This is a genomic window from Pseudomonas akapageensis, from assembly GCF_011355085.1.
GTDB classification, from domain to species: Bacteria; Pseudomonadota; Gammaproteobacteria; order Pseudomonadales; family Pseudomonadaceae; genus Aquipseudomonas; species Aquipseudomonas akapageensis.
Genome location: NZ_VXCP01000004.1, coordinates 1 through 53,938, shown reverse-complemented (window position 1 = coordinate 53,938; position 53,938 = coordinate 1). Strand labels below are relative to the sequence as shown.

Sequence of the window (53,938 nt, the reverse complement as noted above, 5' to 3'; positions counted from 1 at the left end):
GTAGTGCGCATGCCCACGTTGACTTCCCCGTCCGCCGGGGTAAAGCGCAGCGCATTGTCCAGCAGATTGGAGAGCGCGCGGCGCAGCATGTTGCGGTCGCCGGCAAGTTGCGCCTGCCCGGTACGACGCATACGCACCTGGGCGTCTTCGGCCAGGGGCGTGAAGAACTCCAGCAGGGCATCGGTTTCCTCATCCAGCGCCAGCGGCTCGCGGTTGGGCACCAGCAGGCCATGGTCGGCCTTGGCCAGGTAGAGCATGTCATTGACCAGTTGCGCCATCCATTGCAGCTCTTCCAGATTGCTGTGCAGGGCTTCGCGGTATTCCTCCAGAGTGCGCGGGCGGGTCAGGGTGACTTGGGTGTGGGTCAGCAGGTTCGACAGCGGCGTGCGCAGTTCATGGGCGATGTCGGCAGAGAACGCCGACAGGCGCTGGAAGGCGTCGTCCAGGCGCCCGAGCATGGCGTTGAACGCCTGGGCCAGTTCGGCCAGCTCGATCGGCATTTGCGCCCGGGGCAGGCGCGTGGTCAGGGAGCGGGCGGAAACGCTGGACGCCACCTCGCTCATGCGCCGCAGCGGGCGCAGGCCACTGCGTGCAGCCCAGGCGCCGAGCAGGGCGGTGGCCAGGGCCGAGAGCCCGACGGTCAGCCAGATCAGGTGCTGCATGCGCTGCAGGAAATGCTGGTGGTGGGTGATGTCGAGCAAGAGGGTCAATTGTGCCGAAGACGCGTTGTCCGGCGTAAGTTTTGTATTGAAACTGCGGTAGTCGGTGCCGTCGCTATGCAGAGTGCTGATGCCGCTGCCGGCGGGGGTGGCGGGCAGGTTGGGGTGGCTGTCGAACCAGGGCTGACCCTCGTGGCTGCTGATGCGCAGGGCCAGGTCGGGTTGATGGCGGAGTTCCGCTTGCAGGGCGGGCAAGCGCGCATCAAGGGCGGCACGATTGTCTACGCCTGCCAGCAGTTGGCGCAGCACAGGCAGTTTGCTGGTCAGCAGTTGCTGATCCAGTTCAATGAAGTGGGTTTCGCTGGCGCGGCTGAACAGCACGCCGGCAATCAACGACACCACGGCGGTGCAGGCGGCGAACAGCAGGGCCAGGCGACTGCCCAGTGACAGGCGGCGCATCAGTCGCAACGCTCTTCGAGCACATAGCCCATGCCGCGCACGGTGTGGATCAGCTTGTTGTCGTGGTTGTCGTCGAGTTTCAGGCGCAGGCGCCGAATCGCCACCTCGATGACATTGGTGTCGCTGTCGAAATTCATGTCCCAGACCTGGGAGGCGATCAACGACTTGGGCAGCACCTCGCCCTGGCGCCGCAGCAGCAGTTCGAGCAAGGCAAATTCCTTGGCGGTCAGGTCAATGCGCTGGCCATTACGCTCGGCCCGGCGCCGAATCAGATCCAGGCGCAAATCACCCAGGCTCAATGCACTTTCCTGGGGCGGACTGCTGCCCCGGCGCAGCAGGCCGCGGACCCGTGCCAGCAGTTCGGAAAAGGCAAAGGGTTTGACCAGGTAATCGTCGGCGCCCAGTTCCAGGCCGTGTACGCGGTCGTGGACGGCATCCCGTGCCGTGAGAAACAGCACCGGCATCTCAAGGCCGGCACTGCGCACCGCCTGCAGGATCTGCCAGCCATCGCGGCCAGGCAACATGACGTCCAGGATGAGCAGGGCGTAGTCGCCGGTCAGCGCCAGGTGCTGGCCGGTGGTGCCATCTGCGACCAGTTCGGCATTGAAGCCGGCTTCGCTCAGGCCCTGGCGCAAGTAGTGGCCGGTTTTCGGTTGGTCTTCGACAATCAGCAATTTCATGGAGAACTCACAGCAATGGCTCCCAGGCGTTATACCCTGTGAGCGCAGGCACAGGCGTAAACTGACAAAGATGTAATCTTATTGTCAGCCGACTGCCAGCGGCGATTACCTACAGTGTCGCACAGCCTGATTATCGCCTGATGGAGTGTACGAGTATGAATCGCCTGTTAATCGCCGCCGGACTCATGGCCCTGAGCCTGCCGCTGCTGGCCTCGCCCGAGGAGCACTACAGCTTCGGTCACCCGGCACCTGCCGCCCAGGCCACTCGCACGGTGCAAGTCACTCTTGGTGACACTTATTTCGAGCCCAAATCGCTGGAGGTCAAGGCGGGGGAGACCGTACGCTTCGTGCTGACCAACAAGGGCCAAATGGCCCATGAGTTCAACCTCGGGGATGCGGCCATGCACGCCCGGCACCAGAAGGAAATGCAGGAAATGCAGGAAATGCAGGGCATGCAGCCAGGTGGTATGGATCACGCTGCCATGGGGCACGGCATGGGCCATGACGAGCCCAACACCGTACTGGTCCAACCGGGTAAAACCGCCGAACTGACCTGGACCTTCGCCCAGGCCGACGGCATCGAATTCGCCTGCAACGTGCCCGGCCACTATCAGGCCAGCATGGTCGGCACCCTGAAAATCGACAAATGACGCAATGGGTCCCAAGCGCGGCGCAAACCCGATAAACTAGACCGGTTTACTCAGCCAGGTTTCCGCCATGCATCCCGCAGCCGAACATTCGCCGTTGGGCAAGTCCAGCGAATACATCTCCACCTATACGCCATCGTTGCTGTTCCCGATCCCGCGTGCAGCCAAATGGGCCGAATTGGGCCTGACCGCCGATACGCTGCCCTACAAGGGCGTGGACTTCTGGAACTGCTTCGAGCTGTCCTGGCTGCTGCCGTCGGGCAAGCCGGTCGTGGCCATCGGTGAGTTCAGCATTCCTGCCGAGTCGCCCAACATCATCGAATCCAAGTCGTTCAAGCTCTATCTCAATTCGCTGAACCAGACGCCGTTCGAGTCGGTGCAAGCGGTAGAGGCATGCTTGATCAAAGACCTCTCGGCAGCCGCGGGCAAGCCGGTAGGCGTTCGCGTGCGGACCCTGGCCGAAGTCGAGGCCGAAGGCGTGCACGCCTTGCCGGGCGTTTGCATCGATGAACTGGATGTGAACATCAGCAACTACGAGCAACCGCAACCGCAGTTGTTGCGTTGCGATGCCGAGCGGGTGATCGAAGAAAGCCTGCACAGCCACCTGCTCAAATCCAACTGCCCGGTTACCGGCCAGCCGGACTGGGGCAGTGTCGCGGTGCACTACCGTGGCGCAGCGCTGGACCATGCCAGCTTCCTGGCCTACCTGGTCAGCTTCCGTCAGCACGCCGACTTCCACGAGCAGTGCGTGGAGCGCATCTTCCTGGACCTGCAACGCCTGCTCGAGCCGCAGTCATTGACCGTCTATGCACGCTACGTGCGCCGGGGCGGGCTGGATATCAATCCGTATCGCAGTACTGAAGTGGTGACGGAGCAGAATTTGCGGCTGGTGCGTCAGTAAAGGCCCGCTAACCACTATCTCGCAGGCGAATGGCGGCCCTGTAGCCGCTGCCGCCAGGCTGCGCTCGCGCGCGAAGCGGGCGCACGGATCGGAGAATGATGGAGGTCCTGCGGACCTCAGCGCAGCCTGACGGCAGCGGCTACATCAGCCTGCGTTCTTTCGTGATAAAGGTCATCCGCAGTTTGAGCCCTCGCCTGAACGGCAGGGGCTTTTTTCCGGGTTTCAGATACCCATATTGCCAAGGGCCTGAACGATATTGCGCAACGTCCCGGCCAGCAGCGGATGTTCAAGTTCCAGGCGTTCGACGGCCAGATTGACGCCGTCGGCCAGATTGGTGTCCTTGGTTGCGGTTTCCAGCTCGAGCTCCGCTTCAATCTGCGTCATCAAATCCTGCAGGTTATCGCGCTCCTCTTGGGAGAGCGGTGGATTTTTCTCCAATTGCTCGCGCAAGGTGTTCAATTGCTCTTGCAGTTCGCGGGCAGGCATGGCGATCTCCCTCAGATAATAGGCACAGCCATGGACCCTGGCAGTGCGCAAAAGGTCCATCACTGCACTTTAGAGTAATCCACTCGGGCGCTGCCTGCATGATCCTGATCAACATCGCTGTTTCAGGGTTTTTCACCCTTGGAGCGGCGCAGGCTGATGTCGGACAGGCAGGCCTCGAGCTCCATCAGGTGGTCGATCACCGAATGCACGCCCAGGTTGAACAATTGCAGGGTTGTCCTGGCGCGTTTGTGTTCCTGTTCCTGGGTTGTCAACGCGCTGTTGCGCAGCGTTGTGCATGACGCAAGGCCAACGGTCCAGAGCCCGGCATTCAGGCCGGCCTGGAGAAGACGCGGCTCGCCGCTGACCAGCACGCAGCCATCCAGTCGTTCGACCTTGAGGGTCATCAGGGCTTGCCAGCAGGCGTCGGGCGCCGGCCAGCGCGCGCGATCGCGACTATGATTGATGGCGGTCATCCAGTCGGGCAGGGGAGTTGCCAGATGGCGGCAAAGTGCATCGGGCAGCTCGTCCAGCCAGGCGCAAGGCACGCCTTGCTGGCGCAGTGCGTCCAGGGCCTCCAGGGCGCCGGGTGTTACCAGAGCAGGACCCGCAGCGTTGGCATGGTAGTCGGCGGCAGCATCGACAAGGCAGCCGCGCAGGCCGAACAACAAGGCGGTAAAAGGGGCAGGTTGTGGCATGGCGACATCCCTGAAATAACCAGTCAAGCTACATCCAGTCAATGACAATCCCATGACGCTATGAAGCCGCGAGAGTAACGTGTCTTACGACAATGGTTCAGCTAGGCTGCATATAAAGGCTCGACGTCTTATACTTGTCGCTCATAGGTCCGGCCTAGCGCCCGCCAGAGAGATTTTGAGGAGAAAATATATGCGTATGATCGGTTCAGGACTGATCGATCGATTGGCCCGCGCCTGTCTGTGCGCCAGTTTCGTGCTGGTGCCTGTCGTTACCCAGGCCGCCACCGAGGAAGACCCTTGGGAAGGCGTCAACCGCGCTATTTTCAGCTTCAACGACACGCTCGACACCTACGCGCTCAAGCCGGTAGCCCAGGGCTATCAGTACATCACGCCGCAGTTTCTCGAAGACGGCATCCACAACATGTTCAATAACATCGGGGATGTGCGCAACCTGGCCAACAACGTCCTGCAGCTCAAGCCCCAGGCGGCCGGTGTCGACACCGCACGCTTGATCTTCAACACCACATTCGGCGTGCTCGGCTTTTTCGACGTAGGCACCAAGATGGGGTTGCAGCGTAATGATGAAGACCTGGGCCAGACCCTCGGCTACTGGGGTGTGAGCAGTGGCCCGTACGTGATGCTGCCGTTCCTGGGCCCAAGCACCGTGCGTGACGCCGTCGCCATATACCCGGACAGCTACACCGGACCTTATCCTTACATCGATCATGTTCCGACCCGCAACACGGCACGCGCCGTCAATATCATCGACACACGCGCCAGCCTGCTCTCGACCGAGAAGCTGATCCAGGGCGACAAATACAACTTCATTCGCAGTGCCTACCTGCAGAACCGCGAGTTCAAGGTGAAAGACGGGCAGGTCGAAGACGACTTCTGATCGGCGTTTGAATCCGGGAAAGGCGGCCCGCGGGCCGTCTTTTTTGTATCAGGCTGTTTTAGCCGTAGTCCTGGTCAGTTTGCCTGTAGGAACGGTCCTTCAATTGTGTTGAGCCAAGGGGCGTTTTTATAACTCCCGGTGATTTGCGCGGCAAAGACCTCAGGCGACCATCGGTACACGCTTGAAACGCCCGGCGGATGGGAGTACCGTCAGCGCCTCAACAGGGCACCTCTGAAAGTTGCAGTGCAGGATTAATTGTCCTACACCTCATAGACAGGGAGGCTAGAAGTGAATCCAGTAAGTGTGCAAGGCTTCGCCCAGCCACCTACACCAACCTATTTCTGGCGCCGTTTGCCCACATGCACAAAACCAGTGCCACGCTGCTGATAATCGATGATGACGATGTAGTGCGCGCAAGCCTTGCCGCCTACCTTGAAGACAGTGGCTTCAGCGTCCTGCAGGCTTGCAATGGCTTGCAGGGGCTCGAGGTATTCGAGCAGCAGCAGCCCGATCTTGTAATCTGCGACCTGCGCATGCCTCAAATGGGCGGCCTCGAGCTGATTCGCCAGGTCACCGAGCGCGCTCCGGATCTGCCGGTCATAGTCGTATCCGGTGCGGGCGTGATGAACGACGCAGTCGAGGCCTTGCGCCTGGGCGCTGCCGACTACCTGATCAAGCCCTTGGAAGACCTCGCAGTGCTCGAGCACTCGGTGCACCGGGCACTTGATCGAGCGCGCCTTGTCCAGGAAAACCAGCGCTACCGACAGAAGCTCGAAGCCGCCAACCACGAGCTCGAGGCCAGCCTGCACTTGTTGCAGGAAGACCAGAACGCCGGGCGCCAGGTGCAGATGAACATGCTGCCGCAAAGCCCCTGGCTTGCGGACGACTTGCAGTTCGACCACGAAATCATCCCGTCGCTGTACCTGTCGGGTGACTTCGTCGACTATTTCCGGGTCGATGACCGGCGAATCGGCTTCTACCTGGCCGACGTGTCCGGACATGGCGCTTCATCGGCATTCGTCACCGTATTGCTGAAGTTCATGACCACGCGCCTGCTGTTCGAGTCCAAGCGCAACGGCACCATGCCGGAATTCAAGCCTTCGGAAGTGCTCGGTCACATAAACCGCGGTTTGATCAACTGCAAGCTCGGTAAACATGTGACAATGGTGGGCGGTGTGATTGACGAAGAAACCGGGTTATTGACCTACAGCATCGGCGGGCATTTACCGCTGCCCGTGCTGTACACGCCAGGCCAGAGCCGTTATCTGGAAGGGCGCGGGCTGCCGGTCGGCCTGTTCAATGAAGCCACGTACCAGGATCATGTGCTCGAAATGCCACCGCGCTTCAGCCTGACCCTGTTATCTGATGGCATATTGGACCTTTTGCCCGGTGAAACACTCAAAGATAAAGAAGCGGCCTTGCCTGAGATAGTCAAGTCCGCAGGCGGCAGCCTGGATGGGCTGCGGCAACGTTTTGGATTGGCTACGCTTGGGGAGATGCCGGATGATATCGCCCTATTGGTGTTAAGCAGGAATCTTGAATGAGTACCGGTAGAATCCAGTTCGCCGAACAGAACGGCACCTTCGTTCTGAAATTTGTCGGTGAAGTGCGCCTTACCCTGTGTTCGGCGCTGGATGCGACTATTGAAAAGATCTTCACGGCGCTGAATTTTTCGGCGATCGTCATCGATCTGACCGAAACCAACAGCATCGACAGCACCACTCTGGGCCTGTTGGCCAAGCTGTCGATCCTGTCCCGGCAAAAAGTCGGGCTGCTGCCTACTGTCGTGACCACCCACGAGGACATCACGCGTCTGCTGCAATCGATGGGCTTCGAGCAGGTGTTCAACATCGTTGACCGCCCCATCCCGTGCCCCGAATGCCTGACCGACCTGCCATCGCAGGATCAGTCCGAAGACGTGGTCAAGGCCAAGGTGCTGGAAGCACACAAAATCCTCATGGGCCTGAACGACTCCAATCGTGAAGCCTTCCATGACCTGGTTAACGCCCTGGAGCGGACCTGACCGCAGCCTGAAACTCAGGCAATAAAAAGGGCGACTCCTCACGGGGTCGCCCTTTTTGCGTTCGCGTTTCCTCGTTCCCACGCTCCGCGTGGGAATGCCTCCAGTGACGCTCCGCGTCGCACTTGGCCGATCGACGCTGGAGCGTCTGGCACGGCATTCCCACGCAGAGCGTGGGAATGAGGCGCAAGAGGTAGAAGATTCGCAATACCGAGAAAAAAAGGCGACCCCCACGAGGAATCGCCCTTTTTGCATTCGCGTTAAACGTAAGGCCTCAAGCCTTGGCTTTGAGCAGCGCCTCAAGCTTCTCCTGGTCCCGAGCAAACTGGCGAATACCTTCAGCCAGCTTCTCGGTAGCCATGGCATCTTCGTTCGACGCCCAGCGGAACTGGCTCTCATTCAGGCTCTGGCGCGGCTCGCCGCCATTGCCGGTGGTCAGCTTGCGCACCAGCTTGCCTTCATCCTTGGCCAACTGGTCGAGCAGGTCAGGGCTGATGGTCAGACGATCACAACCGGCCAGCTCTTCAATCTGACCGAGATTACGGAAGCTGGCACCCATGACCACAGTCTTGAAATCATTGGCTTTGTAATAGTTGTAGATGCGCGTGACCGACTGCACGCCAGGGTCTTCCGCGCCCACATAGTCAGTGCCGGTGGCTTTCTTGTACCAGTCGTAGATCCGGCCCACGAACGGCGAAATCAGAAACACCCCAGCGTCCGCGCAGGCCACGGCCTGGGCAAAGGAAAACAGCAGGGTCAGGTTGGTCTGGATACCTTCACGCTCGAGCTTCTCTGCTGCACGAATACCTTCCCAGGTCGACGCCAGCTTGATCAGCACGCGCTCACGACCGATACCGGCCTTTTCATACAAATCAATCAGCTGATTGGCCTTGGCCAGCGACGCATTTTCATCAAACGACAAACGCGCATCCACCTCGGTGGAAATACGCCCGGGAATCACTTTGACAATGCTGCTGCCCACAGCCACCGCGAAACGGTCACAAGCCAGACCCACATCACCCTTGCTGTCACGGATGGCGTCATTGAGCAGCTCGGCATAAGCCGGCATGGCCGCAGCCTTGAGCAGCAGGGAAGGGTTGGTGGTGGCGTCGACCGGCTTGAGACGGGAAATGGCATCGATGTCGCCGGAGTCGGCAACTACAGTGGTGTACTGTTTCAGTTGTTCGAGCTTGGAAGTCATGTGCGTGCTCTATCCTGTGCGGTTTAGACGACATTACCCGAGCGCTGCCCACCGCTCAAGGGCTCTGGCGGCAGCTTCGGGCAAGAAGGGGATAAGTGTTTGATAACCAATCCCCGCACAGGTTCAACAGCAGGTCCGTCAACGGCCCTCGAGCAACTGCCCCGCCTGGTCCAGCAACGCCAGCGGGTCCTTGCTCTTGTGGATATCCACCGACAACAATTGGCGAAATTTCCGCGCTCCAGGGAAACCCTGACCCAGCCCCAGAATATGCCGGGTGATATGGTGCATCGAACCCCCAGCCGCCACATGCCCGGCAACATAAGGCCGCAACCGCGCCAACGCCTCGCTGCGGGAAATCACCGGCGCCGTGCTGCCAAACAACTGCTGGTCCACATCGGCGAGCAGATAAGGGTTGTGATAAGCCTCACGCCCCAGCATCACCCCATCGAAAGTCCGCAAGTGCGCATGGCATTCCTCCATGGTCTTGATCCCGCCATTGAGCACGATCTCAAGATCCGGGAAATCAGCCTTCAACTGCGCCGCCACCTCATAGCGCAACGGCGGAATATCCCGGTTCTCCTTCGGCGAAAGCCCCTCGAGAATCGCGATCCGCGCATGCACGGTAAAACTGCGGCAACCCGCCTCCCGCACCTGCCCGACGAAATCGCACAACTCGGCATAACTGTCCCGCCCGTTGATGCCAATGCGGTGCTTGACCGTCACCGGAATCGACACCGCATCCCGCATCGCCTTCACACAATCAGCCACCAACGCCGGATGCCCCATCAGGCAAGCGCCGATCATATTGTTCTGCACCCGATCGCTCGGGCAGCCGACGTTGAGGTTGACCTCGTCATAGCCGGCTTCCTGGGCCATCTTCGCGCAGGCCGCCAGATCGGCCGGGACACTGCCGCCCAGTTGCAACGCTAACGGGTGCTCGGTTTCGTCATGGCGCAGAAAGCGCTCGTGATCGCCATTGAGCAGGGCGCCGGTGGTGACCATCTCGGTGTAGAGCAGGGCACGGCTGGAGAGCAGGCGCAGAAAGTAGCGGCAGTGGCGGTCGGTCCAGTCCATCATGGGCGCAACAGAAAACCTCCTAGATACCGGATCTGCTGGGGATGCTAGGTTTTCTGCAGGTTTCATAGGCATTTAGCTACTTCTCATTTGCTACGGTTTACTACGGTTTTTGCTTAATTTTGAGATGGTCTTGCTACAATGTAGCAACGCAAACCACTCGTGTAGCAAAACCCATGGGATCAATCACCGTTCGCAAGCGCAAGGATGGCTCTGCAGCGTACACCGCACAGATCCGCATCATGCAAAAGGGTGTGACAGTTTATCAGGAAAGCCAGACCTTCGACCGCAAGACCACGGCCCAGGCTTGGCTCAAGCGACGTGAGACGGAGCTGGCCGAGCCTGGTGCGATTGCCAAAGCCAATCGAAGAGGCGTGACGGTCAAGGAGATGATCGATCGCTACCTGGAGGACTACGAAAAGCTTCGGCCGCTGGGCAAGACCAAGCGCGCCACCCTAAAGGCTATAAGCGAAACCTGGTTGGGCAAGCTTGAAGACAAGCACATTACCAGTCAGAAGCTGGTCGAGTACGCACATGATCGCATGCTGAGCGATGGCATTCAGCCGCAGACGGTCGGGAATGACCTGGCGCATCTCGGTGCGGTGCTGTCTGTTGCTCGCCCGGCCTGGGGTTATGACATTGATCCGATGGCCATGCCGGATGCGCGCAAGGTGTTGCGTAAGATGGGTGGTGTGTCTAGGAGTAGGGAGCGCGACCGTCGGCCGACACTGTCCGAACTCGATGCAATCCTCGAGTACTTCTGTGCCATGCGTGATCGGCGCAAGCAACAGATTGATATGGTGCGGCTGACCGCATTTGCACTTTTCTCCACGCGGCGCCAGGAAGAGATTACACGTATTCGTTGGGACGCAATAGATGAAGAGCGTCAGGCGGTGTTGATCACTGACATGAAGAATCCTGGGCAGAAGTATGGCAATGATGTGTGGTGTCATGTGCCCGACGAAGCTTGGCGGATCATGCAGTCGATGCCAAGAGTGGCTGAACAGGTATTTCCGTATAACGCCCGGTCAGTGTCGGCATCGTTCACCAGGGCTGCTGCATTCCTCGAGATTGAAGATCTCCACTTTCATGATCTTCGCCACGACGGGGTCAGTCGGCTATTCGAAATGGGGTGGGATATTCCGAGAGTTGCCTCTGTGTCAGGTCATCGAGATTGGAATTCGATGCGTCGATACACGCACTTGAAGGGAAATGGCGATCCTTACGAGGGTTGGCCGTGGCTGGAACAGATAATTTCGGGGCCCACGATAGAAGGGTAAAAGAGAGCATAACTCAATGCGTATTTACCTATCGCTTGTATGTTGCTAGGCGGAGCTTGCTAGAGTGGCGACTAGATTGGATCGGTTCGCTACAGATTAAAGGCCAATACGAATCTGCTAGGTGATGAATGGAGTCTTATATAAAATGAAGTTAGAAAAAATCTGGCCGGGTAACCTTCCGGGTTATTGCAATATACCGTCAGGCGAGCAATGGATTCGACTAGAAAAGCTAAATTTATTTATTGGTCCTAACAATAGTGGGAAGAGCAGGCTGCTTAGGTTCTTGTTTTCCGCGCCGCAAAATAAAATGCAGTTGGGAGTGGGTGAGGCGTTTCAAGAAGCATCAGGTAAGCTTGGAAATATTTTTGATATAATAAAAAGCGGATCCAGAATACTTGACTTTGATTGTCATGAGTTTATGGCGATTTATAATGGTGATTGTAAGGATAGTGGGGCGCTGGTCGGGTCAATTGACAGCCTGCTAAAGCTTTTGAGTGATGCCTCTAATCACAATATGCACGTTATGGGTGGTCACAATTCTCACCTGTTTAATGATATAAGGCATCATGCTCAGGCGCGTTATCCTGGGAGCGCAATGGAGGCGTTTTCAAGTTTACGAAATCAAGTTAATGCGTTAAAAAAACATTACATTCCTATACTGAGGGGTATGAGGCCTCTCGGGGATGGGACGGACCTTTTTTATGAGAGGACTGTCAAAGATTACTTTCCCTTAGCAAAAGAAAGTGAACTTGAAATAATTACTGGTTTTGATTTGTATAAGTTGCTGGCGCAGTTTTTGCTAGGGCAGCCTAGTGAGCGAGAGAGGGTTAGGAGTTATGAAAAAATATTAGGCGATGAGTTTTTTGGAGGTGCTGAAGTTACTCTTATCCCTCAGTATGGTAAGGATACCGTTGCTGTTAAAATTGGTGATGACGAACAGTTTTCGATATATGATCTTGGGGATGGTCTTCAGCAGGTTATTATTATAACTTCGGCTGCCTATTTGGAGCGGGAGCGCTCGATTTTTTTTGTAGAAGAACCTGAATCTTGCCTACATCCTGGGCTTCTGAGAAAGCTGGCTCTGTTTCTATTGAACCATACAGGTCATCAATATATCGCCACCACGCACTCAAACCATTTGCTTGACTTGGCTGAAAGCCATAAAGATGTGCTGATCCATCGAGTGACCAAAAAAAATACCTCAGATGGAAATAGTTTCAATATTCAAGAGTGTACCAAAGATCGTGAAATTCTAGCGGATCTAGGCGTGCGAGCCTCATCAATCTATCTTGCCAACTCGACCATTTGGATTGAGGGAATTACGGATCGCCTTTACCTGAAGGTGATTATGCGAAAATATCTTGATTCTATTTCGGATGGGTCGAGAAAGATAATGCTCGAGGGTTTTTTAGAGAATTATCATTATGCATTTGTTGAGTATCAAGGCGGTACGTTGGGACATTGGGGCTTTGATGACGATGATGACACCACGGAAAGGCTGAATGCATCACGTCTATGTTCAGATGCTTTTCTGATTGCCGATGGAGATATTCTAAGTAAATCCCAGCGGGCTAAGAATCTGGCAGAGGAATTGAAAGATCGCTTTCATTTGCTCCCTGGCAAAGAAATTGAAAATTTGTTGCCGATTTCTGTAGTTTTTGAGGCTGCTAAAAGAATATTTGAAAGGAAAAAATCTAACACAACAGCAGGGCTTAATATTGACGATCTCTCTAAAATACTAACTGTAAATCTAGCTAAGTCAAGCCATGGTATTGGATATCATCTAGACAAAGCTTTCGGGCTTAAGGGGAAAGGGAAGCTGGAAAGAAGGGTTTTTGCTGATGAGAGCGGCACAATCAAGGATAAAGTTAAATTTTGTAAGCAAGCGATTGAAGTTATGGCAGAAATTGAATGGGAACTAACTTCGGACATGGTTAGCCTCTGTGAAAATATTTATTCTCATGTCGCACTAAAAAATCAATAGATTATAATCAGTACCAATAAATGTATTGGTACTGATTTTTTTTGATAGAAATTTACTACGCCCGTCGTAGCCCTCGCCCCATGAGTTTGGCATGTTCCGACTTGGCTGTGAGGTGTTGGGCATCAAGGTAGGTGGCCAAGTCGTTCAGATGTACGCCTCTTGCCGATTTTTGGCTGCTTTCCAACCGCACCAGCGGCAAGTCGATATCACCGGCAGCCACTTTCAATTTCATTTTTTCTGGGGTGAGGTGGCTAAAGTAGTCGCTGCAAACGCGTTCGAGTGGGATGATTACCATGCCGTTATATTGGGCCATCAGTAGAAACTGCGTATTCATTGGTCCAACTCCCCTATATGCGGGCCGTAATCGATCGTTGTGCACTGCCTGTGAATCGTGACTTGGGCTTGCATGTGCTGTGATCCTCGTAGTGCCCGCCGCCGTGATCTTTGGTGAGAGGCTTGCGGCGGGGCTTATGACTGATCGTTAGGCCAGGACGAAGGTGCCGATGGTCAGGTCGGTGGCGACGCCAACTTCGTGGGCAACCACGGATTTGAATTCCTGGGCCAGGTCTTCGTGCAATTGCGCTTCGCCAATCCAGCGCAGGCGCAGGATGGGTTGATCGCCGCCGGTGAGCACGGCAACGCGTAGGACGATGGTTTGTGCCTGCAGGCCTTCGTACGGGATGACGGTGAACAGCAGTTCGGCGGGAAGACCGTCGGCCGATTTGGCTTCGATCTGGTCCATGGCAGAGCGGGAAGCACTCATGTCTCCAACGATGTGTTCGCTCTTGCGGGCCTGTTCGATAGTGATTGAGCGGATCGCCCCCGCGGCCCGGCGCAGATCGATGTTGGTGCCGTCTGCGGTGATGGCTTTGAGGTTCGGCGCCCAGTCTTCGATGAAGTCGCTGAGGTCCTTTTGCGAGTGCTTCACAGACGCTGCACGCTCCATGGCGATGAAGGCGGCGGTCTTCTTCAAGGTGAGCGTGGCGCTAAAGTCGCCGTGGCCGGGAGTGTCCATGTCGCCCAGATTGAAGAGCACAGTGCAGATCATGCTGTCGCTATCGATGAACCCCGAGCTTTCGCCACTGGCATGCGTGAGCACGTAGCCGCTGAAGTCTTTCAGTGAGTTCGTGGCCAGCGCGCCCCGGAAACGGCTGCGAGTTTGCTGGAATTTTTCCAGGCTATGTACTTTGGCGGTGTCCGGCAGCGCGATCGTTGGTGTGTGCGTGCTCAAGGCCTTTGCATTGGCCAGTACGGCGGTGTCCTGAATCAGCTGAATTGCTTTGGCTTCCATTGGATCGTTTTCCTTCTTGGTGAGAGGTATGGAATCGGTGGTTTACGATTTCGCGTGTACGGGGGCGGCTTTGCGATCGAACAACTGGTCTGCCGCTGGCGTTTCAGGGAAAAGGGTTAGACGTCCGCCTTCGCCCACGTACATCGGGGTGTCGAGGGTTGTGTCTTCGCTGCGACTGCCGCGCTTTGTTGGCACCTTGTAAGCGAGCTTGTGGTTGACGGTGACCTGGTGGCTGTCGGCGATCTGTTTCAGGTTGAAGGTCAGGGTGACGGTGCCTGCTTTGCCGTTGTCGACGACGCCAGCGGCGACTTCGGAAAGTGCATAGCCGATCTGGTTGGCGAAGACGCCGGCGTTTAGTTCGCTGATGAATTCAGCGGTATCGGTGGGTTTCATGTGCTGTGCCTCTTTGAGTTGTTGCCCCTGGTTGGCCGGGGCCGCCGTGTTCATGCGGCTTGTTGGGCTTGGGCGTCCAGATAGGCCGCTAGGTCGTGCAGGTAGACCACGGGCTTTGCCCTGGCTGAGCCGTGCAACTTGGTGAGCTTGAGTGGAATGCGTCCTGCCCTGATCTCGTTCTGCAAATACCGATCCGTGCGGATGTGCGGGAAGTACTGCTCACGCACAGCCGTCAGGGTCGGGCAGGGGGTAGCAAACTGGCGGCGTAGTTGGTCAAGGGTGTTGCTCATGTGCTCTCCCCGCGCCCCACGGGTGGGGCAGCAGCTTCATGCTGCGGCGTCCTTGTTGTGTGTCGTCACAGTGATGCCGAGTTGCTTGGCGAGCCAGGCAACACCGCTTTCCTTCACCATGACCACGGCGTAGTGGCTATAGGTGTTGATGTTGGCGTTCCAGCGGCTGCGGGGCTCGACGAACAGATAGCCTTGATCACGGTGTTTGCTGGCCAGTTCGCCAGCCTGGTTGAGAATGCCGAGCTCGCGCAGCTTGTTGCGAAAGGTCCGTGGCTTAAGGCCGAGCAGGGCAGCCGTTGCGTCCAGGGTTCGGTTCATGACGCGGTCCTTCAGGCTTGTGCCGGTGCAAGACTTCCGCTTTCCAGCCGACCGTTTGCGATGTCTTGTAGAAAATCGCGTAGGTGCAGATGGTTCGCTCGATCCTTGCGGCGCAGGGTGAGTTGTCCGGTATGGCTGCCGAGTTCGGCGCTGACCACCGCGGTTTCATCGGTGAGCTCAACGTCAAAGGTCGCTTGGATCGTTTGTTCTGGGCGATGCAGTTCGCACACGGCCGAGCCGCCTACCTGCAGCATGTGGTGGAGAAGTTCTTGTTTAGCGAAAGGGACGATATAGCCGCTCATGCCGCGTCACCCCCGAACGGACCGACGTCTTCAGCATGAGCGACGCGGGTTGGATTTACGGCCAGTGCGCGGCTATTGAGGTTGGTGATGACTAGCAGGCCAGTGCGCTGCTGGATGGCTGCGACCGCTGCTGGGCTGCTGCAAGCTGCGGGGTGTAGGTACACCGGGCAACGAGTGGTGTGCTGTGTTGAATTCATGGCTCGTACTCTTTGGTGAGAGGGGTACGAGGCGAAAATTAGCAATAGCTAAATAATTTGGCAATAGCAATTGCTAAATTAATTTGCTGCAGATGAAAAAAAACCCGCGATCTGCGCGGGCTTTTGTTGCTGGGGCTGGCTAAAGGAGGACTGAGTACCAAAAGACCTTTCCGATTATGGTTATCTCCTTCGAGGCCATCTCAGACACTGAGTACTCTTCATCGGGATGCTCGTCTCGATTGAAGCTCCGCATTCGGATGCCACCGCCAGGTAAGCGGTATAGGGTTTTTATGCGCAAGTGGCCATCGTGGTTTATCGCATACATCTTCCCGTCGATGACCGATGTTGAAGCTTGATCAACGCCGACGGTGCTCCCATTGGGCAGCACGGGCTCCATGCTGTTCCCGCTGACTGTGACGCAAACTGCTTCGCTTGGCTGAACGTTTTGCCGGCGGAGAGTCATCTTCCCAAAGCGCAATTTTTGCTTATGCGATTGCTGGACCGCAGTCCGGCCTTGGCCTGCAGACAATTCCACTTCCTTAAGGAACGGCACATAAACCTCATCGTCATCCAGCGGGGTATCGTCATCCCAAACCGAGATAGGCCCCAGATATTCCGCATTGGCTTCGATAGGCCTTGCGTCTCGGTTTGGCGTTTCGTTCTGTGCGGGCGACCTTCTTGCATCGGGTCCCAAGGATGGTGAGACGAGTGTTCCCGGGGAGAGACCGATTTTTTGTTCGAGATTGGCCGCAGCCTTCTCGCCCAAAGACCGGTGCCCATTGAGGAGTTGGGACAGGTACGAGGCATCCAGGTTGTGTAGATCTGCAAACTCTTTCTGGGTTTTTCCACCCATCAAGGCCCGCAAGGCGTCGATTCGCATGTTCTTTATATCCATTTACGAATGATCGCCTTCCGTTAGCATTCAGTAAATTACAGTTTGCTATTGCTGCAATCATTAGCAATTGCTAATCTTCTGATCCAGAAGGAGGTGCATATGACATTGCACGAATATTTGAAGGCTCTGGATAAGGCTGCTCTCGAGGAATTTGCTAGGCGCTGTAGCACCTCGGCAGGGCAGTTGAAACAGGTTGCCTATAACAACCGACGGGCCAGTGCGGCGTTGGCAGTAAGCATCGAGAGAGAGTCAAAGGGCGCAGTCATATGCGAGTAGCTTCGTCCTGATATCGACTGGGCATATCTACGCGGGCCCAAAGCAGTTTAAGGATGCCGGGCTGGGGCCTCTCACCAAAGATCCCCCAGCCCAGCTACGACGATACACAGCACATGTACATCGGTCGTAGTCGTAGGATAGGGCGTGCTCGATCCAATGGCTACACCGTAAACGGGGGTTTTACGGTTATGAGTCGAACAGATCTATTACCGGATGCTGGTCCGGTCCTTTCTCTACGCCAGGCGCTCTATCGCGCAGGGCGTGACTACAAGGGCGGTATTACCACCCTTGCTTACGACATGGTCATGGACAACGACGCTCTTCAGAAGAAGCTGAAGCTTGATGAAGAGCGTCGTTGGCTGTCGCCTGATGAGCTTGAAGAGGTTATTCGGCTTACTGCCAATCCGTTGCTGCTGGATGCATTGATGCGTCCTGCAGGTGTGGTTTGGTACAAGCCAGAGCCGGTACCGGCGACGAAAGAGGCACTGAAAGCAGTGGGCAAGTTGCTTGCCGAAACAGGCGAATTTGTTTCGAGCATGCACGCCGGGGCTGCTGACAGCATCTGGGAGCCGCATGAGGTCGCCACGCTGGACAAGCACGGCGTCGATGTTATCCGCGCCGTGCTTGGCATCATGGCCGGCGCCCGGGAAGCGATGGAGGGCCGCGACCATGGCTGACATTGCTGACCTGGCCAATGAGCAGGCCGAGTACTTACTGGAAGTTGCCCTGGGGCGCCATCGGCCATTGGCCGCGGCGTCCAGCGCTGAATTCTGCACGGATTGCGACGAACCTATCCCGTTGCTTCGTCAGCAGAAGGTCCTGGGTTGCCAGACCTGCGTGAGCTGTCAGGAGCTGCGGGAGCGGCGCAGATGACCGATCACATCCCTCTGCAACTTGCTGACCTTCCCAATCTTCTGCGTTACATCTCTGCCGACCAGCGTGATACCTGGATCGAGGTCGGCATGGGCATCAAAGCCGAGTTCGGTGCCGATGGCTACGGACCCTGGAACATCTGGAGTCAAAGCGGGAAGGGCTACGACGGCAAGGCCGCATTGTCGGTCTGGAAGTCGTTCAAGAAGTCCGGTACCGGCATCGGTACCGTTATCAGACTGGCTTCGGACGCAGGCTGGCAGCCTGACAAGACTGAGATGACACCGGAAGACAAGAAGCGCTTTGCTGCCGAACAGGAGGCCAGGCGTGCACAACGCCAGGCCGAAGTTGAAGCTGATGAAGCCCTGCTCGAGCAGATGCGCCTCCTGGTTGCCGACGCCTGCCTCAAGGTCTGGACCGAGCACTGCCAGCCAGAAGGCCTGAGCGCCTACCTGCAGCGCAAGCAGGTCGGGGCCTTTGGTGTTGGGTTCTTCAAGTCCACAGTCATTCTCTCGATCGACGACGCCAACAAGCGTTGCCAGGTGTGGTCCGGCAGCGATTCGATGCAGTTCTTCAACAGCCTGCCCAAGCCGCGGCCGTCCTCGCTGAGCTTTCTGGTGTTCAGGCCGGGCTCGATTGCAGTGCCTCTGGTGGATGCCGACGGCAAGCTCTGGAGCCTGCAGGCCATCAATGGGCAGGGCACCAAGCTGTTTCCGAAATACGGCCGCAAGTCGGGGTGCTTTCATGTGCTCGGCCCGGCTGCTGACCCGATTGTGGTCGGGACCGCCGAAGGGTATGCGACGGCAGCCAGCGTACATATGGCCACGGGGTGGCCGGTGGCGATGGCCGTCGACTCGGGCAACCTGGTGAAGGTGGCGAGTACCATGCGTGCAGCCTATCCGGGCGTGCCCATTGTTGTGGCAGGTGACGATGACCCGGATGCACCTGGTAACCCGGGGCGCACCAAGGCTGAAGCTGCCGCACTCGAAGTTGGTGGCAACGCTGTGTTTCCGAACTTTGGGGAGGCTGCTTGATGTCCAGGGATTGGAATGATTTGCACATCGAGCAAGGTCTCGATGTGGTGCGAGGCCAGCTGGAGACTGCGGCGCAATCGGCGGTACCGGAATCATATGCTGACCTTCCCCATACCCCATCCGTGGAGGCGCCCGCCGAAACTGGCGCGGCTCCGGCTCCAGAGGGGGGCGGGGGGAGTGGCTGGACGGCGGAACGAATCTTTCAACGGTTTGCCCTGGTTGAGGGCAAGTCGGCCGTGTTCGATATGTTCCGGCGCGTCATCATCAAGAAGGCTGCTTTCGAACTGCTGGTGACCAAGCCGCTGGCCAAGGACTGGTTTGACTCGACCAATAAGAAGGTCATTGCGGATGACATGGCCGAGCGCCAGGCCAGCAAGGCGAAGGCGGAAGCGAAGTTCAAGCAGGTAAGCACCGAAGGCATGAGCCCGACGGATCGCTACATCTACATCGATGGCACGAAGGATTGCTGGGACATCCAGCGACGCCGGCGTGTGCCCGAGGGGGCGCTGAAGATGGCGATGGGCGATGCGTACGGTTTGTGGCTGAACAGCCCGGAGCGTCGCACAGTGGACATGGAACATATCGTGTTCGACCCGCGCATGACGAAGGACCCCGAGGTATATATCAACACCTTCGAAGGGCTGCCGATGGTGCCCGATCCTGATCGCGGTAAGTGCAGGACGCTGCAATCGCTGATCATGTTCCTGTGCAACAACGACAAAGCCGCGGCGGACTGGTTGACCAAATGGCTGGCCTATCCGCTGCAGAACGTCGGGGCCAAGATGGATACCGCCGTGTTGTTCCACTCGACGATGGAGGGCAGCGGCAAGAGTCTGCTGTTCAGCGACATCATGGGCGCGATCTATGGCGAGTACTCCGCCACCGTCGGCCAGGCCCAGCTGGAGACGAACTGGACCGTGTGGCAGTCGAACAAGCTGTATGGCGTGTTCGAAGAAGTTGTCAGCCGTGACCAGCGTTACAACCAGGTCGGCAAGATCAAGCACATGATCACCGGCAAGACGGTGCGCATGGAGTCGAAGTTCGTGAACGGCTGGGAAGAGGCCAACCACATGAACGCGGTGTTCCTCTCCAATGAAATCATGCCTTGGCCGATCAGTGACAACGACCGGCGCATGTTGGTGATGTGGCCTCGAGAAACGCTGGGCACAGAAGCACAGAAGGAAGTGAAGAGTGAACTCGCCGAAGGCGGTATCGCGGCGTTCTACGACTACCTACTGAGCTATGACACCGGTGACTTCGATGAGCGTACACGGCCACCGAGCACCGAGGCCCGTCAACGACTTGTCGACCTAAGTATGGCCAGCTGGCAAACGTTCTTACGCGAATGGCGCCTTGGCGTGCTCGGGGCACCGTTCACGGTCTGCGTGAGCAGTGATCTGTATGCCTTGTTCCTGGAGTGGTGCCAGCGCAACAAGGAACACACGCTCAGCCACACGAAGTTCAGCGGGTTCATCTCGACCGAGGTGGACAAGCAGCAGCGCGTGCCCTGGATGGAAGGGGCCCGGCGTGCGTTCGGGACGTTCTTCTTTCCCTGGTCGAGTATCGATCCAGCACCTTCCCCGCCCCCATCCCTGAGCGCAGCGGCGCTCGGAAAAGCTGTGGCCACGTGGAGGGCCCAAGCCAAAAGCGCTGGCTGGAGCGTTGATAGCTGGGAGCACGTGAAATTCGCCGACAAGGGGAGTGCGGCCGCATGACGACCTTCAGTGTGTCAGGTGTGTTTTCGCTGTTGCGGGTTGGTTTTCTCGACCTGACACAGGCGCAGGCCGCTGAATCCTGGGCTCTGCGGGCCTGTGTGTCAGGTGTGTCAGGTTTAGTGCGTGCGCAGGCGTATGCGTGCGGTTCTTCACGCTGATTGCTGCAACTTTTCATTTTTCTATGCGTAAGAGAAAACCCAACACACCTGACACACCTAACACAGATAGAGATAGATGATTGTTTTTAAAGGATTTTAGGTGTGTCAGGTGTGTGTTGGGTTTGGGCTTTTATGTGTCAGGTGCGATTTAAGCGGGGAGGGATGGGGATGATCGACGATATCGAGAGCTTGATGCGGCATTGGGGCGAGCAGCAGGCCCGACTCGGCCATGAGGCCAGCCTGGGCAGCCAAATGGGCGCCATCATGGACTGGAAGGGCAGCGCACCGCGTGGAACTCCTGGCACTCGTCCTCTACTGGGAGGCGGTACTGGGATGGATTACGCTGCGGCAGAGATTGATGCAGCCATTGCTGAGTTAGAGCGCCGTGACGAGCGCGGGCAGAAACTAGCGCTGCTGGCCAGACTCCGCTATCGCCACAGCGTGCCGGTGCGTGAACAGATGCGAGAAATTGGCTTGGCCGAAGGGGCTGACCGCACCTATCGCAATTGGGTGCAGGCACTGCACCAGCAAGTGATGGTGATCTTGATGGCGCGCATGGGCACCGTTCGTGGCTATACCGTTCGTCGGGGCACTTTGCCTCAAAGTTGCGTCAAAGTTGCGTCAATGTCGCGTCGAAGCGAATGACCGAAAATGGCCTCTTTTCGGTTTTTCCGGTAGGGGGTAAAAAGTCACCACGATATGAAATTTGCGCCTTGGCGCTACCCGAGCACGTGCTGTGCATGCAACAACCGGCTCCCCTTCGCCGGTCACCCAACCCCGCTTCGGCGGGGTTTTTCATTCTTGCTGCTGGCCCTGGTGTGGGCCGACACATTTGCCCGAGGCTCTCGGGCTTTTTTATTCCGGCGCCCAGGAGGCAACGCATGTCGACCGAACAGGAGGTGCAGCAGTCGCTGGCCGATCTTCCTCATTGGCTGCTGATTCTGGTGGCCCTTGCGGGATTGACCGGCGAGATGTGGCGAGCGGATGCGGCCGGGATGGCGATCGCGGTATTGATCAAGCGTGTGTTGCTGCGCTTCGGCGCTTCGGCGGTATTTGGGTTGGCGACGGTGATGCTCGCCACCGCCCTGGGCTGCAGCCTGATGACAGCAGCTGCGATCGGCAGCGTCGTGGCCTGCCTCGGCGCCGATGTAGCTAGTGGGTTGTACGCTCGTTGGCTGGCGAAGAAGGCCGGGCTCAGCGAAGTGCCATCGGGCAGTCAGCATGAACAGTGATCGGCGTGGCAGTAGTGCTGCGCGGGGTTATGGTTTCCGCTGGCAGCAATCGCGAGCCGCACACCTGCGACTCTTCCCCTTCTGCAGCATGTGCTCGACCGATCAACGCCCAGTGGCGGCGATCATCGTCGACCATAAGACGGCGCCCAAGCTCAAGGATGCGAAAGACAGTGGCGACGCTGCACGCATCAAGGCCGCGTGGAAGCTGTTCTGGGATCCCAACAACTGGCAGTCGCTGTGCAAGTTCTGCCACGACTCGACCAAGCAGCGGATGGAGAAGAGCGGGCGTGTCATCGGCTGCACGGCCGACGGGTTGCCCCTCGATCCGAACCACCACTGGAACCGCCCCTGAGCACGCCGGCAGGGGTAGGGGGGGTGAAAAACTTCTCCGCTTTTTTCTCCTAGACCGCATGCCCCCCTTTGTTCGCAACGCCGTGAAAAATGAGGGAGGGGGGGTTCGACGGTCCGGGGTTCATTTTTGATGTGTTGGAGGTGTGGCCATGGCTGGAAATGCCAATTCAGGCCGGCCCAGTCAGCCGGCTGTGCTCAAGTTGCTCAACGGCAACCGCGGCAAACAAAGCTTTGGCGAGCTGATGGAAGAAGTGAAGGACTCCGGCGTCCCGATTGCTGCCCCAGCGATGCCAACGTGCCTCAGCGATGAGGCTGTCGCTGAGTGGGAGCGTGTGCTCCCGGACCTGATGATGCTCGGCTTGGTCAGCACCCTGGACGGGATGATTCTGGCGACCTACTGCGAGGCCGTTGCCGACTGGCAGCGCTTTCGCCGGCGGATCGCTGAACTCAACGCCAAGGCCGACAGTTCAGACGCCGGTGATGTTCAAACCTTTGCCACCGGTGCCAAGCAGATTTCCGTCTGGCGGCAGCTGGCCAACGATGCAGAAAAACGGGCGAACAGCGCTGGTGCTCAGTTCGGTTTCTCTCCCATGGCGCGCCGCAATTTGAAGACGGCAGCACCACAGGGAGAGCTGTTCCCCAATGAACAACGAGACGCCGCAAACAAGTACTTCAGCTGACGATCGGGTCAGCGGCTTTGCCATCGCCGTACTGTCGGGTGAAATCGTCGCCGGGCCGGATGTTCGCGGCGCCTGCAAGCGTCACTTGCTGGATCGGTTACACGGGCACGAGCGTGGCTTGATCTGGGTGCAGGACCTAGCCGACCGGGCCATCGGCTTCTTCGAAGATGTGTTGTGCCTCAACGGCGGCGACTATGAGGGGAAGCCATTCTTCCTCGCACCCTGGCAAGCATTTGTGGTGGGCAGCCTGTTCGGCTGGATCACCCAGGACGGCTACCGACGCTTTCGCCTGTCCTACATTGAGACCGGCAAGGGCTCGGGCAAGAGTCCACTGGTAGCCGGCATCGGTTTGTATGGCCTGGTCGCCGATGGCGAGCAGCGCGCTGAAATTTACGCCGCCGCGACCAAGCGTGACCAGGCAATGATCCTGTTCCGCGATGCCGTGTCGATGGTCGACATGTCGCCATCGTTGACCAAGCGCCTGCTGCAATCGGGGCGGGATGAAAAAGTGTGGAACCTTTATTACCCCAACACCCGGTCGTTTTTTCGGCCGATCAGTGCGGACGAAGGCCAGTCCGGCCCACGGCCACACATCGGTTTGCTGGACGAGCTGCACGAACACAAGACTGCCACCACCGTAAACATGATGCGGGCCGGTACCAAAAACCGGCGCAAGGCGATGGTGGTGATGATCACCAACAGCGGTTCGGACAAGAAAACGGTCTGTGGTCAGTATCACGAACAGGGCGTACGCATCTGTGCAGGCCAGGAGCAAGACGACAGCTTCTTCGCGTTCATCTGCTCGCTCGACGAGGGAGACGATCCCTTCAAGGATGAATCGTGCTGGCCCAAGGTGAATCCCTCACTGGACTTCATTGCCGAGGGGCAGAACGACGGCATCCCAGGCCGCAAGTACTTGCGCGAGCAAGTGCAGTCAGCGCGGGGGTTGCCGGCGCTGGAGTCGGTGGTTAAACGTCTCAACTTCTGCATGTGGACCCAGGCGGAATCGCCATGGATTTCGTGGGAGGTCTGGAGCCAGGCGTCCGAGCGGGTGCCGATGCGCCTGCTGCGTGATCGCCCCTGTGTCGCAGGCTTGGACCTGGCGAGCACGACCGACCTCACCGCCTTTGTGTTGCTGTTCTGGCCGGTACCGCACGACCCGCACTGGCGGTTGTTGCCGTATTTCTGGATTCCCGACCACGACCTGGAGGAGCGCGAGAAGCGCGACAAGGTGCCGTACGGGTTGTGGATCAAGGCCAAAGAGCTGGAAACCACGCCCGGCCGGGCAATCAGCAAGCTGCATGTACTGCGGCGCTTGCAGGCCATCTGCGGCTACTTCGATGTCACTCGTATCGCTTATGACCGTTGGCGCATCGAGGACTTGCTGCAGTTGATGAGCGAGCACGACATCACGCTGCCGGAGATGGTCGGCTTCGGTCAGGGCTTCAAGGATATGGGCCCGGCTGTTGATGAGTTCGAGCGGCGGTTGTTGGGTCTGGTGCCGGAGCAGGCAGTCATCGACCTTGATCCGTCCGAGTACGAAGTGTTGGAGCCGGAGGCAGCCGAAGTCGAAACGCTACGCCACGACGGCAACCCGGTGATGACCTGGTGCGCAGGCAATGCCGTGATCGTGGCCGACCCGGCCAACAACAGGAAGGCCGACAAGGCCAAGGCTACCGGTCGTATCGACGGCATAGTTGCCGCCATCATGGCCACGGGTATCAGCGGCAAGTCCGCTGGGATCAGTGGCAAATCAATCTACGACGAAGGGGTCGGCATATGAAATTGATGATCCTGTCCTGGGTCGCGGGAGGGCTGGGGTTCGGTCTGCTGATCGCAGGTGTGGCCCTGGTTCACGTTCCCGCTGCCTGTATGGTGGCGGGCGTCGGCTTGCTCGGCTGGTCCTGGCTGGTCGACCGTGCTGCTGCAGCATTGCAAGCCAACGCCAAAGGGGGCTGAGCATGTTCTTTTCAAACGTGCGCGGCGCCGGCCAAAGCACTCTCACCGACACGGGCGGTGGTTTCTGGCGTGGCTTGCTCGGCGGTGGGCGTAACAGTTCAGGCGTGAGCGTTACGCCCGAGTCAGCGTTGGCCCTACCCATTCTGCAGAACTGCATTACCTTGCTGGCAGAGAGCGTGGCCCAGCTGCCGCTGGAGTTGTACCAGCGGCAGGAAAAGGGACAGCGCGAGTCCGCCATCAATCACCCGTTGTATGACGTATTGCGCTATCAGCCCAACGGATTTCAGACGCCGTACGAATACCGCGAGGGCTTACAGGGCGCGGTCGGGTTGCGTGGCAACGGATTCAGCTTCATTGAGCGGCGCGACGACGGCAACGTCACCGCGCTTTGGCCGTTGCACAACGACAGGGTCCAGGTGCTCAAGGGCGCCGACATGCTGCCGTATTACCGCATCGGCACCGGCGAAGCCCTGCCCATGCGCATGGTTCACCATGTGCGCTGGTTTGGTACCTGCTATTACGTGGGGCAGTCGCCGATCGAGCTGCATGCCGAATCCATCGGCCTGGCCCAGGCGGTACGTCAATACACCGGCAAGAGCTTTGCCAACGGTGTCAGTGTCTCCGGGGTGATCGAGCGGCCACGCGAAGCCCCGGCCATCAAGGACAAGGCCAGCATCGACAACATCGTCGATCAGTGGGGCCAGAAGTTCGGCGGCATGGACAACGCCAAGAAGGTCGCGCTGCTGCAGGAGGGGATGACGTTCAAGCCGGTGTCGATGAACAACGTCGATGCCGAAATCCTGGGCATTCTCAAGCACACGGGCACCGACGTGGCGCGGATCTACAAGATCCCGCTGCCAATGGTGAACGACCTGGAGAAATCGAACTACAACACGCTGGAGCAGCTGCTGATCCAGTTCGTGGTGTTCGCGCTGTTGCCCTGGGTCAAGCGCCATGAGCAATCCATGATGCGTGACTTCCTGTTGCCGGCGGATCGGAAGAACTACTTCATTGAGTTCAACCTGTCGGGATTGCTGCGCGGCGATCAGAAAAGCCGCTACGAGGCCTACGCGATCGGCCGGCAGTGGGGGTGGTTGTCGATCAATGATGTCCGGCGCCTGGAGAACATGCCGCCGATCAAGAACGGTGAAATTTACCTGCAGCCATTGAACATGGCCGACACCAGCAAAGGCCTGCCCGATGCCAACAACCCCGCGGTGCGGGCGCAGTTGGAATTCCAGCAAGAAGAAATCACGAGGATCCTCAGTCAATGAAGAACTATCTGCGAGCCTCCAGCCTGCTGTTCAATCAGCCGCTGCTGGTCACGCCTGACATGCTCGACCTCGGTGTGCGCTGGGCCAACCAGGCAATGAGCCTGAACATCGTCAACATCGGTGCGCCAGGCAATGCCAAGTTGTGGGCGGACGATGGCACGGACTACGTCGCCCAGCGCGAAGAGCAGCGCCGTACGGCGATCGCTTCCACCGGCATCGAGGTTATCCCGGTCAGCGGGGTGCTGGTTAGCCGCGGCAGTCATATCGGTCTGTGCGAAACCATGACCAGCTATGAAAGCCTGCGCGCCCAGTTACGCAATGCGGTGGCGGATCCGATGGTCGAGCGGGTGGTGCTCGATATCGACAGCCCAGGGGGTTCGGCCGTGGGTGCATTCGAGCTGGCGGCTGACATCCGCGCCATGGCCCAGCAAAAGCCGATCACCGGCATCGTCAACTTCATGGCATACAGCGGCGGATATTTGCTCGGCTCGGCCTGCAGCGAGTTGGTGGTGAGCCAGACCAGCGGTGTTGGATCCATCGGTGTGATTGCCAGCCACATGGACCGCTCCAAGATGGAAGAGGGCATGGGGGTCAAGGTCACCACGGTATATGCCGGGGCGCACAAGAACGACCTCAGCCCGCACGAGCCTATCAGTGAGCAGTCCATGAAGTACCTCAACGAAGTCGTGCAGGAGAGCTACCAGCTGTTCGTCAATGCCGTGGCCAAATACCGCGGGCTGTCCGTACAGCAGGTGATGGCAACCGAGGCCGGTTTGTATCGAGGCCAGGCCGGAATTGCCGCCGGTCTGGCGGATCGCCTGCAAAGCCCCCAGCAGGCGGTTGATGACCTGTCCCATGCCGTAGCAATGAATCGGGCCAACCGTCAAACCGGGCGCATCAGTGTTCGAGCCAAGGCGCTCAATATCCAATCCATGATCTGACCGCGTTCGCGGCAGTCGTCGAAGCCCGCCCTGTGCGGGTTTTTTTATGCCCAGGAGGCACCATGTCCCTTGTACTTCAAATGCGTAGCGAACGCGCTCAGCTCGTGGCTCAGGTCCAGGCATTGGCCCAGATCGAGGCGGGTGGCGGCAACCTGAGCGCCGAACAATTGGCCCAGTTCACCCAGCTGGAAACCCAGATCAACACCCTGACCGAAAAAATCGGCCGTGCTGAAGCGGCTGAGCGTTTGGCCGCAGCCTCTGCCGTGCCGGTGAATGAGTCTGCTCAGGGCAACAACAGCCCGCCGACACGTATCACCACCCACAGCGAGCCGACCAAGCCAGGTGTGGCGATGGCGCAGATGGTGCGTTTGTTGGTGCAGGCGCAAGGCAATCAGCACCAGGCTGCTGAGATGGCAAAGGCCGGCGGTTATGGTGTGGATGTGCATATGGCCCTGTCCACCGTCACCCCAGGCGCGGGTGGCGTGCTGGTGCCTGAAAACTTCAGTACCAGCGTCATCGAGTCCCTGCGTCCGAAGTCGGTGGTTCGGAAGATGGGCGCAGTCAGTCTGCCACTGAATAACGGCAACCTGACCATGCCGCGAGTACTCGGCAACACCCAGGTCACATACTTGGGTACCGAGGAAGATATCTCCATCACCGAAATGCAGTTCGGTGACCTCAAGCTTTCTGCAAAGAAGGCGGCTGCAATTGTTCCAATTTCCAACGATCTGCTGGCCTATACCGGTGTCAATCCGCGCATCGATGCTCAGGTCAGCAGCGACTTGGCGGTAAGCATGGGACTCTCTGAAGACCTGCACTTTATCCGTGGCCCGGGTACCGGTTCGCTGCCCAAAGGGCTGCGTTACTGGGCGCCTGCCGGGAACGTGCTGGGCGCGCCGGCTGGTGCAACTCTAGCCATCGTTGATCTTTATCTGGGCAGCATGATGCTTCGCCTGGAGACAGCGAATGTGGACCTCGCTGGCTGTGGCTGGATCATGGCGCCGCGCACCTTGCGCTGGCTGCAATCGCTGCGTGACGGCAATGGCAACAAGGCCTATCCGGAAATTGATCTGGGGTTGCTGAAGGGATACTCGGTAGCACTGACCACTCAGGTCCCGACCAACCTGGGGGCGGGTGGCAATGAGTCCGAGATTTACTTTGTCAACTTCGCCGATTGCTACATCGGTGAAGACACCAACCTGGCCATCGCGATCAGTACTGAAGCGTCCTACAAAGATGGTGCCGGAAACACTGTCAGCGCGTTCCAGCGCGACCAGACATTGATTCGAGTGATCAGCAAGCATGACTTCGGTCCGCGTCACGTTGAGTCGATTTCGGTGGGCACCGGCATCACGTGGGGCGCCGGCATGTAAACCCCAGGCCCTGCTGTTGGCAGGGCCAACCATTTTGAAAAGGTACCATCATGAGCGATTTGATAATCGTCACCTTCAGGAAGGAATGGCGTGGCTATGCCATTGGGGAAACCGCAGGCTTTGACGGTGATGCGGCCGAGGTCCTGATCGAAAGCGGTCGGGCCACGCTGTATGCAGCCCCGAAACCCGTTGAAAAAACCGGCCGTGCCTCATCCGGCAGAAAAGGTGCAGGAGAGAGAGTGCCGGACGCTCCCGACAAGCAGGAAGTAGCCGCTGCTGTCGATCCAATTGAACCAATCGATCCGGTAGATGCAATTGCTCCGGTCGAGCAGGTTGATCCGATCGACCCAGACGAGAAGCCCTAAATCATGGCCCGCCGAATCGCCTATACCGGACCACCGGTAATGACCATGGCGCAGGTTGCTTTTCAGTGCCGGATCGAGCCGGAAGACATGCAGCCCGAGTTAGTTGAGCAAATTATCATCCCGGGGGTGACTGCATTCTGTGAAGCAAAAACGGGGGCGGCGATTCGGCAGGCCAGTTATGTCGAGGATTGGCCCGAGCACTACCTGACGGGCCATGCCCTGGACATTGGTCAGGCGACCGAAGTGTCGTCGCTGGCTGTGGTTCAGCCCGATGGCAGTCTGCTTGATCAAACAGGCCCTTTCGATTTGCGACAGGGCAGCCGGGAAAGCTTTCTGCACTTCGGGGCTGGTCGCCCTGCAGGTGTGTTGCGCATTCGCTACCAAGCGGGCGTGGACTTGGCAGCCTACCCGAGTGTGCTCAGTTGGCTATTGATGTCGGCGGCAACTGCTTACCAGCAGCGCGAGACGTTGGTGGTCGGGCAGATGCTCACTGAGTTGCCGTCATCTTTCCTCGATCATCTGTTGGCTGACATCACCGTTCCGCCGAGGTTTTGACTATGGCCACAGTTGGTAACGTTGCAAGGATGCGTGAGCCCGGCGCCGGCGAGCTGAACCGCCGCATCAAGTTGCGATTACGCAGTGATCTGCCGGCCGCTGACTTTGGGCTGGACTCCGTATTCACCGAAGAAAAGTGGCGTTGGGCCAAGATCGAACCGGTCGGCACGGCGATCTACGTGGCGGGTCTGCAGATTGATGCCAAAGTCACCCATCGGGTAATTCTGCACTTCCTGGACGGTCTCAGTGAATCCCACGAAGTACTGCATGGGGTAAAAATCTACCGCGTGCGCCGCGTTGCTGACATGAACGGTAGCCGACGCTTTTCGGTGCTTGAGGTAGAGGAGTTGGGGCCGGAGCAGTCGGCAGGAGGCTTGTATGGCTAACTCAGCGTCCCTTAACGGCTATCTGCACATCGAGGGCTTTGATCAGTTCGGCCAAGACATTTTCGACCGCAAGAAGATCAAGGCCGGTATGCGCAAGGCCGGCAAGCTGGTTGCGCAGCGGGCGCAACTGAACCTGGCGCTGGCGCGGGGCCAGGGTGATTACCCGGTCAACCGCACGGGCACCACGCTGGAGTCGATCAAATTCAAGGTTTCGCGTGCGGGCTTCCTGGTCAAAGTGGCTCCCCGCAAGACCAGCTCTATGAAGGACTTCTACCCGGCCTATCTGCACTACGGTGTAAAGCAGGGGCGACGGTTGCAGCCCCTGGCCCCGGGCAAGGGGAAGGGCAAGGCGAATCGCAGGGCAAAGGGCGTGCGTGCCGCTGCCTTGGCTGAGCGAGCGGCGGGTGCCTGGCGGATTACTCCGCGGGCCAACTACATGGAAGACGCCTTGCAGGACAGCAAATCGCAGGTGCAAGCCATTCTGTCTGCTGCTTTCGCAGCAGCGCTGGACTGACCCGTTCCATCATCTGTTTGGAAACCCCATGAAAATCACCCCGGTTATCGCGCACCTGCGCGAGTACTGCCCGAGCCTGCATGATCGGGTTTCGGGTGGCATCGATCTGGATGCCGTTGCTGAGTCGGTCCTGCTGCACAACCCATCGGCCTATGTCATTGCCGTCGACGATGAGGCCGACGACAACGATCTGCAGACCGGCGTCCGCCAGGACATCAAGGATCGCTTCAACGTTGTCCTGGCGATGGACACCAAGGACGAACGTGGCCAGCAAGCGGCTGATCTGGTCCATGAGTTTCGCAAGGAGTTGTGGAAGGCGCTGGTGGGCTGGAAACCGGCGCCCGAATACGAGCCAATTGTCTATGGCGGCGGCGGGCTGGTGCTGATCAACCGTGCCAGGGTGGTCTATCGCTTCAGCTTCTCTGCGGGCTTCCAGCTCGGGCGCAATGACAGCCACGACCCCGCCGAAACCTGGCACGAATACGAACTCGACGGCCTGCCACCCTTCGCCGGCGCAACCATCCGCATGGACTGCATTGATCCTGCCGACCCCAACCTGCAACCCCCCGGCCCGGACGGGCGTATCGAAGCGACTTTCTCAGGAGACGTAACACCATGACCAACCGCATCACTGTGGTGCCGGCCCCTGGCCGCGCCGTGCCCGACCCCGAGACGGGCGACTTGTTGCCCGTCGAAGGACGGGAAGTCATCGACAACGTCTGGTGGCGGCGCCGCCTCGACGATGGCGACATCACTATCCAGGCGGTGAAAGCGCCAAAGAAGGGGGAGGCTGAATAATGTCCATTGGCTTCAGCAACATTCCGGCAGATATGCGGGTTCCACTGTTCTACGCGGAAATGGACAACTCGGCGGCCAACAGCGCGTCGTCGTCCATGCGCCGGTTGATCGTCGGCCAAGTCAACGATGCCGCTTCGGCTGCGGAGATCGGCTCGCTGGTGCTGGTGCCCAGCCTGGCACTGGCCAAGAACATCGGCGGTCAGGGCTCCATGCTCGCCGCCATGTACGACGCTTGGCGCAAGGTCGATCCGGTGGGTGAGGTGTGGTGCCTGCCACTGAAAGCTTCCACCGGTACTGCCGCGACGGCCACGGTGACCATCACAGGCACGGCCACCGAGGCCGGTCTGCTCAATCTGTACGTCGGCGGGGTGCGGGTCCAGGCCAACGTGATCAACACGTCGACCCCGACCCAGGCGGCAACGGCACTGGCCGCGCAGATCAACGCCGCGGTGGCTCTGCCGGTAACGGCGGTGGCGGCTGCCGGCGTGGTCACCCTGACCTGCAAGTGGAAGGGCGACAGCGGCAACGACATCGCCCTGCAGCAAAACCGGCTAGGCAAGGCCAACGGCGAGTTCACGCCAGCGGGCTTGACCGTGGTGGCGACGGCGATGACCGGCGGTGTCGGTACGCCCGACCAGGTGGCTGCGCTGGCGGCACTGGGTGATGAGCCGTTCGAGTTCATGTGCGTGCCCTGGTCGGATACCACCACGCTCGATGCCTGGCAATTGGCGATGAGCGACAGCGCGGGGCGCTGGTCCTGGTCCAAGCAGCTGTTCGGTCATGTTTACTCGGCCAAGCGCGGCACCCTGGGCACGCTAGTCGCGGCAGGGCAAGCGCGCAACGACCAGCACATGACCATCCAATCGGTGGAGCCAGGTGTGCCGCAGCCTGTGTGGGTACAGGCTGCGTCGTGGACGGCGCGCACTGCTGTGTTCATTTCGGCGGATGCCAGCCGGCCCACGCAGAGCGGTAGCATGCCAGGGCTAGATCCGGCACCGCCAAGTGGGCGCTTCACTTTGACCGAGCGTCAGTCGTTGCTCAGCTACGGCATGGCCACGGCGTACTACGAAGGTGGCTACCTGCGCATTCAGCGCTCGATCACCACCTACCAGAAAAACGCCTTCGGCCAGGCGGATAACTCCTACCTGGACAGCGAAACGATGCACCAGTCGGCCTTCATCATTCGCCGACTGCAGGGCGTGATCACCAGCAAGTATGGCCGGCACAAGCTGGCCAGTGACGGGACCCGCTTCGGCGCCGGTCAGCCGATCGTCACGCCGAGCACGATTCGCGGCGAGCTGATCGCGCAGTACGCCAAGCTCGAGCAGGAAGGCCACGTGGAAAACGCCGAATTGTTCGCCGAGCACCTGATCGTTGAGCGTGACGGCAACGACCCGAGCCGGGTCAACGTGCTGTTCCCGCCGGACTACATCAACGGCTTGCGCGTGTTCGCGTTGCTCAACCAGTTCCGCCTGCAGTACGACGCTGCGGCTTGAAGCAGCCGACGCACATCCGAGCCCGCCCAGAGCGGGCTTTTTCATTCTGGAGAACATGACCATGGGTCAAAAAGTTGCGGGCACCTGCTACGTCAAGGTGGACGGCGCCCAGTTGACCATCACCGGTGGCTGCGAAGCGCCGCTGTCGGACAAAAAGCGGGAGACGGTGGTGCCGGGCTACTACAAGGAAGAGGACCTCGCGCCGTACCTGAAGGTCTCGGCGGTGCACACCTCGGATTTCCCGTTGAAGGCGCTGGTCAGCGGCACCGATATGACCGTCACCTGCGAATTCAAGAACGGCAAGGTGTACGTCCTTTCCGGCGCGTACCTGGTCGACGAGCCCAGCTCCAAGGGCGACGACGGCACCATTGAACTGCAATTTGACGGCAACAAGGGGACCTGGCAATGAAGCTATCTACACCCATCGAGGCTCATGACGAGTTGATCGCTGAGCTGAAACTGCGCCGGCCCACGGTCCAGGAAGTCCGGGCCATTAAGGCGTTGCCCTACAAGATCGACAAAGACGAGGCTGTCTCGCTGGATATGGACGTGGCCGCCAAGTACATCGCGGTGTGTGGCGGCATTCCACCGACGTCCGTAAACCAGCTGGACCTAGCCGATCTCAATTCGCTGAGTTGGGAGGTCGCGGGTTTTTTCATGAGTACGGCATCGAGTCCGTCGCAGACCTGATTGCATTGGTCTACGACGTGGCCTGGTTCTGGAAGATCGATCCGGAGCAGGTCATGGCCCGAACGTTGGACGTGTTCCTTGAATCGCTGGAGCACGCCCAGCGGATCGCCAATACTCAGTAGGTGCGACGATGGCAGACAAGTTTCAGCTGAAGGCGCTGATCACCGGCGTCGACAAGCTCTCGCCCAAGCTGGCTGGTATCCGCAAGAACATTTCCAGTTTCCAGAAGGGCCTGGAGAAAACTGGCCTGGGCAAAATCGGCTTTCAGGATCTGGTCACCGGGGGCGCGTTGGCGGCGCCCTTTGTAGTTGGCGTCAAGGCGGCGATCGATTTCGAGTCGCAGATGGCCGATGTGAAGAAGGTGGTCGATTTCGACACGCCGCAGCAGTTCAAGCAGATGGGTGATGACATCGGGCGCATGTCCGAACGTTTGCCCATGGCGGCCGGCGATATTGCCAAGATCGTTGCGGCGGGTGGCCAGTCTGGCATCGCTCGTGATGAGCTGCTGGGCTTTGCCGAGGCGGCGGTGAAGATGGGAGTGGCCTTTGATCAGACCGCCGAAGAAAGTGGCGACATGATGGCCAAGTGGCGCGCCGCATTCAAGATGACGCAGCCTGAAGTAGGCGCCTTGGCTGACCAGGTCAACTATCTCGGCAACACTGGGGCCAAGGCCAGTACGGTGGCCAGCATCGTTACATCCGTGGGTTCATTGGGTTCTGTGGCGGGCCTGGCAGCTGGCCAGGTCGCGGCCATGGCAGCAACCCTCGATAAGGTGGGGGTGGCGCAGGACGTGGCCGGAACCGGGCTCCAGAATTTCATGCTGACACTTACGGCGGGTTCGGCGGCGACCAAGCAGCAACAACAAGCCTTTAAGTCGCTTCGCCTTGATTCCGCGAATCTCGCCAAGGGTATGCAGAAGGACGCGCAGGGGACGATCCTCACGGTTCTCACCGCGATCAGCAAAGTCGATCCCAGCAAGCAAGCCGCAGTGATGACTCAGCTTTTCGGGCGTGAATCGATCAAGCCGATTTCGCAGTTGCTCACCAGCCTGGACATCTTGAAGGCAAACTTCACCGCGGTTGGGGATTCGACCATTTACGGCGGCTCGATGCAGAAGGAATACGCTTCTCGGGCGGCGACCACAGCCAACAACCTGCAGCTTTTGCGCAACACGATCGAGGGCGTCGCCCGGGCACTGGGTGAGGCCTTGCTGCCGGGCTTGAACCTCGCCATTGATGCCTTGGCCCCGGCGCTGAGCTATATCGGGGCATTGATCTCGGCCAACCCCAACCTGGTACGCGGCTTGGCCATCGCCGGTGTCGCGTTCACCGCGGTGCGTCTGGCGGTTTTAGGCGCGACGGTGGCGACCAAGTTGATGGGCGTGGCATTCGCTGCGACCCCGGTGGGGATCATCGCCATTGGGATCGCCGCAGCGGCAGGGTTGATCGTGGCCAACTGGGACAAGGTCGGACCGTTTTTCACGGCTCTCTGGGAGCTGATCAAAGCTTTGGCGGTACCCTTCATGGACTTCCTGAAGTCGGTGTTCGCCTGGACTCCACTTGGAATGATCATGGAGAACTGGGACCCCATCGTGGCTTATTTCGGGGAGCTGTGGGCCAAGATCAAGCCGTTGCTCGAGCCCATCCTGAAGTTCATGGGGCTGAACGACGGTGGTCCGGGGATCACCGCCAAAGTCACGCAGATGGCTGAGGAGCAAAAGGTGCGCAACGCCGGCGTCGGTGGTGGCACGGGAGCATTTCTGCGAAGCGATGCAGCCCAAACCGCGCAAGACCTGAGTGCCCCAGAGGCGGCGCGCGCCCGCAGCCTGCTGCAGGCGCCGGATCAGGATCTGAGCCCTGGTCGGCTGCTGCGGGCACCAGAACAGAATCTTAGTCCTGGTCGGCTGCTGCAGGCGCCAGAACAGGATCTGAGTCCTGGTCGGCTGCTGCAGGCACCAGCACAGGATCTGAGCCCTGGTCGGCTGCTGCAGACGCCAGGACAGACCCTGACACCGGGCAGCCTGATCCAGCAAACAGCGGCCAACACTCAGACCAAACTACAGGGCGAGATGGTAATGCGCTTTGAGAACGCACCGCCCGGCCTGCGCGTTGAGCCCGCGAAAACCAACCAGCCTGGGCTGAGTGTCACACCCAACGTCGGCTATCGAACCATTGGCGCAGGAGGCAGGCAATGACTACGACCTGGCGGGATAGCTTGTTGCCCGCATCGTTTCGCGGCGTCAGCTTCGTGGTAGACCAGGCCGGGGTGCCAGTCGGCCGCAAAGGGCAGCTGCATGAATACCCGCAGCGCGATGATCCGTACTTCGAAGCGCTGGGCAAACAATCCCAGGTGCACAAACTCACGGCCTATGTGATCGGCCCGGATTGCTTTGCTCGCCGCGACAAGCTACTGGAAGCGTTGGAGGCCGAAGGCCCGGGCGAGCTGGTCCACCCCTGGCTCGGCCGCATGCAGGTGCAGGCCGGGGAGTGCGAGCTGCAGCACGACCGGCGCGAAGGCGGCATGGCCCGCTTCGACCTGACCTTCTACCCGGATAGACCGCGCAAGTTTCCGACCGCGACGGTGAACAGCCAGCAGCAGGTAAGCAAGTCGTCACAGGGATTGTTGAGTTCGGCGTTGGGGCGGTATTCGACGGCCATGGCTAAAGTCGATCAGGCGCGCATCAACCTGAACAGTCTGCGCGGCAGCGTCTCCGGTGTGTTCGGGGTGATCCAGCGGCAATTTGCGCCGTTGGCGGGGATCTTCGGCGGTGCCAATGGTCTCGCCCAGTCACTGGTCAATTCGCCGTCATCCTTGAACTCACTGTTTTACAGCTACTTCGGAGGCACTGGTTCTTCCAGCTCGCGCAGTTTCAGTTCCAGTTCCAGCAGCTCTAGCAGCACCAGCACCGGCACCAGAGCTGGCGAGGCTCCCGATTACCGCGCTGCCGTGGCCACGTCCACCCAGCACGCCGAAGACGTCGCTAGCATCAATACGGTCAGCCAGAGCAGCGGGATGGACACCGGCTCTGCTGCGCAAGCGGCGGCCAATCTGGTTCAGGACGCGTTGCTAGTGCAGGTCGCTGGTGTGGTCGCGCAGATGCCGGTGGCCACCCAGCCGGAATCGGTGGCGTCGACACCCTCGCTGGCCCAGCAGGTGGTGCAACCGGTCGAGCGGCCCGAAGTGCCGGTGGCTGATGAAGTCCTGACGCTGCGTGACACCTTGAATGACGCCATCTGGGAGGCGTCTCTGAAGGCCGACCCGCAGCACTTTCAGGCGCTCGCCACCTTACGTCAGGCGCTGGCCCAGCACCTGACAGTTGTAGCCGCCTCGGGTGTGCGTCTGGTGGAGATTTCTCCCGCAGAAACCTTACCTGCGCTCGTGCTGGCCTACTGCCGTTTCGGCGATGCCACCCGGGCCGGCGAGGTCGTGCAGCGCAATCGCGTCCGTCATCCCGGCTTTGTGCCGCCGGTTGCCCTGAAAGTCGCCCAGGAGTAGACATGCCCGATACAGCGAACACCGTCACCCTTACCGTCGACGGTCTGGATTATGGCGGCTGGAAAACCGTGGAAATCTCGGCAGGGCTTGAGCGGCAAGCGCGGGATTTCACTTTGGGCATCACCTGGCGCTGGCCGGGTCAAACCGTCGCCGTACCCATCAGGCAGGGGGCAAAGTGTGAAGTCAGGATCGGCAACGACCTGGTGCTGACCGGCTGGGTCTTCGCCACGCCAATCAACTACGACGACAAGCAAATCAGCCTGTCGGTCTCCGGTCGATCGCTGACTGCCGACCTGGTGGACTGCGCGGCGGTGAATAAGCCCGGGCAATGGAGCGGGCAGGGCGTGCTGAACATCGTTTCGGCCTTGGCCGCACCTTACGGGTTGCCGGTGCGCAGTGAGATCGCGGAAACCGGCAAACTCTCCGATCACACGATCGAGCCCGGCGAAACGGTGTTTGAGTCCATCGACCGGTTGTTGACCTTGTTTCGGGTGTTCTCCACCGACGACGCGCAGGGCGCGGTAGTGCTAGCCCGGCCGGGCAGTCAAGGTCGCGCCATGGATGTGCTGGAGCTGGGCAAGAATGTATTGAGCGGCAGTGCGCCGCTGGACTTCTCCGGTGTGTTTTCCGAATACCAGGTGCTCGGCCAGCGCAGTGGTACCGACAGTGAGTTCGGCCAGCAGGCCTCCGAGGTGTCGGCCTCGGTCAGTGATGACCGCACCACGCGCAAGCGTGCCCTGATCATTCACGAATCCGGGCAGATGACTCCTGAGCTGGCCCAGAGCCGGGCCAACTGGGAGCGTGGCAACCGCATCGGCAAGGCACTGACCACCACCTACAAGGTGCAAGGTTGGCGGCAATCCAACGGCGCGCTCTGGCGCCACAACATGCTGGTGCGGGTAGTCGATCCGTTGATCGGCTTTGACCGCGACATGCTGATTGCCGAGGTGACCTATTCCCTCAGTGACCAGGGCACGACCACCACCCTGGTCGTTGGCCCACCAGACGGCTTTGAGCCTGAACCGCTGGACCCGCACAAGAAACGCAAAGTGAAAAAAGGCGGCAACGGCGACAACTTCGAATACCTGCTACCTCCGGACTGGGACAAAAAGACATGAGCCTCCTGACCCGCATGTTGGCCCGCGGCACCGTGGTGCTGGCGAATTCGGCCAACAAGTTGCAAACGTTGCAAATGCGTCTGACCGCTAATGAGGTCAAGGGCAATATGGAACACTTCGAGCCCTATGGTTTCACCAGCCACCCCCAGGCTGGCGCCGAAGGGATCGCCGCGTTTCTCGGCGGCGATCGCTCACATGGCGTACTGCTCGTGGTCGCGGATCGGCGTTATCGCCTGCAATCACTGAAACCGGGGGAGGTGGCCATCTACACCGACGAAGGTGATCGAATCCACTTCAAGCGCGGGCGGGTCATCGACATCGAGACCGGCACCCTGAACATCCGGGCCAGTAAGGCAGTGAACTTCGACACGCCACAGATCACCCAGAGCGGCGAGATCGTTTCGCAGGGTGACCAGGTCGCCGGCGGTGTCAGTCAGATCCATCACCCCCATGGTGGCGTGCAGGTGGGCAGCGGGCAGAGTGGTGCAGCCATCGGTGGATCGACATGAACCTGACCGGAAGCCTCGAAGACTCGCTGACCCGCACCGTGGTGATCAGCCTATTCACCTGGCGCCGGGCGGGTCCTGACGATCCGGTAGACGACGATGAACGCTACGGCTGGTGGGGCGACAGCTTCCCGGCGGTGGCCGATGATCGGATCGGTTCGCGGTTGTGGTTGTTGCGCAGGGTCAGGCTGACCGCCCAGACCCAGCGCGATGCCGAATTCTATGCCCACGAAGCGCTGCAATGGCTACTCGACGACGGCCATGTGTCCGGCATCGAAGTGGCTAGCGAAAAGGTGGACATCAACCGACTAAACCTGGCCGTGGCCCTGACTCTTCCCGGCGGGCGCCGCCTGGACATCAACGCAAACCAACTCTGGCAGGTGATCTATGCCGTTTGAAACGCCGTCGTTACCGGCGCTGATCAGCCGCACACAAAATGAGCTGGCCAGCGATGCCTTGCGCCAATCCGATGCCCAAGTGCTGTCCCGCGCCTTGGGTGGTACCGCGTTCGGCCTGTATGGATATTTGAATTGGATCGTCGAGCAGGTACTACCGGACACCGCCGATGAGGAAACGCTCGAGCGCCTGGCTGTCATACGCCTTAAACAGCCGCGCAAGGCAGCGCAGCCGGCCCAAGGTTCGGTCAGCTTTCTTGCAGCAGCAGGCGCCGTGCTCAATGTTGACACCGTCCTGCAGTTCGGCGACGGACGCTCGTACCGTGTCACCACAGGCTTGATTACGACGGCGGGTACCAATACCACCACAGTTGAAGCCGTCGACGGCGGTGCCTTGGGCAATGCAGACCCCGGCATGACCATGACCTTGGTCCAGCCGGTGGAAGGCATCGACAGTACCTTCACCGTCCAGGCCCCCGGGCTGGCTGGAGGCGTTGCCCGAGAGAGCGTTGAGTCATTGCGGGCGCGGGTGATCCGCTCCTATCAGGTGATTCCTCATGGGGGTGATGCAGAGGATTACGAGACTTGGGCGCTGGAGTGCGTCGGGGTCACTCGCGCCTGGTGTCGGCGCAATTACATGGGGCCCGGCACCGTTGGGTTGTTCTTCACGCGGGATGACGATGCCAATCCGATCCCAAATGCAGCGCAGCTGGCCGAGGTCAAGGCCTATGTCGAGGCACGGCGGCCGGTAACCGGCGAGCTCTATGTACTCCCCCCAGTACCGGTACCGGTGGCTTACAGCCTGCGCTTGACCCCTGACACCACCGTTGTGCGTGCCAAGGTAGAGGCGCAGTTGCTCGACTTGCACAACCGTGAAGCTGGCTTGGGCGACACCCTGCTGATCACCCATATCCGCGAAGCCATCAGCGGTGCGGTCGGCGAAACGGACCACGTGTTGACGGCTCCGGCCGCCAATGTGCCTGCGACCACTAATCAGCTGCTGACCTATGGGGGGTGTGTATGGCTGCCATAAGGACGGCCGAGGAATACAAGGACCAACTGCGCGCGCTATTGCCGCAGGGCCCGGCCTGGGACCCGGAGCAGGTGCCAGAAATCGACCTGGTATTGACCGGTGTCGCCCAGGAGTTTGCCCGCATCGATACCCGAGCTTTTGACCTGCTCAACGAGATGGCCGCGGATGGCGTCAACGAGCTGGTGCCGGACTGGGAAGCGGTGATGAACCTGCCTGATCCATGCCTCGGTGCGAGCCCTGCGTTCGAGGATCGTCGGCTGGCGGTACGCCGGCGGCTGGTTGCGGTAGGCGGGCAGAGCATCAGCTTCTTCATTGAGCTGGCTGTTGCTCAAGGCTATCCACAGGCCAGTGTGACCGAGCACCGGGCGCCGCGCTTCGGTCGGTCTCGCTTTGGCAAGGCCCACTTCGGCACTTGGTCGGCGCAGTTTATGTGGACCCTCAATTCCGGGCCGCGCCGCCGGCTGGGGCGGCGCTTTGGGGCGAGCTTCTGGGGCGAACGATTTGGCGCTAATCCCAGCGGTGCGCTGGAGTGTGTCATCCGGCGCAGCGCGCCTGCGCATACGTTGGAATTTATCAATTACGGGGAGAGCGATTAATGGATTTTCCGAAAAGCGTGCCGAACGTTGGGCTGGTTGGCGGCGTGTTTGTCGATGAAAACACGGGTACGGGTCAAGTAGGCTCACTGATTCCGGCGGCATGGGGAACTGCTGTCACCCAAGAGATTCTGGCAGTGATTCAGGCAGCCGGACTTTCCCCATCCGAGGCGGATTTAACCCAGCTAGTGAGGGCGATTCGCACGATTGGTCAAGCCAGTACCGCCAGTTACGCCTTGGATACGGGCGCGGTCAATGCCTATGTGGCGGCCTTTACTCCGGCCATTACCAGCCGGGTCAGTGGTCGGGTGCTGCGATTCATAGCGGCAAATACCAATACCTCCTCTTCCACGTTCAATGACGGAACCGGTTTAGCAAACTTGATTGGTTTGGCCGGTCTGGCGCTTCAAGGGGGTGAAGTTGTCGCTGGCGGGATCTGTACGGTGGTCTGGAACAGCGCGTCGTGGGGTGGTGCAGGCGCTTACGTGCTGCTGTCCTGCGAAAACGGCGCACTACAGGTCGCAGCCGCAACCAAGTCTCAACATGCGGTTACGTTGACTCAATTAAAGAACTGTGGCTCACAAATGTTCTCGGCCAATGGCACGTTCAACGTGCCGGCCGGGGTCACTTCGGTGTATGTGACCTTGTGTGGAGGCGGTGGAGGTGGCGCGGCTTATTTTGATGTCTCTTCTGCGGGCGGTGGTGGCGGGGGCGGTGCTTCGGGGCTCCGTGTGCCCATTGCCGTAACGCCCTTAGCTGCAATTACGGTGACTGTAGGAGGGGCGGGTACTGGCGGGCAGGCTGCCGGAGCCGCTGGTGTGGCCGGTGGGGCTTCCTCCTTCGGCGCCCTATTGAGCGCGCCTGGCGGCGGCGGTGGAGCCTCTGCGGGTGCTGGTGGCTCCGGTGGCGGCGGCAGCGGCAGCATCGTGGCCGGCGGTGGCGGTCAAGCTTACAACCCCTCAGCAACGTCTGCGGAACAGGGCGGCTCCGGTGGCAGCTCGGCATTCGGTGCTGGCGGTTTTGGCAGCCTGCGTGCGGGTTCCGTCGCGGCAGCTCAGGGAGGAGGTTACGGCGCCGGTGGTGGTGGCGGTTGCAGAACAGTGGGGGCGCCCGGCAGTAAAGGTTTTGTTCTGGTGGAGTGGAATCAGCAATGAATATTTATGCGTATATCCAAGACGGCCTGCTGCATTGGAAGTTTGAATCTGAAGAGCCGCCAGAGTTCGCGCCCAACATCACCATCGTGGATATTACGGGCGAGCATCCTATGCCGGAGGAAGGGTGGTTGTTCGATGGGCAGGCTTTTTCGCCGCCACCACCACCCTCGGCCGAGGAGCTGTTGGCGAGGGCTCAAGGGCGGTTGATGGCTGAGCGAAAGGTAGCGGACGACGCTATAGCACCCCTTCAAGATGCGATTGACCTCGACGAGGCTACTGAAGAGGAAATCGCTAGGCTCAAGCTTTGGAAAAAATACCGAATCGCATTGAGTCGTGTAGTTGAGCAGACAGGTTACCCGCAGGCCATTGAGTGGCCCGTTGCGCCAGCCTAATACCAGATTTCGTGGATAGAGCCCGCTCCGAGCGGGCTTAATTTTGCCTGGAGAAAAGCATGGCCAAGATATCCGATTCACTGGCGGGCAGTAAAAACGCGCTCGCTTTCCTCGACATGCTGGCCTGGTCAGAAGGAACCTCAACCAGCAAGCACACCCACAACGATGGCTATGACGTCATCGTCGGCGGCATCGACAGTCCGAACATCTTCACCAGCTATGCCGATCACCCGGGCGTGCTGGTAACCGTCAACCGCAAAGGACTGAGGTCGACGGCTGCCGGCCGATACCAGCAGATGAAGAAGGATTGGCCGCACTATCGCGACCTGTTGAAACTGCCCGACTTCAGTCCAATCAGCCAGGACAAGCTGGCATTGCAACACATCCAGGAGTGCCGGGCGCTGCCGGATGTGCACGCCGGTCGTATCGCCGCCGCAATCGCGAAATGCCGAAACATTTGGGCCAGCCTGCCAGAGGCGGGTTATGGGCAGCGAGAGCACAAGCTCAATGATTTGATCGCTTGCTATATCGCGGCCGGCGGGAGGCTCACATGAGCGTGGGGCGGCTGCTCAGCATCGGCATGCTCCTGTCTCTGCTGCTGGGGCTTGGATACGGCGCGTATCAGCATGGCCGTAGCACATCCAACAACGAATGGGAGGCACGTTGGGCGGAGCAGGGGGAATTTCAGGCCAAGGCCCGTGTGGCAGCCGAAACATCCGCTCGGGCGGAAGAGCAACGCCGGCAAACGGCAATTAATCGAGCAGGAAGCAATGCACGAGAACAGAACCAGGTGGCGGCTATTGATGCTATTGATGCCGACGCTGCTGGTCAGCGCCTGCACATTGCAGCCGCCAAACTGGCAGCCGGAGACAGTCGGTGCGCCTCATATACCGGCGCTGCCGAGCGAGGCCAGACAGCCACCCGCTCCGCCATGGTGCTCTCCGACCTGCTCAAAAGGGCTGATGCTCGAGCGGGAGAGTTGGCAAAGGCTTACGACGCCGCCCGAGTAGCGGGCCTGGCATGTGAGGTGGCTTTCAGCAGTTTGCCCCAGCCTCGTCCTAACGCCGATTAGCTATCTCAGGCCCCGGGCATGCAGGTCAGTTGTCGCCCGATCCTGCATGAAACCTCGGCTGTCTATATCGTTCTTTAAGTTCGAGAGCTCCACGTAGGCACTCGACAGCAAGAGTTTCGTCTGGGCCAACTCGGTTCTCAGCGAATCTCTCTCCGCCACAGCTTGTGTTTGCATATCCACCAGCTTGGCGATATTGGCCCGGCCCTGACGCAGCAACTCGTTCAGGTCGTCTATCTCGGTAGCCAAGAGCTCGGCATGGTGCTTCCACATTTCCAACGGTGTGGGCACTCCCAGGCATCCGAAGTCGTCATCGGTTTCCATTGGTCACCTCCCGAATTCTGGAGCGCTGCTCAACCGGGCAGCGGTATGAAAAGGAGCGGCAAGCCAGAGTGCGTCAACACTTGGGCTGACCGCCAAACCCGCAGGTATCCCCTGCAAGTCCAGCCACGGCTCCTGCTCTGAGCACAAAGCGGAGCGAGCGTAACACTGGTTGTTTATACAGTAAAGGGCTTGATATGGGTATCAGTTCACATTGGCATACGGTGCCCGACCGAGGTAGATGACGGGTGTAGTGGCATCGACTCGTGACAGGGTGTGGGGTTACGAAGCGTCTTTCCTTGGTGTTCCCGAGAGTCAATAGGTTGTAAGACTGGCGCTATCGTGGATCTCAGGGTAGTTTCTGATCACTGTACGTAGTGCATCAAATGTATATTTTTGGAGGCGACGATGAAAAATGAATTTCCAGGCTATTTCGCCAACGGTGCTGCAGACATAGAGGCACTCTGGGATAGCTGTCTTTTCATTCTGGATGCGAATGTCCTCCTCAGTCTGTACCGGTATTCGGACTCTACCCGCTCAGATTTGCTCCAGGTATTTGGGGCGCTTAATGATCGGTTGTGGGTGCCGAACCAAGTTGCTTATGAATATTTGAATAATCGGTTGTCTGTAATTGGTGACCAAGTAAAGATATATGACGATGCAATGAGGAAAACAGACGCGCTAAGGAAGGCGTTAGAAAGCGCGAATCAGCATCCGTTTGTAAGTCCAGTTACATTGGGGGAGTGTAATAAAACATTCGAAAAACTTGTTGGTGAACTTGGTGAAAACAAGTTGGTTCACGAAAGGCGCATTAACGTAGATGAGATTAAAGATCAGTTGGAGCCCCTTTTAAAAGGGCGTGTTGGTAGCGAGTATCCCCGAGAAAAAATTGAGCAAGTTATAACTGATGGAAAACTGAGGTATGAGGAAAAAATTCCGCCTGGATTTAATGATGTAAAGAAAGGTGGCGAGTCACCATTGCTGTCGGAGAGGCGCAAACCATATGGGGACTATATCGTTTGGTTGCAAATGATCGACAAGGCCAAGGAGTTGAATAAGCCTGTCATATTCGTAACTGGTGATGTCAAAGATGATTGGTGGGTTACGTTTAATGGCAAGACAGTTGGGCCTCAGCCGCAATTGATTCAAGAATTTCTCCTCCTTACCGGCCAAGCGTTTTATATGTATTCTCCGGACAGGTTTTTGGAGCGCGCTAGTACCTATCTTAATCAAGAAACATCTGAGCAAGCCGTAAATGAAATACGAGATGTGCAAGAGGAAGAAGCCGAAAGTGCAATGGTGGATAGCGTACTCAATAGATGGCCCTCAACACGTCCAGATGGATTGGACATTGAGCGGAATCTCTGGTGGAAAAAACTTTCTGAAAAAACTGCTGCAGATGGGCAAGAGCCTCAAGTTAGATTGTTTGTTGATCTGCCGTGGAATAGTAAGTCGTCGAGATTGGACGAGCTGAGTAAAGAGAAGAATTTAATTTCGGAAAGAGGATTGGAGCTTAAGAGAAGATTGGAAGAGGCAAAGAGGAGGCGCGATATGTTGCAGGAAGTGGTTAAGCGCCTATCCTCCCATTCTAGCCAGGTGATGCGAGAAGAGGCTGAGCCAGTACTTCATGAATTCATTTCTGTAGATAAGCTTATAAAAGAGTTGGAAGAAGAGTTGGCTGGGTTGAGGAAGGCGATGTGGGGGGTTATTAATACAATGAACAATATTAATGACGGTTCTGGCGAGGAGTAAAGCTATTTGCCTTGGGGGTGTGTTGTTGAATGCATGCTTCATCGATGTGATGGGGAGTGAACTCAGGCGCCGTGCCAGGTCGGGTGGCACTGACTGATTCCTTCGGCTCTGCTGGACCGTTTTCGGTGGAAAGCTATACAACGCGTCTTGATCAACTGTGGCGTGTGAGCTGCAGTTGATGCTGCGATTGGCGTGATTCAGTGTGCCTGGCGGAAGCTGAGGGAACTCAGGGAAGATACTCACTAATCTTATTGGTTTGACAGGTATAGAGAAGGGGGGGATGTTTTTGGATTCGGTGGTGATAGTTATAGAGTTTCTTAAGTCAATTCCGACCGTCATCTGGTCTGGTGTTATTGCATCTGGACTCACGCTAATGGGGGTGCTGATTTCCAATCGAAGTAATACCAATAGGCTCGTTATTCAGCTGGCTCATGACGCTGCCGAAAAAAAGAAAGAGCGCATAACCAATTTAAGGCGGGAAGTTTATTTGAAGGTTTCGGATGATATGGCAAAGCTCAGTGCGCATATAATGTCGCTGCCTAATATTGATCCTGCCGACTTCAAAAGCCAAGAATTAATCCAGAGTTTTTCTGGGGGGGTAGCAAAGCTACAGCTTGTCGCTGAGCCTAAGACGGCTTTGCTTGCGAATGAACTTGTAGCCGAGTATGGCGAGCTTCAAATGAATGCTCTTGTTCGAGTGATGCCCGCGCACGATGCGCGCAGCAGCATATCTATCAATGACAAGATGTATGAAAAATCCCGAGCTGAAACAAATCGCATTATTGCGGAAATGAATAAGTTTGTCGAGGAGGTTAACACTGACGCCAATCGCTTTGAGGCCTTGAACAGAGCCTTCGATTTTCATAATGGTCAAGCGGACAAATATGCTGAGGCGAGAGATGAAGCATATGACACGTACAATAGGCTGAATATAGAGTTCTGCAAGCAGCTGTATTCTGATTTACGGCCGATTCTAATGCTTCAAATCGGAGTTATAATAGAGTTTCGTCGTGATCTCGGTCTTACAGCTGAAATTGATTTTTATAAGGAGCAATTGGAAGAAGTTGGAGCCAGAATGGAGGAGGCTATGAATAAAGCCTTCAATGCGCTAAGCGATAATATGGAAATTCCGTTGCCAGCTAAAAAGGCCAGCCTAGAAGGGGGGCAAGGCTGAACATATATTGACTTTTTATATGGAAGGGAATGTGTGTATCACAGGCGCCCGCCGAGAGGCGGGCAGTGTAAAAATGGAAAAATTAACTTTTCCCGAAGTCGTGCACATAAATTTCGAAGTCTGTCATTTTGTCAGATTTGATCATGATGGTTTTTTTGTTGTTTCCCATTACTAGGAAGTAATCGCCAATCTTTCCAATCAATATGCATCCTTGTGAACATAGCCCTTCTTCACGGCGAATCATATCTTGCTTGTCAGACCGACTCAGAATTTTGTTAGCTTTTGAGTTTGCAGACATAATGGAACTGACAGGGAGAAAGACTATGAATGCTGTCAAGGCTATTCTTATGGGAGGGGCGCTGAATGCCTTCAAGAATACTTCAGTTTGAGCTAGCGGTCTCGCAATAAGTAGCATTGTGCTGAAGGTTATTGCAGTTAGCCATTCATGTCTGCTATCAAAATACATTGCAAGGGAAAGAACGATTGATCCCAGCAAGAATCTGATTTTAATTTCTTTGTGTAAATGGTTTGTTTCTTTTTTAGAAGCTTCCGTAGTGGGGAATAAGGCTTCAAATAATAATACAAAAATAGCAAATGCGGAGGCAATAAAGATTTCATTTCCTGCGTAGGTTATTATTTCTCCCAGTCCGATGTATGCAAACGGTTTTATGTTGAACTTGGACCAGAAAGTATATATGTCAATGCATGCGCAGAATAAGGCGTATGAGACTAGGTAGGGTGCAGCTTGTCTTAGTTGCTTTATATGTCGATTGTGGTCTATCAATCTCGGACCTTTGCGTTTTGGCTGTCAGGATGCTGGCTGTACCTTCTCTTTGTACTGCGTTGAGCCGTAGATACGCTTGGAGGTACCGGAAGATAGCAGTGGCAATTATTGGGTCAGAAAAAATTTAAGGTAGCCGAATGCCTCGATGTTACGACTTTGGATTTGTTCAACATCATCTATCGCCGATGCTACGCGGTGTGTGCATTTCTGAGCGAACAAATCGCTTCTTGGAGAAGTGTGGCATTCCGGTCGATGGTATCCAAGGCGCCGCGCACATTGTCGGCGATTTTTTGCGATCCGCTCTGCCGTACCCACAAGGCGAGCTCTTCCACTGCTGCGGCAATTGCGATCTGGTTGTCACTGATCAGCTCAAGGGCAACAGGTAGGGCGTTTTTTTCAATCATGACTTCGACTCCATTCGAGAAGCTCAGAGCTTAGCAAACCAACGGAATTTGAACATCAGCAATGGGGGCGCTGAGCGGTCGACAAGCCATCCATCGAGCGAGAAATCAGTTCCGCAAGGGTTTTGGCGCCCAATGTCGGACGTGGCTTCCGGTTTGCCGATTTGCGGAACAAAATTCAATTTAAGTTATTGAAATATAGGACTTAGATTCTGGACTTGAAAACTGCTGTCCTGGTCTATCAACGATTGCCTTAGGCCAGGATGCCAGTCGGGACTGTCTTGGATGGGACGGACTCTCGTGTGAAAAAATGTCGATTGCCAAGGGGGCTCTCGTATCTCTGCTTAATTTTTGCTACAGCAAGAATTTACCTGTCTATAAAGTGCTGAAATATAAGATATTTTTAATATAATCGATTCGATCCATCATCGGGGCCACGCTGAAGCGGCGGGAGGGTTCTGGGCTTGAGATTGGGGTGTTCGTCAGGGGCATCAGGGGCGTCTGCATTGGAGCGGGAGGATTGCGATTTGGGCAAATGGAGCAACGGCCTAGTTTATCAGCAAAGTGCTGTGCTCTGCGGGCGTCTCTTTCTTCAACCCAGGTTGATGGGGAGGGTGATTATGACCAATATAAAAACCTGAATTGGAGTCTTGATCATGCAGCGCGTTTTGGCCGATATCGCAGTCAGCGTATCTGAGCTGAAGAAAAATCCTTCGGCGGTGTTGAGTGGGGCTCAGGGTAGAGCGGTTGCAGTGCTCAACCATAATCGTGTCATGGGCTATATGGTCCCTGCGGAAGTGTTTGAGGCGATGATGGAGCGGCTGGATGACTTGGATTTGGCAGAATTGGTATGTGCTCGTCGCCACGAAATGGCAGTGCCCGTGGGGCTGGATGATCTGTAAGCTTGCGTACCTGCCTTCTGCATCTGATGGGAAAGGGGACACCCATTAGCCTTGACTTGAGACCGGCTAATGGGTGTCCCCTTTTTTTGAGGGGCGCGCTACACGGATCAGCCGTTGGCGCGATTGGCCGCCTTGGCTTTGCTTTCAGCTACAGCGGCTTCAGCCTTCTGTTTCTGTGCAGCCTGGAAAGCTTCCATCGAAACTTTCCGGGCCGCCTCCATGCGTGCAAAGGACCGATCACCGCCACCTGTGGCCATAGCCAGAGAAGAAGCGGTCAGAGTGGCGACTACGAAGAGAGCTTTCATGGATTTCATTTGGGTATCCTCTAGTGAAACTTTGTGAACTGCTAAAAACGGATTTTATTTGCTAAAGCTGAACTTCCTTGTTCAACCTGGCCTCACCATCCCGCCAGGGCGGTGTTTCTTTCTGCCCAGGTGCCTTGCTCCATGCGCCCTTCAGTGCCTCTGCCTTTTGCCCAGGCAGTGAGCAGTACCATCATCCCGAATCCACCGACGATGAGAACCGGATAGGCTGCCAGCAACTCCACTAGCGAGTACTTCCAAGCCAGCGGACGACCAACACCCAGCATTGCAGCATATAGCCATGAGACAGCAGAGAGCGCCCCCGAGAACAGGGCCAGCATGCGCAGGCTGAAGGAGAGTTTCAGTAACGATCCGGCTTTTTTCAGAGCGGGCAATATAGCGCTATGCAACAGGAAGCCATTAAAGGTCAATAGCACAACTATCCCGATTTTGGCTTGCAATTTTGGATTGAGGAAATACTCCATCCCCTTGCCGGCATAATCTATCCCGACAATACCAATGCCCGTAATCCAAAGAGCTACAAGTGCAAGCACTACGGTTTTTTGAAGACTTTCCATATGCGCGTCATCGTGGTGATCTGAAGCATCCCCCTTCAGGAGTTGCTTGACCATTGCAATGTCACTGGTCAAAACCAGCCCAATTGCCACGCAGCAGGCGATAAGATGAAAATATACAACGCCCAAACGCAAATATTCCACGGTGGACGAAGAAAACATACTAAGTTCCATGGTTACCTCTTGGCTTCAATAGTGAATCAATATGGCTCTCAGCACGGCTTAATTGGAGTTTGCCGTTGCTGATTGCAATCAAGTTCCAGCAATTTTTATCAATTAATCTTGCGACATTACGCCGGCAAGATAACAGCGATTTTCACGAATGAACTTTCAATCATTCGATCATGTCCATTTTCAGGTAAACAAAAACATCATTCGCACTTAGTGCATATGAGGTTTAACTATCGCTTCTGGGGGGCAGGCGTGGCCCAGAATTCTATCGGCGAGCGGATCAGGCAATGCTGGAGGGGTTGGCTGGGCTTGCGCCCCATTCGAGGAAACGGATTTTGTGAACCTCACCCAAGCTGTCTTCGTAGACCAGGGTCACCGGTACCACGCCCGTCTTATCGGATGTATCGGTGCGCTGTAATACCCTGTGCACATCGATTTCCATTCCATAGTGGTATTCGACGGCTGAGACATGCGCGCCGGGTTCTTGTAGGCCGTTCTGGTCGAAGACACTTGGTGCGAGACTCGAAATCACGGCACTGACAACTGTGGCCATGCTCATAAGGCTGTACCTCTGACATTCGCTTGACAAGGACTTCATGTGACACTCGGTGAAAGTGAAGTTCACTCCACCGCGACGAACGCACCGATCTGAGTCGCCTGTAGTGGCTTCAGGCTCCCGACAATTCCCCGCGCTTGACACCTCTCGACCATTCGTCCTTTAGACGCCGTATTTGTTGGGCCAAACCCCTTTCCTGAATGAGGTCATGACATGTCATGACGAATCTCTCGCTCTATCTTTGCCTATTCACAGGCATGACCGAATCCCATTCAGTAACGAAAGCCGTCTTGTTTTTCTTGTCGAACAGACACAGTTCCCGACCTACCTGGTTCTTCATATGAGCCTGGGGGTACCGCCCCTGCAGAAGCACCGCCACATAACCGACCCGATCATCAAACTGCGCTATACGACCCACAGCCTTGGCCTCCTTGAGCTGGCTCGCCTTGGTGCACGAGGCAACAACTTGTTTATCGAACTCAGCCCATTGCTGAGGACTGGAGGCGAGCGCCTGTCCGGTCGTGATGGCCAAGAGCATCGCGGAGAGGGAAAGTGCTTTCATGATCACCTTGTTGGATCGCGCTGAAATGGCCGCGCTAAAAGTATTGATGTGTGATTGAAGTAGATTGCCAGCAAATCTCAACATCGAGCCTTGCTGGCAAACGTCTCACGAGAAAAGAATGGAAAACTCAGCTCTCGGCTTTAGCCTCACGCCGATTCCCCTCGCTTTCAATCCCATCGATCACCGCATCGACCAGCGCCTTGGCCATCTCAATGGAATGCAACGTCGACCACAACAATCCCTGGTTCGCAGCGGGCTCGATCATGCACATGTGGTAGGTCGTTTCTCGCGCGCATTTGAGCGACAGCGAAGCATGCACCAAGGCATCTTCAGCATTAATCCCGGCGCATACGGAAAACAAAGGCCCATGCCCGGCATCACACGTACCGAAGGCGGTCGCCACGGTTTTGTAGAGGTTTTCACTTGAGGGTGGATCGGGAACGATTTTGATCATAATGAAGCTCCTGTGGTTCGTAATAGGAGCTACCACTTTTCGCTTGCACACGAATAGGTGGCAGCTGTGCGCAGGTGTGCAAGACCGAGGAAACACAGGAAACCCGGCAGGCCCGAAGACCTCCCACGCACAGCCGCCATAAAACACTTCGCGAAGGAAGTACTCCGAAGAAGGCTATGGCGTTGCTTTGTTTCTGCTTTCACTCGAGCTTGCACGCTCGGCCGCTGATTTTCAGCGACCGAACGAGCCTAGAGTGCAGACCAAAGCGACGCAACCGCCAGGAGGGCGACACGGGTTGTAGGATAATTCCTTAATTCAAAATCAAGAAAGAATTTCGTCTTGAATTTCGTTTAAGAGGGTGCAATTCAACGCGTCTTCAAACCCGATCGAGCGCAATCTCAATGTATTGAGGAACACATCATCGGCAACGGGGAGAGGGGGAGGTGACTGTGGGACGGCAAGGAGAACGAAAAGGCCGAACCCGCCAAGAAGGGAATCCAGCCTGAACAATCTGAATCAGCACAAGTTACGCGCAACACTCAAAGCCGAGTAGGTCTGCGCCACCGGCATGATCTCGATCGAGTTGATGTTCATATGCCCCGGCTGCTGAGCTATCCATGACACTGTGTTCGCCAGGTCCTCCGGTCGAATGGCATCGACATCCTTGTATCACGCCTCAACCCAGGTATTTCACGCCGAGGCTGGCGAACAGGCAGAGCATCGACAGCACCAGCACTTTGCGCACCACATCGTTGCCCTTGCGGATAGCCAGCGCGCTGCCGACGTGGTTGCCGAGGATGTTGCAGGCCACCAGGGGCAAGGCCAGCAGGTAGATCACTTTACCGGCCATCACGAACGCCACCAGCGCGCCGATGTTCGAGGCGAAGTTGAAGGTCTTGGAATTGGCTGAGCTGGAGACCAGGTCCATCTTCAGCAGGTAGTGGAAGGCGATGATGAACATGCTGCCGGTGCCGGGTCCGAAAAAGCCGTCGTAGAAACCTATGGTCAGGCAGGTCAAAGGCACCACGGTAAAGAGCACGCGATCGCTCAAGATGTGTTCCTGGACCGGGCGATCCTTTGGGGTGAGGAAGATCAGGATGCCGATGGGGATCAACGCCAGGATGATTTTTCCGACGGTCTCCTGCGAGATGGAAATGATCAGGTGTGCGCCCAGGTAGGCACCCAGCAGTGAAAACGGTACCCCGATCAGTGCGACCTTCCAGACCATCTTGCTGTTGACCAGAAAGTTTCTGATGGCAGCGAGGGTGCCCAGGGTGCTGACCAGTTTTTCCTGGCCCAGGGCGACTTGCGGGGGCAGGCCCACCAGCAGAAAGCCCGGTACCAGAAACAGCCCGCCGCCACCGGCGATGCTGTCGACAAAGCCGGCGACAAAGGCGATGGCTCCCAGCAGCAGGATTGCGAATATCCAGTGTTCAGCCCAATACGATCCCAGCAGTTCCATAGCGATACCTGTCATTGGTGAGTGGAGAAATCAAGAACGGACTTCGTACAAGTGCTCGACGCCATCGTTCTGCGGCTCGTAGCCATCCCGGGGGGAGCAATCAATAGTTGCTGGTAAGTGCTCTGTAGTTGTTTTTATTTTTAAGGTGATTTGATGTTTTGTTTTTTGTGTAAGGTGCGTGAGCACATCTAATGTCCTAGATATACAGGAGGTTAAGTGGTGCCTTTGTATGTTTGGCTTTTGTACTGTTTAATGTCGACTGGATGGATTGGCTTTTGTTGGGGGTGCAGGGAGTCAGGCTCTAGTGTGTAATTATTTTTATAAGTGTGGATTCATGCTGACGATATCAAATACGCAATAAAAAGTTTGTAGGAGACATCCTAAAGTTCCGAATTTCTTATCAGATTGAATGGTCGAGAGGTATTGACCAGAGCGAAGTCGTCGGCGGGATTGGGGGAGATTGAAGCGTGGCGTGAAGCGGGCTTTGCATGTTCAGAGGGGCCCGGAACAGGCCCTGTTTTCGGCGGGAAATCGCGAACTCAACCACGCACCAAATAAGCCCCATACGGAACCCGATGCTTCAGCTTCTTGCAGCTCCCGGGTTTAGGCTGATGCCCCGGCGGGCGGTCAGGAAACCAGATTCGGCATTTGCCCGGAGGCGGCCAATGGCCGCGGGGGATATCCGATTCGTCGAATTCGTATTCTGGCTCGGAGGAGGTCATTTGAAGCTCTCCTTCGCCATGTGGCCCGCCAACCGTCTGTGCTTCCGATCCCCACTCTGCCTGTGCGGAAGCGAGGTCGGCAGCGGCCTGTTCGGTTTCCGGGGCGGATTGCAGAACAACCGCGGTGTCTGCTTCGCGGCGCCAGGCGAGCTTCGCTTCCCGGGCTTGCAGTGCTGCAATCCGGATCTCTTCGGCGCTGGGTGAGGTATTGGGCGCCAGGGCCTTCTGCGCCGCCTGGATCAATTGGATGTTGCGGTTGCGTAACTGGACGTTACGACCAACCTGCAGGTTGGAGCGCATTGCCAGCGCTTCGGCCTGCTGGTACTGGCCCTGCTGAAGACGCAATACACCGAGGTAGTGCAGCGTCGCGGGATTGTTCGGCTGGATTTGCAGCGCACGCTCCAGCGAGGCAGCGGCCTGGTCCAGCTGGCCAGCTTCGTACTGTTGCGAGGCGGTTTCTATCAGGATGGTTGATGCGTTGTTACTTTGCGCGCAGGCGACGACCGAGCACAGCGATGCGGCAGCGCAGAGCGCCAGGACGAGACTCGGCAGAAGACTCTTGGTTTGCATTCAGGGGATGGGCTCGGCTGGGGGTGGTTCGCCTGTCCCGTCATCGCGGATGACGGGGCTTCTATCGACCGGACCCATACCCTGAAGTTCCCGCTGGCGCGGCCTCTGCAACGATAATTTGCGCAGCGGCCGAGCAGGGCC

General features: G+C 57.6%; 65 protein-coding genes and 2 pseudogenes (1 of these 67 cut by a window edge). 43 read left to right on the top strand and 24 right to left on the bottom strand.

Annotated features, from left to right (window positions below; translation table 11 throughout):
• A protein-coding gene (locus tag F2S13_RS04775; protein WP_166359320.1) for a heavy metal sensor histidine kinase crosses the window boundary here: on the bottom strand, positions 1–1,118 show its 5' portion. It extends 241 nt beyond the left edge of the window; the window shows 1,118 of its 1,359 coding nt (coding positions 1–1,118); its start codon is at positions 1,116–1,118; its stop codon lies beyond the left edge, outside the window.
• Complete coding sequence (locus F2S13_RS04770; RefSeq protein WP_166359319.1) at positions 1,118–1,798, bottom strand: heavy metal response regulator transcription factor; 681 nt, start codon at positions 1,796–1,798, stop codon at positions 1,118–1,120. Before F2S13_RS04770 ends, F2S13_RS04775 begins: the two co-directional genes overlap by 1 nt.
• 155 nt (positions 1,799–1,953) lie before the next feature.
• Here F2S13_RS04770 and F2S13_RS04765 point away from each other — a divergent pair, with 155 nt between their 5' ends.
• Entirely contained in the window at positions 1,954–2,448 is a 495-nt protein-coding gene (locus tag F2S13_RS04765; protein WP_166359318.1) for a cupredoxin domain-containing protein, read from the top strand.
• Between the two features lie 67 nt (positions 2,449–2,515).
• Positions 2,516–3,346: an NADPH-dependent 7-cyano-7-deazaguanine reductase QueF gene (gene queF / locus F2S13_RS04760; RefSeq protein ID WP_166359317.1), complete on the top strand. Its 831-nt coding sequence runs from the start codon at positions 2,516–2,518 to the stop codon at positions 3,344–3,346.
• Positions 3,347–3,568: 222 nt separating this feature from the next.
• Here the strand turns inward: queF and F2S13_RS04755 are convergent, their stop codons facing one another.
• Both F2S13_RS04755 and pcrP read right to left on the bottom strand, forming a co-directional pair.
• Positions 3,569–3,832, bottom strand: a complete 264-nt coding sequence (locus F2S13_RS04755; RefSeq protein WP_166359316.1) for a DUF4404 family protein — start codon at positions 3,830–3,832, stop codon at positions 3,569–3,571.
• A 122-nt stretch (positions 3,833–3,954) separates the two neighbouring features.
• Positions 3,955–4,527, bottom strand: a complete 573-nt coding sequence (gene pcrP, locus F2S13_RS04750; protein WP_166359315.1) for an HAD superfamily inactivated hydrolase PcrP — start codon at positions 4,525–4,527, stop codon at positions 3,955–3,957.
• 190 nt (positions 4,528–4,717) lie between these two features.
• Here pcrP and F2S13_RS04745 point away from each other — a divergent pair, with 190 nt between their 5' ends.
• The 3 genes from F2S13_RS04745 to rssC all read left to right on the top strand — a co-directional run bounded on the left by F2S13_RS04745 (position 4,718) and on the right by rssC (position 7,445).
• The gene (locus F2S13_RS04745) at positions 4,718–5,422 is read left to right on the top strand and encodes an MlaA family lipoprotein (RefSeq protein WP_166359314.1); all 705 of its coding nucleotides are present in this window, start codon (positions 4,718–4,720) and stop codon (positions 5,420–5,422) included.
• A gap of 359 nt (positions 5,423–5,781) precedes the next feature.
• Positions 5,782–6,966, top strand: coding sequence for a two-component system response regulator RssB (rssB, locus tag F2S13_RS04740; protein ID WP_166359313.1), 1,185 nt, complete (start codon positions 5,782–5,784; stop codon positions 6,964–6,966).
• Complete coding sequence (gene rssC / locus F2S13_RS04735; protein ID WP_166359312.1) at positions 6,963–7,445, top strand: anti-sigma factor antagonist RssC; 483 nt, start codon at positions 6,963–6,965, stop codon at positions 7,443–7,445. The genes rssB and rssC overlap by 4 nt, the downstream gene beginning before the upstream one ends.
• 271 nt (positions 7,446–7,716) lie before the next feature.
• Here rssC and tal read toward each other — a convergent pair whose 3' ends face one another.
• Positions 7,717–8,643, bottom strand: a complete 927-nt coding sequence (gene tal / locus F2S13_RS04730; protein WP_166359311.1) for a transaldolase — start codon at positions 8,641–8,643, stop codon at positions 7,717–7,719.
• 138 nt (positions 8,644–8,781) lie between these two features.
• Positions 8,782–9,786: a tRNA dihydrouridine(20/20a) synthase DusA gene (dusA, locus tag F2S13_RS04725; protein ID WP_166359366.1), complete on the bottom strand. Its 1,005-nt coding sequence runs from the start codon at positions 9,784–9,786 to the stop codon at positions 8,782–8,784.
• Between the two features lie 107 nt (positions 9,787–9,893).
• Between dusA and F2S13_RS04720 the strand changes: the two genes are divergently transcribed.
• Positions 9,894–10,997: a tyrosine-type recombinase/integrase gene (locus tag F2S13_RS04720; protein WP_166359310.1), complete on the top strand. Its 1,104-nt coding sequence runs from the start codon at positions 9,894–9,896 to the stop codon at positions 10,995–10,997.
• Positions 10,998–11,142: 145 nt separating this feature from the next.
• Entirely contained in the window at positions 11,143–12,981 is a 1,839-nt protein-coding gene (locus F2S13_RS04715; RefSeq protein ID WP_166359309.1) for an AAA family ATPase, read from the top strand.
• Positions 12,982–13,036: 55 nt separating this feature from the next.
• Here F2S13_RS04715 and F2S13_RS04710 read toward each other — a convergent pair whose 3' ends face one another.
• The 7 genes from F2S13_RS04710 to F2S13_RS04680 form a co-directional block, all read right to left on the bottom strand.
• Positions 13,037–13,315: a pyocin activator PrtN family protein gene (locus F2S13_RS04710; RefSeq protein ID WP_166359308.1), complete on the bottom strand. Its 279-nt coding sequence runs from the start codon at positions 13,313–13,315 to the stop codon at positions 13,037–13,039.
• A gap of 147 nt (positions 13,316–13,462) precedes the next feature.
• Positions 13,463–14,272: a DUF2303 family protein gene (locus tag F2S13_RS04705; protein WP_166359307.1), complete on the bottom strand. Its 810-nt coding sequence runs from the start codon at positions 14,270–14,272 to the stop codon at positions 13,463–13,465.
• Between the two features lie 42 nt (positions 14,273–14,314).
• The gene (locus tag F2S13_RS04700; protein WP_166359365.1) at positions 14,315–14,665 is read right to left on the bottom strand and encodes a hypothetical protein; all 351 of its coding nucleotides are present in this window, start codon (positions 14,663–14,665) and stop codon (positions 14,315–14,317) included.
• A 50-nt stretch (positions 14,666–14,715) separates the two neighbouring features.
• Entirely contained in the window at positions 14,716–14,955 is a 240-nt protein-coding gene (locus F2S13_RS04695) for a pyocin activator PrtN family protein (RefSeq protein WP_166359306.1), read from the bottom strand.
• A gap of 36 nt (positions 14,956–14,991) precedes the next feature.
• Entirely contained in the window at positions 14,992–15,273 is a 282-nt protein-coding gene (locus tag F2S13_RS04690; RefSeq protein ID WP_166359305.1) for a hypothetical protein, read from the bottom strand.
• 11 nt (positions 15,274–15,284) lie between these two features.
• Complete coding sequence (locus F2S13_RS04685; RefSeq protein WP_246237760.1) at positions 15,285–15,575, bottom strand: hypothetical protein; 291 nt, start codon at positions 15,573–15,575, stop codon at positions 15,285–15,287.
• 336 nt (positions 15,576–15,911) lie between these two features.
• Positions 15,912–16,652, bottom strand: coding sequence for a LexA family transcriptional regulator (locus tag F2S13_RS04680; protein ID WP_166359304.1), 741 nt, complete (start codon positions 16,650–16,652; stop codon positions 15,912–15,914).
• A gap of 479 nt (positions 16,653–17,131) precedes the next feature.
• Between F2S13_RS04680 and F2S13_RS04675 the strand changes: the two genes are divergently transcribed.
• The 33 genes and pseudogenes from F2S13_RS04675 to F2S13_RS04515 all read left to right on the top strand — a co-directional run bounded on the left by F2S13_RS04675 (position 17,132) and on the right by F2S13_RS04515 (position 43,092).
• Positions 17,132–17,620, top strand: a complete 489-nt coding sequence (locus tag F2S13_RS04675; protein ID WP_166359303.1) for a phage regulatory CII family protein — start codon at positions 17,132–17,134, stop codon at positions 17,618–17,620.
• Complete coding sequence (locus F2S13_RS04670) at positions 17,613–17,816, top strand: TraR/DksA C4-type zinc finger protein (protein ID WP_166359302.1); 204 nt, start codon at positions 17,613–17,615, stop codon at positions 17,814–17,816. Before F2S13_RS04675 ends, F2S13_RS04670 begins: the two co-directional genes overlap by 8 nt.
• Complete coding sequence (locus F2S13_RS04665; RefSeq protein ID WP_166359301.1) at positions 17,813–18,847, top strand: PriCT-2 domain-containing protein; 1,035 nt, start codon at positions 17,813–17,815, stop codon at positions 18,845–18,847. Before F2S13_RS04670 ends, F2S13_RS04665 begins: the two co-directional genes overlap by 4 nt.
• Before the next feature lie 86 nt (positions 18,848–18,933).
• A pseudogene (locus F2S13_RS04660) lies at positions 18,934–20,562 on the top strand (DUF5906 domain-containing protein); the annotation flags it as partial.
• A 326-nt stretch (positions 20,563–20,888) separates the two neighbouring features.
• Complete coding sequence (locus F2S13_RS04655; protein ID WP_166359299.1) at positions 20,889–21,365, top strand: hypothetical protein; 477 nt, start codon at positions 20,889–20,891, stop codon at positions 21,363–21,365.
• 236 nt (positions 21,366–21,601) lie between these two features.
• Complete coding sequence (locus tag F2S13_RS04650; protein WP_166359298.1) at positions 21,602–21,952, top strand: phage holin family protein; 351 nt, start codon at positions 21,602–21,604, stop codon at positions 21,950–21,952.
• A complete protein-coding gene (locus F2S13_RS04645; protein ID WP_166359297.1) occupies positions 21,942–22,304 on the top strand; it encodes an HNH endonuclease in 363 nt (120 codons plus the stop codon). The genes F2S13_RS04650 and F2S13_RS04645 overlap by 11 nt, the downstream gene beginning before the upstream one ends.
• Positions 22,305–22,452: 148 nt before the next feature.
• Entirely contained in the window at positions 22,453–22,983 is a 531-nt protein-coding gene (locus F2S13_RS04640) for a phage terminase small subunit P27 family (protein ID WP_166359296.1), read from the top strand.
• Positions 22,946–24,766, top strand: coding sequence for a terminase large subunit (locus tag F2S13_RS04635; protein ID WP_166359295.1), 1,821 nt, complete (start codon positions 22,946–22,948; stop codon positions 24,764–24,766). Before F2S13_RS04640 ends, F2S13_RS04635 begins: the two co-directional genes overlap by 38 nt.
• The gene (locus F2S13_RS04630; protein WP_166359294.1) at positions 24,763–24,942 is read left to right on the top strand and encodes a hypothetical protein; all 180 of its coding nucleotides are present in this window, start codon (positions 24,763–24,765) and stop codon (positions 24,940–24,942) included. Before F2S13_RS04635 ends, F2S13_RS04630 begins: the two co-directional genes overlap by 4 nt.
• 2 nt (positions 24,943–24,944) lie before the next feature.
• Positions 24,945–26,216, top strand: a complete 1,272-nt coding sequence (locus F2S13_RS04625) for a phage portal protein (protein ID WP_166359293.1) — start codon at positions 24,945–24,947, stop codon at positions 26,214–26,216.
• Positions 26,213–27,157, top strand: a complete 945-nt coding sequence (locus tag F2S13_RS04620; protein WP_166359292.1) for a S49 family peptidase — start codon at positions 26,213–26,215, stop codon at positions 27,155–27,157. Before F2S13_RS04625 ends, F2S13_RS04620 begins: the two co-directional genes overlap by 4 nt.
• A gap of 62 nt (positions 27,158–27,219) precedes the next feature.
• Positions 27,220–28,530, top strand: a complete 1,311-nt coding sequence (locus tag F2S13_RS04615) for a phage major capsid protein (protein ID WP_166359291.1) — start codon at positions 27,220–27,222, stop codon at positions 28,528–28,530.
• 50 nt (positions 28,531–28,580) lie between these two features.
• The gene (locus tag F2S13_RS04610) at positions 28,581–28,895 is read left to right on the top strand and encodes a hypothetical protein (protein WP_166359290.1); all 315 of its coding nucleotides are present in this window, start codon (positions 28,581–28,583) and stop codon (positions 28,893–28,895) included.
• A gap of 3 nt (positions 28,896–28,898) precedes the next feature.
• Entirely contained in the window at positions 28,899–29,450 is a 552-nt protein-coding gene (locus F2S13_RS04605) for a hypothetical protein (protein ID WP_166359289.1), read from the top strand.
• A gap of 2 nt (positions 29,451–29,452) precedes the next feature.
• On the top strand, positions 29,453–29,836 hold the full coding sequence (locus tag F2S13_RS04600; protein WP_218583817.1) for a head-tail adaptor protein: 384 nt from the start codon (positions 29,453–29,455) through the stop codon (positions 29,834–29,836).
• Complete coding sequence (locus tag F2S13_RS04595) at positions 29,829–30,350, top strand: hypothetical protein (RefSeq protein ID WP_166359288.1); 522 nt, start codon at positions 29,829–29,831, stop codon at positions 30,348–30,350. The genes F2S13_RS04600 and F2S13_RS04595 overlap by 8 nt, the downstream gene beginning before the upstream one ends.
• Positions 30,351–30,378: 28 nt before the next feature.
• On the top strand, positions 30,379–30,969 hold the full coding sequence (locus F2S13_RS04590; RefSeq protein WP_166359287.1) for a phage tail terminator protein: 591 nt from the start codon (positions 30,379–30,381) through the stop codon (positions 30,967–30,969).
• The gene (locus F2S13_RS04585; RefSeq protein WP_166359286.1) at positions 30,966–31,148 is read left to right on the top strand and encodes a DUF2635 domain-containing protein; all 183 of its coding nucleotides are present in this window, start codon (positions 30,966–30,968) and stop codon (positions 31,146–31,148) included. The genes F2S13_RS04590 and F2S13_RS04585 overlap by 4 nt, the downstream gene beginning before the upstream one ends.
• A complete protein-coding gene (locus tag F2S13_RS04580; protein WP_166359285.1) occupies positions 31,148–32,644 on the top strand; it encodes a phage tail sheath subtilisin-like domain-containing protein in 1,497 nt (498 codons plus the stop codon). The genes F2S13_RS04585 and F2S13_RS04580 overlap by 1 nt, the downstream gene beginning before the upstream one ends.
• Before the next feature lie 61 nt (positions 32,645–32,705).
• Positions 32,706–33,053 (top strand): phage tail tube protein, encoded by a 348-nt coding sequence (locus F2S13_RS04575; protein WP_166359284.1) that lies wholly within the window; start codon positions 32,706–32,708, stop codon positions 33,051–33,053.
• On the top strand, positions 33,050–33,334 hold the full coding sequence (locus F2S13_RS04570; RefSeq protein ID WP_166359283.1) for a phage tail assembly protein: 285 nt from the start codon (positions 33,050–33,052) through the stop codon (positions 33,332–33,334). Before F2S13_RS04575 ends, F2S13_RS04570 begins: the two co-directional genes overlap by 4 nt.
• Before the next feature lie 130 nt (positions 33,335–33,464).
• On the top strand, positions 33,465–35,528 hold the full coding sequence (locus F2S13_RS04565) for a phage tail tape measure protein (RefSeq protein WP_166359282.1): 2,064 nt from the start codon (positions 33,465–33,467) through the stop codon (positions 35,526–35,528).
• Positions 35,525–36,829, top strand: coding sequence for a DNA circularization protein (locus F2S13_RS04560; RefSeq protein ID WP_166359281.1), 1,305 nt, complete (start codon positions 35,525–35,527; stop codon positions 36,827–36,829). The genes F2S13_RS04565 and F2S13_RS04560 overlap by 4 nt, the downstream gene beginning before the upstream one ends.
• Before the next feature lie 2 nt (positions 36,830–36,831).
• Positions 36,832–37,947 (top strand): phage baseplate assembly protein, encoded by a 1,116-nt coding sequence (locus F2S13_RS04555; RefSeq protein WP_166359280.1) that lies wholly within the window; start codon positions 36,832–36,834, stop codon positions 37,945–37,947.
• Positions 37,944–38,456 carry a phage baseplate assembly protein V gene (locus F2S13_RS04550; RefSeq protein ID WP_166359279.1) on the top strand — a complete coding sequence of 171 codons (513 nt, stop codon included), beginning with the start codon at positions 37,944–37,946 and terminating at the stop codon, positions 38,454–38,456. Before F2S13_RS04555 ends, F2S13_RS04550 begins: the two co-directional genes overlap by 4 nt.
• Positions 38,453–38,851, top strand: a complete 399-nt coding sequence (locus F2S13_RS04545) for a phage GP46 family protein (protein WP_166359278.1) — start codon at positions 38,453–38,455, stop codon at positions 38,849–38,851. The genes F2S13_RS04550 and F2S13_RS04545 overlap by 4 nt, the downstream gene beginning before the upstream one ends.
• Positions 38,841–39,881 carry a baseplate J/gp47 family protein gene (locus F2S13_RS04540; RefSeq protein ID WP_166359277.1) on the top strand — a complete coding sequence of 347 codons (1,041 nt, stop codon included), beginning with the start codon at positions 38,841–38,843 and terminating at the stop codon, positions 39,879–39,881. Before F2S13_RS04545 ends, F2S13_RS04540 begins: the two co-directional genes overlap by 11 nt.
• Positions 39,869–40,477, top strand: a complete 609-nt coding sequence (locus tag F2S13_RS04535) for a YmfQ family protein (protein ID WP_166359276.1) — start codon at positions 39,869–39,871, stop codon at positions 40,475–40,477. The genes F2S13_RS04540 and F2S13_RS04535 overlap by 13 nt, the downstream gene beginning before the upstream one ends.
• Positions 40,477–41,628 carry a glycine-rich domain-containing protein gene (locus F2S13_RS04530; RefSeq protein ID WP_166359275.1) on the top strand — a complete coding sequence of 384 codons (1,152 nt, stop codon included), beginning with the start codon at positions 40,477–40,479 and terminating at the stop codon, positions 41,626–41,628. Before F2S13_RS04535 ends, F2S13_RS04530 begins: the two co-directional genes overlap by 1 nt.
• Positions 41,625–42,020 (top strand): tail fiber assembly protein, encoded by a 396-nt coding sequence (locus tag F2S13_RS04525; protein ID WP_166359274.1) that lies wholly within the window; start codon positions 41,625–41,627, stop codon positions 42,018–42,020. The genes F2S13_RS04530 and F2S13_RS04525 overlap by 4 nt, the downstream gene beginning before the upstream one ends.
• Positions 42,021–42,079: 59 nt before the next feature.
• A complete protein-coding gene (locus F2S13_RS04520; RefSeq protein WP_166359273.1) occupies positions 42,080–42,574 on the top strand; it encodes a glycoside hydrolase family 24 protein in 495 nt (164 codons plus the stop codon).
• The gene (locus F2S13_RS04515; protein ID WP_166359272.1) at positions 42,571–43,092 is read left to right on the top strand and encodes a DUF2514 domain-containing protein; all 522 of its coding nucleotides are present in this window, start codon (positions 42,571–42,573) and stop codon (positions 43,090–43,092) included. The genes F2S13_RS04520 and F2S13_RS04515 overlap by 4 nt, the downstream gene beginning before the upstream one ends.
• Here F2S13_RS04515 and F2S13_RS04510 read toward each other — a convergent pair whose 3' ends face one another.
• Positions 43,093–43,413, bottom strand: coding sequence for a hypothetical protein (locus F2S13_RS04510; RefSeq protein ID WP_166359271.1), 321 nt, complete (start codon positions 43,411–43,413; stop codon positions 43,093–43,095).
• Positions 43,414–43,818: 405 nt separating this feature from the next.
• On the opposite strand from F2S13_RS04510, the gene F2S13_RS04505 reads away from it, so the two are divergent.
• Both F2S13_RS04505 and F2S13_RS04500 read left to right on the top strand, forming a co-directional pair.
• Positions 43,819–45,162, top strand: coding sequence for a PIN-like domain-containing protein (locus tag F2S13_RS04505; protein ID WP_166359270.1), 1,344 nt, complete (start codon positions 43,819–43,821; stop codon positions 45,160–45,162).
• A gap of 280 nt (positions 45,163–45,442) precedes the next feature.
• Positions 45,443–46,336, top strand: a complete 894-nt coding sequence (locus F2S13_RS04500) for a hypothetical protein (protein ID WP_178118979.1) — start codon at positions 45,443–45,445, stop codon at positions 46,334–46,336.
• Positions 46,337–46,418: 82 nt separating this feature from the next.
• Here the strand turns inward: F2S13_RS04500 and F2S13_RS04495 are convergent, their stop codons facing one another.
• Positions 46,419–47,120 (bottom strand): hypothetical protein, encoded by a 702-nt coding sequence (locus F2S13_RS04495; protein WP_166359269.1) that lies wholly within the window; start codon positions 47,118–47,120, stop codon positions 46,419–46,421.
• A gap of 188 nt (positions 47,121–47,308) precedes the next feature.
• Complete coding sequence (locus F2S13_RS04490) at positions 47,309–47,524, bottom strand: hypothetical protein (protein ID WP_166359268.1); 216 nt, start codon at positions 47,522–47,524, stop codon at positions 47,309–47,311.
• A 653-nt stretch (positions 47,525–48,177) separates the two neighbouring features.
• Here F2S13_RS04490 and F2S13_RS04485 point away from each other — a divergent pair.
• Complete coding sequence (locus tag F2S13_RS04485) at positions 48,178–48,423, top strand: type II toxin-antitoxin system Phd/YefM family antitoxin (RefSeq protein ID WP_166359267.1); 246 nt, start codon at positions 48,178–48,180, stop codon at positions 48,421–48,423.
• A gap of 107 nt (positions 48,424–48,530) precedes the next feature.
• Here F2S13_RS04485 and F2S13_RS04480 read toward each other — a convergent pair whose 3' ends face one another.
• From F2S13_RS04480 to F2S13_RS04450, 8 genes and pseudogenes are all read right to left on the bottom strand, one after another.
• The gene (locus F2S13_RS04480; RefSeq protein WP_166359266.1) at positions 48,531–48,737 is read right to left on the bottom strand and encodes a co-regulatory protein PtrA N-terminal domain-containing protein; all 207 of its coding nucleotides are present in this window, start codon (positions 48,735–48,737) and stop codon (positions 48,531–48,533) included.
• Positions 48,738–48,820: 83 nt separating this feature from the next.
• Positions 48,821–49,474, bottom strand: a complete 654-nt coding sequence (locus tag F2S13_RS04475) for a hypothetical protein (protein WP_166359265.1) — start codon at positions 49,472–49,474, stop codon at positions 48,821–48,823.
• Between the two features lie 277 nt (positions 49,475–49,751).
• Complete coding sequence (locus tag F2S13_RS04470) at positions 49,752–50,030, bottom strand: DUF2790 domain-containing protein (protein WP_166359264.1); 279 nt, start codon at positions 50,028–50,030, stop codon at positions 49,752–49,754.
• A gap of 232 nt (positions 50,031–50,262) precedes the next feature.
• Positions 50,263–50,589, bottom strand: a complete 327-nt coding sequence (locus tag F2S13_RS04465) for a hypothetical protein (protein ID WP_166359363.1) — start codon at positions 50,587–50,589, stop codon at positions 50,263–50,265.
• A gap of 127 nt (positions 50,590–50,716) precedes the next feature.
• The gene (locus tag F2S13_RS04460) at positions 50,717–51,043 is read right to left on the bottom strand and encodes a DUF3077 domain-containing protein (RefSeq protein ID WP_166359263.1); all 327 of its coding nucleotides are present in this window, start codon (positions 51,041–51,043) and stop codon (positions 50,717–50,719) included.
• Positions 51,044–51,559: 516 nt separating this feature from the next.
• Positions 51,560–51,712: pseudogene (locus F2S13_RS29325) on the bottom strand (NADP-dependent 3-hydroxy acid dehydrogenase); the annotation flags it as partial.
• Positions 51,713–51,719: 7 nt separating this feature from the next.
• The gene (locus F2S13_RS04455; RefSeq protein ID WP_166359262.1) at positions 51,720–52,505 is read right to left on the bottom strand and encodes a sulfite exporter TauE/SafE family protein; all 786 of its coding nucleotides are present in this window, start codon (positions 52,503–52,505) and stop codon (positions 51,720–51,722) included.
• 539 nt (positions 52,506–53,044) lie between these two features.
• The gene (locus F2S13_RS04450; RefSeq protein ID WP_166359261.1) at positions 53,045–53,797 is read right to left on the bottom strand and encodes a tetratricopeptide repeat protein; all 753 of its coding nucleotides are present in this window, start codon (positions 53,795–53,797) and stop codon (positions 53,045–53,047) included.
• Positions 53,798–53,938: the final 141 nt, after the last annotated feature.

Bases quoted from the DNA above. Each gene is read 5' to 3' on its own strand.
- F2S13_RS04755 (WP_166359316.1), bottom strand. From the start codon at position 3,832: ATGCCTGCCCGCGAACTGCAAGAGCAATTGAACACCTTGCGCGAGCAA.
- tal (WP_166359311.1), bottom strand. From the start codon at position 8,643: ATGACTTCCAAGCTCGAACAACTGAAACAGTACACCACTGTAGTTGCC.
- rssC (WP_166359312.1), top strand. From the start codon at position 6,963: ATGAGTACCGGTAGAATCCAGTTCGCCGAACAGAACGGCACCTTCGTT.
- F2S13_RS04520 (WP_166359273.1), top strand. From the start codon at position 42,080: ATGGCCAAGATATCCGATTCACTGGCGGGCAGTAAAAACGCGCTCGCT.
- F2S13_RS04655 (WP_166359299.1), top strand. From the start codon at position 20,889: ATGATCGACGATATCGAGAGCTTGATGCGGCATTGGGGCGAGCAGCAG.
- F2S13_RS04595 (WP_166359288.1), top strand. From the start codon at position 29,829: ATGGCTAACTCAGCGTCCCTTAACGGCTATCTGCACATCGAGGGCTTT.
- F2S13_RS04555 (WP_166359280.1), top strand. From the start codon at position 36,832: ATGCCCGATACAGCGAACACCGTCACCCTTACCGTCGACGGTCTGGAT.
- F2S13_RS04680 (WP_166359304.1), bottom strand. From the start codon at position 16,652: ATGCGAATCGACGCCTTGCGGGCCTTGATGGGTGGAAAAACCCAGAAA.
- F2S13_RS04455 (WP_166359262.1), bottom strand. From the start codon at position 52,505: ATGGAACTGCTGGGATCGTATTGGGCTGAACACTGGATATTCGCAATC.
- F2S13_RS04685 (WP_246237760.1), bottom strand. From the start codon at position 15,575: ATGAGCGGCTATATCGTCCCTTTCGCTAAACAAGAACTTCTCCACCAC.
- F2S13_RS04605 (WP_166359289.1), top strand. From the start codon at position 28,899: ATGGCCCGCCGAATCGCCTATACCGGACCACCGGTAATGACCATGGCG.
- F2S13_RS04570 (WP_166359283.1), top strand. From the start codon at position 33,050: ATGAAGCTATCTACACCCATCGAGGCTCATGACGAGTTGATCGCTGAG.
- F2S13_RS04635 (WP_166359295.1), top strand. From the start codon at position 22,946: ATGAACAACGAGACGCCGCAAACAAGTACTTCAGCTGACGATCGGGTC.
- F2S13_RS04765 (WP_166359318.1), top strand. From the start codon at position 1,954: ATGAATCGCCTGTTAATCGCCGCCGGACTCATGGCCCTGAGCCTGCCG.
- F2S13_RS04675 (WP_166359303.1), top strand. From the start codon at position 17,132: ATGAGTCGAACAGATCTATTACCGGATGCTGGTCCGGTCCTTTCTCTA.
- F2S13_RS04640 (WP_166359296.1), top strand. From the start codon at position 22,453: ATGGCTGGAAATGCCAATTCAGGCCGGCCCAGTCAGCCGGCTGTGCTC.
- F2S13_RS04615 (WP_166359291.1), top strand. From the start codon at position 27,220: ATGTCCCTTGTACTTCAAATGCGTAGCGAACGCGCTCAGCTCGTGGCT.
- F2S13_RS04710 (WP_166359308.1), bottom strand. From the start codon at position 13,315: ATGAATACGCAGTTTCTACTGATGGCCCAATATAACGGCATGGTAATC.
- F2S13_RS04670 (WP_166359302.1), top strand. From the start codon at position 17,613: ATGGCTGACATTGCTGACCTGGCCAATGAGCAGGCCGAGTACTTACTG.
- F2S13_RS04510 (WP_166359271.1), bottom strand. From the start codon at position 43,413: ATGGAAACCGATGACGACTTCGGATGCCTGGGAGTGCCCACACCGTTG.
- F2S13_RS04505 (WP_166359270.1), top strand. From the start codon at position 43,819: ATGAAAAATGAATTTCCAGGCTATTTCGCCAACGGTGCTGCAGACATA.
- F2S13_RS04565 (WP_166359282.1), top strand. From the start codon at position 33,465: ATGGCAGACAAGTTTCAGCTGAAGGCGCTGATCACCGGCGTCGACAAG.
- F2S13_RS04590 (WP_166359287.1), top strand. From the start codon at position 30,379: ATGAAAATCACCCCGGTTATCGCGCACCTGCGCGAGTACTGCCCGAGC.
- F2S13_RS04610 (WP_166359290.1), top strand. From the start codon at position 28,581: ATGAGCGATTTGATAATCGTCACCTTCAGGAAGGAATGGCGTGGCTAT.
- F2S13_RS04630 (WP_166359294.1), top strand. From the start codon at position 24,763: ATGAAATTGATGATCCTGTCCTGGGTCGCGGGAGGGCTGGGGTTCGGT.
- F2S13_RS04575 (WP_166359284.1), top strand. From the start codon at position 32,706: ATGGGTCAAAAAGTTGCGGGCACCTGCTACGTCAAGGTGGACGGCGCC.
- F2S13_RS04695 (WP_166359306.1), bottom strand. From the start codon at position 14,955: ATGAGCAACACCCTTGACCAACTACGCCGCCAGTTTGCTACCCCCTGC.
- F2S13_RS04475 (WP_166359265.1), bottom strand. From the start codon at position 49,474: ATGGAACTTAGTATGTTTTCTTCGTCCACCGTGGAATATTTGCGTTTG.
- F2S13_RS04715 (WP_166359309.1), top strand. From the start codon at position 11,143: ATGAAGTTAGAAAAAATCTGGCCGGGTAACCTTCCGGGTTATTGCAAT.
- F2S13_RS04485 (WP_166359267.1), top strand. From the start codon at position 48,178: ATGCAGCGCGTTTTGGCCGATATCGCAGTCAGCGTATCTGAGCTGAAG.
- F2S13_RS04645 (WP_166359297.1), top strand. From the start codon at position 21,942: ATGAACAGTGATCGGCGTGGCAGTAGTGCTGCGCGGGGTTATGGTTTC.
- F2S13_RS04585 (WP_166359286.1), top strand. From the start codon at position 30,966: ATGACCAACCGCATCACTGTGGTGCCGGCCCCTGGCCGCGCCGTGCCC.
- F2S13_RS04580 (WP_166359285.1), top strand. From the start codon at position 31,148: ATGTCCATTGGCTTCAGCAACATTCCGGCAGATATGCGGGTTCCACTG.
- F2S13_RS04600 (WP_218583817.1), top strand. From the start codon at position 29,453: ATGGCCACAGTTGGTAACGTTGCAAGGATGCGTGAGCCCGGCGCCGGC.
- F2S13_RS04525 (WP_166359274.1), top strand. From the start codon at position 41,625: ATGAATATTTATGCGTATATCCAAGACGGCCTGCTGCATTGGAAGTTT.
- F2S13_RS04650 (WP_166359298.1), top strand. From the start codon at position 21,602: ATGTCGACCGAACAGGAGGTGCAGCAGTCGCTGGCCGATCTTCCTCAT.
- F2S13_RS04535 (WP_166359276.1), top strand. From the start codon at position 39,869: ATGGCTGCCATAAGGACGGCCGAGGAATACAAGGACCAACTGCGCGCG.
- F2S13_RS04530 (WP_166359275.1), top strand. From the start codon at position 40,477: ATGGATTTTCCGAAAAGCGTGCCGAACGTTGGGCTGGTTGGCGGCGTG.
- F2S13_RS04490 (WP_166359268.1), bottom strand. From the start codon at position 47,524: ATGATTGAAAAAAACGCCCTACCTGTTGCCCTTGAGCTGATCAGTGAC.
- F2S13_RS04700 (WP_166359365.1), bottom strand. From the start codon at position 14,665: ATGAAACCCACCGATACCGCTGAATTCATCAGCGAACTAAACGCCGGC.
- queF (WP_166359317.1), top strand. From the start codon at position 2,516: ATGCATCCCGCAGCCGAACATTCGCCGTTGGGCAAGTCCAGCGAATAC.
- dusA (WP_166359366.1), bottom strand. From the start codon at position 9,786: ATGAAACCTGCAGAAAACCTAGCATCCCCAGCAGATCCGGTATCTAGG.
- F2S13_RS04620 (WP_166359292.1), top strand. From the start codon at position 26,213: ATGAAGAACTATCTGCGAGCCTCCAGCCTGCTGTTCAATCAGCCGCTG.
- F2S13_RS04465 (WP_166359363.1), bottom strand. From the start codon at position 50,589: ATGAAAGCACTTTCCCTCTCCGCGATGCTCTTGGCCATCACGACCGGA.
- F2S13_RS04460 (WP_166359263.1), bottom strand. From the start codon at position 51,043: ATGATCAAAATCGTTCCCGATCCACCCTCAAGTGAAAACCTCTACAAA.
- F2S13_RS04720 (WP_166359310.1), top strand. From the start codon at position 9,894: ATGGGATCAATCACCGTTCGCAAGCGCAAGGATGGCTCTGCAGCGTAC.
- F2S13_RS04480 (WP_166359266.1), bottom strand. From the start codon at position 48,737: ATGAAATCCATGAAAGCTCTCTTCGTAGTCGCCACTCTGACCGCTTCT.
- F2S13_RS04770 (WP_166359319.1), bottom strand. From the start codon at position 1,798: ATGAAATTGCTGATTGTCGAAGACCAACCGAAAACCGGCCACTACTTG.
- F2S13_RS04515 (WP_166359272.1), top strand. From the start codon at position 42,571: ATGAGCGTGGGGCGGCTGCTCAGCATCGGCATGCTCCTGTCTCTGCTG.
- F2S13_RS04500 (WP_178118979.1), top strand. From the start codon at position 45,443: ATGTTTTTGGATTCGGTGGTGATAGTTATAGAGTTTCTTAAGTCAATT.
- F2S13_RS04450 (WP_166359261.1), bottom strand. From the start codon at position 53,797: ATGCAAACCAAGAGTCTTCTGCCGAGTCTCGTCCTGGCGCTCTGCGCT.
- F2S13_RS04705 (WP_166359307.1), bottom strand. From the start codon at position 14,272: ATGGAAGCCAAAGCAATTCAGCTGATTCAGGACACCGCCGTACTGGCC.
- F2S13_RS04470 (WP_166359264.1), bottom strand. From the start codon at position 50,030: ATGAGCATGGCCACAGTTGTCAGTGCCGTGATTTCGAGTCTCGCACCA.
- F2S13_RS04540 (WP_166359277.1), top strand. From the start codon at position 38,841: ATGCCGTTTGAAACGCCGTCGTTACCGGCGCTGATCAGCCGCACACAA.
- F2S13_RS04560 (WP_166359281.1), top strand. From the start codon at position 35,525: ATGACTACGACCTGGCGGGATAGCTTGTTGCCCGCATCGTTTCGCGGC.
- F2S13_RS04665 (WP_166359301.1), top strand. From the start codon at position 17,813: ATGACCGATCACATCCCTCTGCAACTTGCTGACCTTCCCAATCTTCTG.
- F2S13_RS04550 (WP_166359279.1), top strand. From the start codon at position 37,944: ATGAGCCTCCTGACCCGCATGTTGGCCCGCGGCACCGTGGTGCTGGCG.
- F2S13_RS04690 (WP_166359305.1), bottom strand. From the start codon at position 15,273: ATGAACCGAACCCTGGACGCAACGGCTGCCCTGCTCGGCCTTAAGCCA.
- F2S13_RS04625 (WP_166359293.1), top strand. From the start codon at position 24,945: ATGTTCTTTTCAAACGTGCGCGGCGCCGGCCAAAGCACTCTCACCGAC.
- rssB (WP_166359313.1), top strand. From the start codon at position 5,782: ATGCACAAAACCAGTGCCACGCTGCTGATAATCGATGATGACGATGTA.
- F2S13_RS04545 (WP_166359278.1), top strand. From the start codon at position 38,453: ATGAACCTGACCGGAAGCCTCGAAGACTCGCTGACCCGCACCGTGGTG.
- pcrP (WP_166359315.1), bottom strand. From the start codon at position 4,527: ATGCCACAACCTGCCCCTTTTACCGCCTTGTTGTTCGGCCTGCGCGGC.
- F2S13_RS04745 (WP_166359314.1), top strand. From the start codon at position 4,718: ATGCGTATGATCGGTTCAGGACTGATCGATCGATTGGCCCGCGCCTGT.